This window comes from Spartobacteria bacterium UBA695 (assembly GCA_002298145.1).
In the GTDB taxonomy this organism is placed as follows: domain Bacteria; phylum Verrucomicrobiota; class Verrucomicrobiia; order Chthoniobacterales; family Chthoniobacteraceae; genus UBA695.
In genome coordinates this window covers 1-57671 of the sequence record DBMP01000023.1, presented here as the reverse complement: position 1 = coordinate 57671, position 57671 = coordinate 1, and the positions used below count along the sequence as shown (strand labels likewise).

The 57671-nt window shown below is 60.2% G+C and carries 48 protein-coding genes (1 of these 48 running past the window's edge); 18 read left to right on the top strand and 30 right to left on the bottom strand.

Annotated features, from left to right (window positions below; all coding sequences use genetic code 11):
- From B2828_RS12765 to B2828_RS12755, 3 genes are all read right to left on the bottom strand, one after another.
- Positions 1-1068: the 5' portion of a hypothetical protein gene (locus B2828_RS12765; RefSeq protein WP_479634138.1), read on the bottom strand. 1035 nt of this gene lie to the left of the window's left edge; only the first 1068 of its 2103 coding nucleotides appear in the window; it begins with the start codon at positions 1066-1068; the stop codon falls past the left edge of the window.
- Positions 1069-1396: 328 nt separating this feature from the next.
- On the bottom strand, positions 1397-2167 hold the full coding sequence (locus B2828_RS12760) for a sugar phosphate isomerase/epimerase family protein (protein WP_479634137.1): 771 nt from the start codon (positions 2165-2167) through the stop codon (positions 1397-1399).
- The gene (locus B2828_RS12755; RefSeq protein WP_479634136.1) at positions 2164-3345 is read right to left on the bottom strand and encodes a Gfo/Idh/MocA family protein; all 1182 of its coding nucleotides are present in this window, start codon (positions 3343-3345) and stop codon (positions 2164-2166) included. The genes B2828_RS12760 and B2828_RS12755 overlap by 4 nt, the downstream gene beginning before the upstream one ends.
- Positions 3346-3447: 102 nt before the next feature.
- Here B2828_RS12755 and B2828_RS12750 point away from each other — a divergent pair, with 102 nt between their 5' ends.
- Positions 3448-4524, top strand: coding sequence for a LacI family DNA-binding transcriptional regulator (locus tag B2828_RS12750; RefSeq protein WP_479634135.1), 1077 nt, complete (start codon positions 3448-3450; stop codon positions 4522-4524).
- On the opposite strand, the gene B2828_RS12745 is transcribed toward B2828_RS12750, so the two are convergent.
- Together B2828_RS12745 and B2828_RS12740 are read right to left on the bottom strand one after the other, a co-directional pair.
- Entirely contained in the window at positions 4514-5131 is a 618-nt protein-coding gene (locus B2828_RS12745) for a redox-sensing transcriptional repressor Rex (RefSeq protein ID WP_479634134.1), read from the bottom strand. The two genes, B2828_RS12750 and B2828_RS12745, sit on opposite strands and share 11 nt — an antisense overlap.
- An 82-nt stretch (positions 5132-5213) precedes the next feature.
- Entirely contained in the window at positions 5214-5579 is a 366-nt protein-coding gene (locus B2828_RS12740; protein ID WP_479634133.1) for a sirohydrochlorin chelatase, read from the bottom strand.
- 90 nt (positions 5580-5669) lie between these two features.
- Here B2828_RS12740 and B2828_RS12735 point away from each other — a divergent pair, with 90 nt between their 5' ends.
- The gene (locus B2828_RS12735) at positions 5670-6260 is read left to right on the top strand and encodes an NUDIX hydrolase (RefSeq protein WP_479634132.1); all 591 of its coding nucleotides are present in this window, start codon (positions 5670-5672) and stop codon (positions 6258-6260) included.
- Here the strand turns inward: B2828_RS12735 and B2828_RS12730 are convergent.
- From B2828_RS12730 to B2828_RS12715, 4 genes are all read right to left on the bottom strand, one after another.
- Positions 6257-6907, bottom strand: a complete 651-nt coding sequence (locus B2828_RS12730; RefSeq protein ID WP_479634131.1) for a class I SAM-dependent methyltransferase — start codon at positions 6905-6907, stop codon at positions 6257-6259. The two genes, B2828_RS12735 and B2828_RS12730, sit on opposite strands and share 4 nt — an antisense overlap.
- 37 nt (positions 6908-6944) lie before the next feature.
- Positions 6945-8393, bottom strand: a complete 1449-nt coding sequence (gatA, locus tag B2828_RS12725) for an Asp-tRNA(Asn)/Glu-tRNA(Gln) amidotransferase subunit GatA (RefSeq protein ID WP_479634130.1) — start codon at positions 8391-8393, stop codon at positions 6945-6947.
- A complete protein-coding gene (gene gatC, locus B2828_RS12720; protein ID WP_479634129.1) occupies positions 8393-8677 on the bottom strand; it encodes an Asp-tRNA(Asn)/Glu-tRNA(Gln) amidotransferase subunit GatC in 285 nt (94 codons plus the stop codon). Before gatC ends, gatA begins: the two co-directional genes overlap by 1 nt.
- An 88-nt stretch (positions 8678-8765) precedes the next feature.
- Positions 8766-9632 (bottom strand): helix-turn-helix transcriptional regulator, encoded by an 867-nt coding sequence (locus tag B2828_RS12715; RefSeq protein WP_479634128.1) that lies wholly within the window; start codon positions 9630-9632, stop codon positions 8766-8768.
- Positions 9633-9760: 128 nt separating this feature from the next.
- On the opposite strand from B2828_RS12715, the gene B2828_RS12710 reads away from it, so the two are divergent.
- The 6 genes from B2828_RS12710 (at position 9761) to B2828_RS12685 (ending at position 18163) form a co-directional block, all read left to right on the top strand.
- Positions 9761-10486 carry a ThuA domain-containing protein gene (locus tag B2828_RS12710; protein WP_479634127.1) on the top strand — a complete coding sequence of 242 codons (726 nt, stop codon included), beginning with the start codon at positions 9761-9763 and terminating at the stop codon, positions 10484-10486.
- A 23-nt stretch (positions 10487-10509) separates the two neighbouring features.
- A complete protein-coding gene (locus B2828_RS12705; protein ID WP_479634126.1) occupies positions 10510-11544 on the top strand; it encodes a Gfo/Idh/MocA family protein in 1035 nt (344 codons plus the stop codon).
- Between the two features lie 64 nt (positions 11545-11608).
- Positions 11609-12685: a TlpA family protein disulfide reductase gene (locus B2828_RS12700; RefSeq protein ID WP_479634125.1), complete on the top strand. Its 1077-nt coding sequence runs from the start codon at positions 11609-11611 to the stop codon at positions 12683-12685.
- 88 nt (positions 12686-12773) lie between these two features.
- Entirely contained in the window at positions 12774-14066 is a 1293-nt protein-coding gene (gene purB / locus B2828_RS12695) for an adenylosuccinate lyase (RefSeq protein ID WP_479634124.1), read from the top strand.
- 231 nt (positions 14067-14297) lie between these two features.
- Positions 14298-16628, top strand: coding sequence for an autotransporter family protein (locus tag B2828_RS12690; protein WP_479634123.1), 2331 nt, complete (start codon positions 14298-14300; stop codon positions 16626-16628).
- A gap of 128 nt (positions 16629-16756) precedes the next feature.
- Positions 16757-18163 (top strand): exopolysaccharide biosynthesis polyprenyl glycosylphosphotransferase, encoded by a 1407-nt coding sequence (locus B2828_RS12685; protein ID WP_479634122.1) that lies wholly within the window; start codon positions 16757-16759, stop codon positions 18161-18163.
- A 114-nt stretch (positions 18164-18277) separates the two neighbouring features.
- On the opposite strand, the gene B2828_RS12680 is transcribed toward B2828_RS12685, so the two are convergent.
- Genes B2828_RS12680 through B2828_RS12620 form a run of 13 tightly spaced genes read right to left on the bottom strand, consistent with a single transcriptional unit; the run spans position 18278 to position 30871 of the window.
- Positions 18278-19618, bottom strand: coding sequence for a type II secretion system protein GspD (locus tag B2828_RS12680; protein WP_479634121.1), 1341 nt, complete (start codon positions 19616-19618; stop codon positions 18278-18280).
- 14 nt (positions 19619-19632) lie between these two features.
- Positions 19633-21159 (bottom strand): secretin N-terminal domain-containing protein, encoded by a 1527-nt coding sequence (locus B2828_RS12675; RefSeq protein ID WP_479634120.1) that lies wholly within the window; start codon positions 21157-21159, stop codon positions 19633-19635.
- A complete protein-coding gene (locus B2828_RS12670) occupies positions 21156-21764 on the bottom strand; it encodes a hypothetical protein (protein WP_479634119.1) in 609 nt (202 codons plus the stop codon). The genes B2828_RS12675 and B2828_RS12670 overlap by 4 nt, the downstream gene beginning before the upstream one ends.
- Positions 21761-22312 carry a hypothetical protein gene (locus B2828_RS12665; protein ID WP_479634118.1) on the bottom strand — a complete coding sequence of 184 codons (552 nt, stop codon included), beginning with the start codon at positions 22310-22312 and terminating at the stop codon, positions 21761-21763. Before B2828_RS12665 ends, B2828_RS12670 begins: the two co-directional genes overlap by 4 nt.
- On the bottom strand, positions 22305-23675 hold the full coding sequence (locus B2828_RS12660; RefSeq protein WP_479634117.1) for a hypothetical protein: 1371 nt from the start codon (positions 23673-23675) through the stop codon (positions 22305-22307). Before B2828_RS12660 ends, B2828_RS12665 begins: the two co-directional genes overlap by 8 nt.
- A complete protein-coding gene (locus B2828_RS12655; RefSeq protein WP_479634116.1) occupies positions 23672-25063 on the bottom strand; it encodes a helix-hairpin-helix domain-containing protein in 1392 nt (463 codons plus the stop codon). Before B2828_RS12655 ends, B2828_RS12660 begins: the two co-directional genes overlap by 4 nt.
- Positions 25064-25067: 4 nt before the next feature.
- Positions 25068-25814: a type II secretion system protein GspJ gene (locus tag B2828_RS12650; RefSeq protein WP_479634115.1), complete on the bottom strand. Its 747-nt coding sequence runs from the start codon at positions 25812-25814 to the stop codon at positions 25068-25070.
- Positions 25811-26263, bottom strand: coding sequence for a type IV pilus modification PilV family protein (locus tag B2828_RS12645; RefSeq protein WP_479634114.1), 453 nt, complete (start codon positions 26261-26263; stop codon positions 25811-25813). Before B2828_RS12645 ends, B2828_RS12650 begins: the two co-directional genes overlap by 4 nt.
- Before the next feature lies 1 nt (position 26264).
- Positions 26265-26753 carry a GspH/FimT family pseudopilin gene (locus B2828_RS12640; protein ID WP_479634113.1) on the bottom strand — a complete coding sequence of 163 codons (489 nt, stop codon included), beginning with the start codon at positions 26751-26753 and terminating at the stop codon, positions 26265-26267.
- On the bottom strand, positions 26737-27165 hold the full coding sequence (gene gspG / locus B2828_RS12635) for a type II secretion system major pseudopilin GspG (protein ID WP_479634112.1): 429 nt from the start codon (positions 27163-27165) through the stop codon (positions 26737-26739). Before gspG ends, B2828_RS12640 begins: the two co-directional genes overlap by 17 nt.
- Before the next feature lie 6 nt (positions 27166-27171).
- A complete protein-coding gene (locus tag B2828_RS12630; RefSeq protein WP_479634111.1) occupies positions 27172-28431 on the bottom strand; it encodes a type II secretion system F family protein in 1260 nt (419 codons plus the stop codon).
- Between the two features lie 5 nt (positions 28432-28436).
- Positions 28437-30128, bottom strand: coding sequence for a GspE/PulE family protein (locus tag B2828_RS12625; protein WP_479634110.1), 1692 nt, complete (start codon positions 30126-30128; stop codon positions 28437-28439).
- Positions 30129-30163: 35 nt separating this feature from the next.
- Positions 30164-30871, bottom strand: a complete 708-nt coding sequence (locus B2828_RS12620) for a hypothetical protein (RefSeq protein WP_479634109.1) — start codon at positions 30869-30871, stop codon at positions 30164-30166.
- Positions 30872-31031: 160 nt separating this feature from the next.
- Between B2828_RS12620 and B2828_RS12615 the strand changes: the two genes are divergently transcribed.
- The 4 genes from B2828_RS12615 (at position 31032) to glgP (ending at position 36141) form a co-directional block, all read left to right on the top strand.
- On the top strand, positions 31032-31790 hold the full coding sequence (locus B2828_RS12615) for a response regulator transcription factor (protein WP_479634108.1): 759 nt from the start codon (positions 31032-31034) through the stop codon (positions 31788-31790).
- Entirely contained in the window at positions 31780-33363 is a 1584-nt protein-coding gene (locus B2828_RS12610) for an ATP-binding protein (protein WP_479634107.1), read from the top strand. The genes B2828_RS12615 and B2828_RS12610 overlap by 11 nt, the downstream gene beginning before the upstream one ends.
- A gap of 181 nt (positions 33364-33544) precedes the next feature.
- Positions 33545-34396, top strand: coding sequence for a peptide-methionine (S)-S-oxide reductase MsrA (gene msrA / locus B2828_RS12605; RefSeq protein ID WP_479634106.1), 852 nt, complete (start codon positions 33545-33547; stop codon positions 34394-34396).
- A 59-nt stretch (positions 34397-34455) separates the two neighbouring features.
- A complete protein-coding gene (glgP, locus tag B2828_RS12600) occupies positions 34456-36141 on the top strand; it encodes an alpha-glucan family phosphorylase (RefSeq protein ID WP_479634105.1) in 1686 nt (561 codons plus the stop codon).
- A gap of 110 nt (positions 36142-36251) precedes the next feature.
- On the opposite strand, the gene B2828_RS12595 is transcribed toward glgP, so the two are convergent.
- From B2828_RS12595 to B2828_RS12565, 7 genes are all read right to left on the bottom strand, one after another.
- A complete protein-coding gene (locus tag B2828_RS12595) occupies positions 36252-36887 on the bottom strand; it encodes a DNA-3-methyladenine glycosylase (RefSeq protein WP_479634104.1) in 636 nt (211 codons plus the stop codon).
- 29 nt (positions 36888-36916) lie between these two features.
- Positions 36917-37696 carry a Nif3-like dinuclear metal center hexameric protein gene (locus B2828_RS12590; protein ID WP_479634103.1) on the bottom strand — a complete coding sequence of 260 codons (780 nt, stop codon included), beginning with the start codon at positions 37694-37696 and terminating at the stop codon, positions 36917-36919.
- Between the two features lie 41 nt (positions 37697-37737).
- Complete coding sequence (locus tag B2828_RS12585; RefSeq protein ID WP_479634102.1) at positions 37738-39507, bottom strand: hybrid sensor histidine kinase/response regulator; 1770 nt, start codon at positions 39505-39507, stop codon at positions 37738-37740.
- Positions 39508-39587: 80 nt separating this feature from the next.
- Positions 39588-41171, bottom strand: a complete 1584-nt coding sequence (gene guaA, locus B2828_RS12580) for a glutamine-hydrolyzing GMP synthase (protein ID WP_479634101.1) — start codon at positions 41169-41171, stop codon at positions 39588-39590.
- 208 nt (positions 41172-41379) lie between these two features.
- Positions 41380-42210: a glucosamine-6-phosphate deaminase gene (gene nagB, locus B2828_RS12575; protein ID WP_479634100.1), complete on the bottom strand. Its 831-nt coding sequence runs from the start codon at positions 42208-42210 to the stop codon at positions 41380-41382.
- Positions 42211-42237: 27 nt separating this feature from the next.
- Entirely contained in the window at positions 42238-43095 is an 858-nt protein-coding gene (locus B2828_RS12570) for a PIG-L deacetylase family protein (protein WP_479634099.1), read from the bottom strand.
- Entirely contained in the window at positions 43092-44486 is a 1395-nt protein-coding gene (locus B2828_RS12565) for an ROK family protein (RefSeq protein ID WP_479634098.1), read from the bottom strand. The genes B2828_RS12570 and B2828_RS12565 overlap by 4 nt, the downstream gene beginning before the upstream one ends.
- Positions 44487-44584: 98 nt before the next feature.
- Between B2828_RS12565 and B2828_RS12560 the strand changes: the two genes are divergently transcribed.
- Positions 44585-45493: a helix-turn-helix domain-containing protein gene (locus B2828_RS12560; protein WP_479634097.1), complete on the top strand. Its 909-nt coding sequence runs from the start codon at positions 44585-44587 to the stop codon at positions 45491-45493.
- Between the two features lie 50 nt (positions 45494-45543).
- Here B2828_RS12560 and B2828_RS12555 read toward each other — a convergent pair whose 3' ends face one another.
- Positions 45544-46494 (bottom strand): helix-turn-helix transcriptional regulator, encoded by a 951-nt coding sequence (locus tag B2828_RS12555; RefSeq protein WP_479634096.1) that lies wholly within the window; start codon positions 46492-46494, stop codon positions 45544-45546.
- 486 nt (positions 46495-46980) lie between these two features.
- On the opposite strand from B2828_RS12555, the gene B2828_RS12550 reads away from it, so the two are divergent.
- Genes B2828_RS12550 through B2828_RS12530 form a run of 5 tightly spaced genes read left to right on the top strand, consistent with a single transcriptional unit; the run spans position 46981 to position 57629 of the window.
- Positions 46981-48210, top strand: coding sequence for a Gfo/Idh/MocA family protein (locus tag B2828_RS12550; protein ID WP_479634095.1), 1230 nt, complete (start codon positions 46981-46983; stop codon positions 48208-48210).
- Positions 48211-48224: 14 nt separating this feature from the next.
- Complete coding sequence (locus B2828_RS12545; RefSeq protein ID WP_479634094.1) at positions 48225-49895, top strand: SGNH/GDSL hydrolase family protein; 1671 nt, start codon at positions 48225-48227, stop codon at positions 49893-49895.
- Between the two features lie 8 nt (positions 49896-49903).
- Positions 49904-53083 (top strand): hypothetical protein, encoded by a 3180-nt coding sequence (locus B2828_RS12540; protein WP_479634093.1) that lies wholly within the window; start codon positions 49904-49906, stop codon positions 53081-53083.
- A gap of 40 nt (positions 53084-53123) precedes the next feature.
- Entirely contained in the window at positions 53124-53720 is a 597-nt protein-coding gene (locus B2828_RS12535; protein ID WP_479634092.1) for a hypothetical protein, read from the top strand.
- A gap of 24 nt (positions 53721-53744) precedes the next feature.
- Positions 53745-57629, top strand: coding sequence for a FlgD immunoglobulin-like domain containing protein (locus tag B2828_RS12530; protein ID WP_479634091.1), 3885 nt, complete (start codon positions 53745-53747; stop codon positions 57627-57629).
- Positions 57630-57671 lie beyond the last annotated feature (42 nt).

The following is a 57671-nucleotide window of genomic DNA, read 5'->3' as shown; positions in this document are numbered from 1 at the left end:
ATCCAGAGCCGTTGATGGAGAGTTTGTTCCAATGCCAATCGTTCCGGCAATCAATGTCCCTTGCCCGGTGTTTCCATCAGTGACTTGAAGTACCCCCGCAGAGGCTCGTCCTAAGCCAACATCATTGGACCCAGCGCATACGCTTGAAAACCTAAGACCTTTATTTACCGAGGACCCAGCGATTTGCACATAAGAGCCGCCGTAATTTTGGTCGAATATGGTCGGCTGTGATGTTAAGCTTTGGATGAATAACCCATGATTGTCGACAGCTTGTATAACCCCTTTTGCATTGTTTGATGGAGAGTGGAGCTCTAGTATCGCACGGTCGCCGGATGAGGGGCGAAGCATGGCTCCTAAGTTCCCACAGTGAAAGGTGGTTCCTGGTGCAGAGAAGCCAAGATTAACCCTGTCCCCAGCATTCAAGTTTCCATTTACATCGAGCTTTGCTGATGGACTTGAAGTTCCGATGCCCACGTTTCCATTCGATGCACTGGCAAACAGCGCGGACGAAGATCCTGAAACAATGTTCAAATTTCCCGCCACGACGAGCTTGTCCGTGGGTGAAGAGGATATTCCAATCCCCAAACTCCCAGTTGGCGCCGAAAGTGCAGCAGCGGAGAGATATTGCGAATCTGCCGCTATTTGTGTCAGAAGGCTGTTCCCATTAATCATCACACCGTTGGCCGGATCGATTACGATCTGAGGGGGATTAACGCTATCAGTACCTGTTAAGATTAATCTGTTGGCTGCGTCGAGTTGCATCGCATTGACTGCGGCACCCGAAACCATGCGTTGCCAATTCCATGAAGATGGGCGCGTCGCTGTAAGGGTAAAGCTAGGAACGGTGCCATCGTTGTAAATCAAACTAAGTGCCGACTGAGTTCCAGAAGTACCAAAGTAGAGCGCGTTGCTCTGAAAGTCTGGAATGCTGGCAACAGTGAGTTCAGAGACTGTTGCCGTGCCGGTAACGAGCAACGAATTGTAAGTTCCCGAGGTGCTTTGCCCAAAGGCGCAAAGAGGCACCAAGCAGATTATTCCAATGACTGCTGTGAATGTATTTGCTTTCATATGCTGGTTTCTAAGGCGAAAGTCCGTTCTTCGCAGATTGCACCCGTTCGTGCGAACGAATCATTCCAGATAACGTCTCGTGGATAAGGATACCAGATTAGGCAATAGAGGATCCATACTAAATATGAGAAAATTTGCCGGAAATTGTCGATGAAAGTCTAGAAATTCTATCCGAAACGCAACTCTATGCCAATTTTCCCAAGGTCATTTGCGCAATCTGCGGATTCTGTCTTTTGACTGTAGAAATGGTATTAGAGCCCGTTCGTAGTAATAAAAAAAGGCACGAAGCGGAGTGAACCGCCTCGTGCCTTGGATGAATGATCTAGTATTACTTAACCAGATTGGCCTTGATGTAATCAAAGCTCTTCTTAATGGAGTCGAACGGATCGCCCGGCGTGCTGTCCTGCTCGACGATATACCATTCCGTCCCGGCGGCTTCGGCGGCGGCGATGATCGCCTTGAAGTCGAGATTGCCGTAGCCGATTTCCGCGAAAAACTTGTTGCCGGTGTGGTCCACCGCGTAGTCCTTCAAGTGCAGCAGCGGCAGACGCCCCGTAAGGCGCGTGACCCATTCCACCGGGTTCCCGCCGCCCGCCTGCACCCAGAAGGTGTCCGGCTCGCCTTGCAGGTTCTCCGGCTTCGTCTCGGCGTAGATCCGCTCCAGCAGCGTCTTGTTGCCGACGCGGAAGAACTCGTGGGCGTGGTTGTGGTAGCAGAGCACCTTGCCCGCCTTGTGGAGCACGGCGCCCGCGGCGTCGAGCTTGGTGATGAGGGTGTCGAGCTGGGCCGGGTCAGAGAAATCAATCCCGGCCGGGAACGGGTAGGCGGTGTACTTGGTGCCGAGCGCTTCGAGGCGTTCCACAATGGCGGCCGGATCTTCGAGGATCGTGGTGGCCGGTTCGTGCGTGGCGCAGATGACGAGCCCCTCGGCTTCGGCGATGGAACGGAGTTCGGCAGCCGGGATCGGGCCGACACCGCTGATTTGGATGGCCGGGTAGCCGATGGCGCGAACCTTCTTCAGCGTGGCGGCGTAATCGGCCGCCGTCTTGCAGAAGTCGCGGAGGGTGTAGAGTTGTAGGGCGACTTGTTCGATTTTCATGTCAGGTAGGATGGGTGAACGGTGTAGGAACACCCGGCTTCGTTCACGGCCGGGGTACTTAGTGGGATGCGGGCGAGCTTTTCGGCTCCCCGGGATTGGGCGATTTTTTGCCGAAGCTGCTCTTTGTAGGCCGCGGCGTCGAGCGGCAGGTCGATGGAGCGTTTCAGGAAGGAGGACATCAGCATGGCGTTGGCCAGCTCGATGGACCGGAGCCCTTCCGCCGCCGGGGCGATGAGCGGAGCGCTGTCGAGCACGGCGGCGACGAAATTCTTGAGCACGCCGATGTGCTGCTCGCCATGACCGCTGATCGGCACATCGATGTTCCAGACCGGCGGTGTGGCGTAACGCGAGGGGCTGGTTTTGGAGAATTCGCTCACCGGGACCTCCGTGCGGTTCCAGGTTAGCCGACCGGAATCCAGCACGACGAGCCCCCGTTCGGCGGCGATTTCCAAGCGGTTCACGCCCGGGGCCTCGCCCGTCGAGGTGATGAACGTGCCGGTGACGCCTTCCGGGTATTCCAGGAACGCCGTCACGCTGTCCTCCACCTCGATGTCGTGGAAGCGGCCGAACTCGCAGTGGGCCTGCACGGCGCTCGGCATCCCAAAGAGCCATTGCCAGAGGTCGAGATTGTGCGGGCACTGGTTCAAGAGCACGCCGCCGCCTTCGCCGGACCACGTGGCGCGCCAGCCGCCGGAGTTGTAGTAAGCCTCGGTGCGGAACCACGAGGTGACGGTCCAGCTCATGCGGTGGATTTTCCCCAGCTCGCCTGAGCGGATCCAGTTCCGCAGCTTGATGAAATGGGGATCGGTGCGCTGGTTGAACATCGCGCCAAAGACCTGCTTCGGGTTCGTATGGGCGGCGATGAGTGCTTCGGCGTCGGCCTTGTGAACGGAGATCGGCTTTTCCACCAGGACATGGAGCCCGGCTTTCAAGGCTTCGATGCCGATAGGCGTGTGCAGAAAATGGGGCGTGACGATGAGCAGCGCGTCGATTTCGCCGGAGGAAATCAGCGCTTCCGTTGAGGTAAAGCGCTTGGCGTCGCCGTAGGGGGAGAGGTCGGCTGCGGGATCGGCGACCGCGGCCAGCCGGGCCCGGGGCACTTCGCCCTTGAGAAGCGAATGGGCATGGATGGCGCCCATGTTGCCGAGGCCGGCGATACCGAATCGAACTAAATTCATAATGAAGGCTTGAAGGAAGAGACGAAGGAAGCCGGAAAACAGAGGGCTTCGACGAGTAAGGCTTGCATTGGATGTCCCTACACGTGTAGGGTGTTCAAGTCGATGAAGTCAACGAAAAACATCGGGTCGATCGAATCGACCTCTGACCTTGCCCGGCGGCTTCAGCTTTCCCGGTGGACGATTTCACGTGTTCTCAACGGACACGAGGGAGTCTCTCCCGCGACGGTTCGGCGCGTCAAGGACGCAATGCGCGAACTTGGCTTCGCCCCGAACCCGCTCGCCAGCGGTCTGCGCAAGGGGAAAACGAACATCATCGGCGTCTGCATCCCGGAAATCGAGCGGCTCCACCTCGCGCAAAAGCTGGAGTTCCTGCGCCAGTCGCTCACTGCCGAGGGCTGCCACGTGATGATGGGCGTGACCAATGGCGACCTTAACGAGGAGGCCGAGACGCTCAACCGCTTCCGGACGCTCCATGCGGCGGGCGTCATCCTGTTCGCCTCGCGCCTTTCCAGCCGCAGCGGACCGGTCCGCGCGGTTCACGACTCCGGCATTCCGCTCATTTCCGTTGACCCCGTGGTGCCTCTTGCCAAGGGGAGCGTCTCGGTGGATCGCTCGATCGGGACGCGTGAGGCGGTGGAACATCTTTTCGAGCTGGGGCACCGCCGCGTGATCGCGCTCGGCCTGGAGCACGCCGGGTTCTACACCTCGTCGCGCCTTGCCGGGATTGCCGCGGCCTACCAGGCCCGGGGCTGGGACGCCGAACGGAATATCTGCAAGCTGCCGCTTCCGGCGCAGATTGATTCCGCGTTTGGCCAGGGCTTTGAGATGGCCGGGGCGGTATGGGAAAAAGCTCGGGAGGAGGGGGGGCGCACGGCGGTTCTGGCGCTCAACGACCGGGTGGCTATCGGTTTGATTGACGGCCTGCGCGCCCTGGGGGTGCGGGTGCCGGAGGATCTTTCGCTCGTGGGCTACGATAACATGGAGGTCTGCGCCTACATGCTGCCGCGCCTAACCAGCATTGACGCCCAGCCTGACGAACTCGTGCGCCAGGCGACCGAATGCCTTTTAAGCCAGATCCGCAACGCTCAGGCGGCTCCAACGCCGCCCCCCGTCGCCACGCGGCTCGTGGTTCGCGAATCGACCGGCCCGGCGAGGCCCGGCGTCGCGCTTATCGAATGAAATAGCTCAGGTTCTCAAGCTCGATGGCCAGGTCGACGTTGTTGACCACCACGCCGTCGGGAGCCTGGAGGATCGTCGGGGAGAAATTCAGGATCGCCTGGATGCCTCCGCTGACCAGTTCATTGGTCACTTCCTGGGCCACCGTCGCAGGGACCGTCAGGATGGCCAGCTTGATCTGCCGCTCTTTGATATAGGCCCCCAGCTCGCCCATCGGCAGCACCGGGATGCCCAGGTCCGAGCGGTCGCGCTCCATATCGGAGTCAAACCCGGCCACGATTTCAAACCCCTCCTTGCCGAAGCCCCGGTAGCGGGCCAGCGCCGAGCCCATGTGCCCCACGCCAATCAAGACCACCGGCTGGAGTCGCGCGGTGCCGAGGGCTTCCATGAGCGTTTTGGTCAGGTGGGCGACGCTGTAGCCCAAGCCCCGCGTGCCGAGCTGGCCAAAGTAGGCGAGGTCCTTGCGAAGCTGGGTGGGCTTGACCCCCGCGGCCTTCGAGAGAGCGGCAGACGATACCGTCTCGACGGCGTTGGACTTGAGACGCTGGAGCGCCCGGTAATAGAGCGAAAGCCGGTAGACGGCTTTGCGGGGAATTTCCAGTTTCGGCATTGGCTTGCGGTTTGTGAAAAGTGCGCTGAAAATAGCGCAACTACCGTCCGCGTCAATCCCAGACCGATTTATATTAAAATTTCTAATGGTTTTCCCCAGCCACCTGGCGCACCAGGTCGGTAAAGAGGGGATGGAGCCCCACGGGGTCGAGCAGTTCCCCCTCCAATTCCGGAAAAGCGGCCCGGACTTGTTCCATTTGCTTGGGAATATCCACAAAGAAATGCGAACCCTTGGCGAAGAACATCGGCAGGAGACGGTAGCGGCGGATGGGGGTCGCCATGATGGCGCGGGCCACTTCCATCAAGGTCGGCGGGTTGATCTCCATGTATGCCAGGTAGACGGCCCCCAGCTCGGCGTTGAGCGTCCTGGCGAGTTTTTCAAACGGTTCGATCCATTCCAGGTTGCGGCTGCCGTGGGGCATCAGGACGAGGGCGGTTTCCGGGTTCATGTAGAGGGAGTATGGATGGGAAAGGGCCCAAGCGCGAACAAACAGGTGGCGATCCGATACTTTTTATGAAATCGTAAAAACTAGGATGCCATGGCCACGCTACTTTCTTCAACCCGTCCCGCACCGTCACTTGAACGAATCCGCCAGAAACTTTCCCGCTACGCGGCAACCCGCCTGGCCGATTCCTCGTCCCTAAAACACGCCGCTGTGGCGCTGATTTTGCGCGAAAACGCGGAATTGCTCATCATCCGGCGGGCGGATCAGCCGAAGGACCCGTGGTCCGGGCACCTGGGGTTCCCCGGCGGGCGGCTGGAGCTGACCGATTTATCCCCGGAGCGGGCGGCCGTGCGCGAAACTGAGGAGGAGCTGGGCATTTCGCTCGACCGATGTGCCCGCCGCCTGGGGGCGCTCTCGGAGATCCGGGCCCGTTCGCTGAACGAACGGCTCCCTTTGAGCATTTTCCCGTTTGTCTACGAACTGCGGGAGTCGGTCCCGTTCCAAGAAAACGCGGACGAGGTGGCCAAGGCTTGCTGGGTGCCGCTGGCCTACTTTGCCGACAAGGCGAACCGGAAGACCATGCCTCACCCGCGCGATCCCAGGCACATCATGGCCTGCTACCCGCTGGGCGGGCGCGCCTTCTGGGGGATGAGCCTGGCGATGCTGGATGAACTGTTGTTTTAACCGACCCCGTTGACTCCGCTGGCGTGGGAGTGGGCGGAGGCTTTACAGCAGCACGGAGCGGTTTCCACTTTGTGGCCGTTGAGGGCCTGTTTGTGGTAGACCGTTACGAAGAGCGGCGGCAGGTTTTGCAGGCAGTACTCGGAGTGGACCCTCGGGAACATGGTCGCGTGGCGCTTGAGCTCGTGGGTGCACTGGTAGATGACAAACGCCGCGAGCGGGGTCGGGGCGAGCGAGTCGTAGACGGCGCTCAAGATCCGCCGCTTGGTCGGGATGTCGAACATCGAGAAGGGGATGCCCGAGATGACGTAATCGCAGTGCTCGATGCCCCGTTTTTTGAGTTCTTCCTTCAGAAGGGCCGCATCGGTGTTGATGACTTCGATGCTCGGCTCACCTGCGAACTCTTTTTTGAGATGTTCGGCCAGGACCGGGTCGATCTCGATTAAGAAAAGCCGCGAACCGGGCTTCATCCGGCGCAGAATTTCGCGGGTGTGGACCCCTTCTCCCGGCCCGAGTTCGACGATGATGCGCGGCTGCGAGAAATCGCATTTGGAGGCAACCTTTCGGACGAGGGTTTGGGAACTGGGGAAGATGTAAGCGACTTGGAAGGGTCTTGCCAGAAATCGCTTAAATAGAATTGCGGCGCTCATAGGTTGAATTTTTGGGAAAAAAAGGGTCTGTGGTCCGCTACCCGATCGTGGGCCGGGCTTTATGCCACTCGGTACTTTGTTCGTAAGCGTGGGCGATTTTAAGCAACTCGGACTCCTGGAACGGTTTTCCAATGAGCTGCAGCCCCACCGGAAGCGAACGCTGATCCACCTGGGCGAATCCGCAGGGCAGGCTTACGCCGCAAACCCCGGCAAGATTCACCGCAATGGTGAAAATGTCGGCCAGATACATTCGCAGCGGATCGTCGCTACGGTCGCCAATTTTAAAGGCGGGTTCGGGCGAAGTTGGACAAATGATGGCGTCGACTTTTTCGAAAGCGTTGGTGAAGTCTTGGCGGATCAGCGTGCGTACTTTCTGCGCGCGTAGGTAGTAGGCATCGTAATACCCGCTGCTCAGGACGTAGGTGCCCAGGATGATGCGGCGTTTGACCTCCGGCCCGAAGCCTTCTTCGCGCGTTTTGCCGTAGTGGTCGAGGAGGTTGGCTGCCTCGGCCGCGCGGTGGCCGTAGCGGATGCCGTCGAAGCGGGCGAGGTTTGCCGAGGCCTCGGCTGTGGCGATGATATAGTAGACTCCTACGGCGTAGTCGGTGTGAGGCAGGGAGATCTCGACGATTTCCGCTCCGAGTGCCTCGTACTGCGCGATGGCTTTGCGCACGGCGGCGTCGACTTGCGGATCGGTGCCGGGGATGAAGTATTCTTTCGGCAGGCCGAGCTTGATGCCCTTGAGGTCCTGGCCGAGCTGGGCCGTGAAGTCCGGCACGGGCTCTTTAAGGGAGGTGGAGTCCAGGGAGTCGTGACCGGAGATGGCGTTCAAGAGCAGCGCGCTGTCGCGCACGGTCTTGGTGAAGGGGCCGATCTGGTCGAGCGAGGAGGCGAAGGCTACGAGCCCGAAGCGCGAGACGCGTCCGTAGCTGGGCTTCAGGCCGACGCAGCCGCAGAGGGCGGCCGGTTGGCGGATCGAGCCGCCGGTGTCGCTGCCGAGGGCTGCAAAGGCTTCGTCGGCGGCCACGACGGCTGCCGAGCCGCCGCTGGAACCACCCGGGATGCGGGAAAGGTCCCACGGGTTATGCGTTACGCCGTAGGCCGAGTTCTCCGTGGAGGAGCCCATGGCGAATTCGTCCATGTTGGTGCGGCCAAAGGGGATGGCTCCGGCGGCTTTCAGGCGGGAGATGACGGTGGCGTCGTAGGGGGAGATGAAGCCCTCCAAAATCTTGGAAGCGCAGGTGCACGGCTGGCCTTTGACGTTGATGACGTCTTTGATGGCGATGGGGACGCCGCCCAGGGGCAGGGTGACATCGGCGGTTTTGGCGGCTTCGGCGGCGGCGGCGAAATCCCGGTTCAAGTACCCGGCCACGGAGGGATCGACGGCGGCGATGCGGGCTTCGAGGGCTTCGAGTGCCTCCAGGGGCGAGACGGCTTTGGACCGGAGCTGGGCCTGGAGTTCGGAGACGGAGAGGAAAGGTAACATTATTCGATGACTTTGGGTACGGCGAAGAGTCCGGCGGCCTGGCGGGGGGCATTGGCGAGGGCTTCGGCGGGCGTGAACCAGTCGCGGGGGGCGTCCTCCCGGACGACGTTGAAGACCGGGTTGGCATGGGCGGTCGGCTCCACGCTGGAGACGTCGACGGTGTTGAGTTTATCGACGTATTCCAGGACCTGGGAGAGCTGCGCCTGGAATTTGGCGATTTCCTCATCGCTCAAATGCAGCCGGGCCAGGCCTGCGGTGTAACGCACATCAAATTCGGCACTCATAAGGAAAAGGAAGAAAATCAGGAACCGGGGAAAGTCGAAAGAATTATTTTGGTTTCGGGTGCGGAAATCCGTGCTTTCTCAGGGTGTTTTACCGATGGGCTTCCCGGTATTCCCGGGGCGTGATGCCCTGCCAGCGGCGGAAGATCCGGCTAAAGTAGGCTGGATCGGCGAAGCCCGCGGCTTGGCTGACCTCGGCGATGTTCAGCAGGGAGAGCTCCAGTAATTCCCGGGCGCGCTGGAGCCGGTTCTCGTTAATGTAGGCCGAGAGGGGGAGGCCCGTGGCTTTGCGGAAGATCTGGGAGAGGTAGTCGGCGCTGCACTGGACTTGCCGGGCGAGCTCGGCCACGGAGAGGGCCGGGTTGGAGAGCTGCTCGGAGACGAGCTGCCGGGCGTGGATGACCTTGTAGGGCTCCGGTTCGGCGGGGGGCGTCCAGCCTTCCATCTGGGCCAGGACCAGGGTGAAATAGGCGCCAAGCAGGCAGGCGCGGGCCTGGGGATTGTGCTCCGGCAGTTCCTCCGGTAGAGCGGAAAGGGTGGGGGTGGCTGCTATGTCGGTCCCGACGATGATGGAGGGCCGGGCGCGGGTTTCGTCGGCAGGCCGGGCCAGGTGAACATCCAGGTGGCGTCCGTTGCTGATGAAAACGAGATTGCGGAACGGCCCCTTCCAGGATCGGGTGCGTTCGAAGTGGGGCATCCCCCGGGGCACGATGCAGATTTCACCTGGGCCCACCTCGAAGTGTTCCTCGGGAAACTTGAAGGAGGTTTTTCCCGAGAGCTGGACGAAAATCTCGGTGCGCAGGTGAAAGTGCATTTGATCCACCAGGCGGTAAAGCCCATGGAGCGCAGGGATGCGCACGCGCACTTGCTCCAGGCGAGGCAGCCAGTCCGTGAGCACGCCTTCGATCAGCGTGCGCAGATCGGTTTCGGTGGCAGGGTCTTGGATCGTGTGGGGCACTCGGGAAAAGTCCTATAGTTTGCGTGTTTTGTCCAAGGATTCCTGATGGATTTTGCGAGGCCACCGGGCGTTTAATGCCCTCGTTGATCGGGCCATCGCTCGATTTTAAAGAAGCACCCCACCCAAACATGAATACCACCAAAGTTACCGTGTGGAATGAATTCCGGCACGAGAAACAGAACGGAAAAGTCCAAGCCATCTACCCAGGGGGCATCCACGGCGCCATTGCCGAGGCCCTTAACCGCAACCCGGATATCGAGGCGCGCACGGCCACGCTCGACGAGCCGGAGCACGGTCTCACGGAGGCAGTCCTCGACCAGACCGACGTCCTTTTCTGGTGGGGTCACATGGCCCACGGTGAGGTCAGCGACACCGTGGTCGAGCGGGTGCAAAAGCGCGTGCTCGAAGGCATGGGGCTCATCGTGCTCCACTCGGGGCACTTCTCGAAAATCTTCCGCCGCCTGATGGGGACAAATTGCTCGCTCTCCTGGCGTGAAAACGACGACAAGGAGCGCCTCTGGAATTTGCAGCCCGGGCACCCCATCACCGAGGGCATTGGGCGCTATCTGGAGATTCCGCGCCACGAAATGTACGGAGAACGCTTTGATATTCCCGAGCCGGAAAAGCTCATCTTTATTTCCTGGTACTCCGGCGGCGAGGTCTTCCGCAGCGGCTGTACCTGGCAGCGCGGCCACGGGAAGATCTTCTACTTCAGCCCCGGGCACGAAACCTACCCAGTCTTTCACGATCCGCAGATCCAGCGCATCCTCCTCAACGCCGCCCGCTGGGCCCGCCCCACGGTGCGCATCGTGGATGCCTGCCCGATGGTCGAGCCGGTCGAACCCTCCCGCTAACCCTTGAATCTCCTAAAATAGCCATGAAAAAACTGCGAATTGGGGTGATCGGTCTCGGGATGGGCAAGGCTCATATCAAGGGTTACTTGACGCACCCAGCGGCGGAGGTGTCTGCAATTTCAGATAAGGATGAAAAGCGCCTGGACGAAGTGGGCCAGGAGTTCGGGATAGAAAAGCGCTACCTCTCCGCCGAGGAAATGCTGGAAAAAGAGAAGCTCGACGTGGTGAGCATCTGCACGCCGAACAAATTCCACAACCCGCTCGCGCTGGAGGCATTCAAGCACGGTTGCCATGTCCTGTGCGAAAAACCGATGGCGCTCAACGCCACCGAGGCGGGGGAGATGCTTGAGGCCGCCCACAAGGCCCAGCGGCGGATCATGATCAACTTCTCCTACCGCTTTAGCGAAGCCAGCCAGGCGCTCAGAAAACAGGCCGGGCTGATCGGCGACGTCTATTTTGGCCGGACCGTCTGGCACCGGCGGCGCGGGATGCCTGGGTTCGGAGGTTGGTTTGGCACCAAGGCGCTCTCTGGCGGCGGGCCGCTCATCGACCTGGGCGTTCACCGGCTGGACCTCGCGCTCTGGCTCATGGGCTACCCGAAGCCGCTCTGGGTCCTCGGGGCGACCTTCAACCCCATTGCCACCGCCCAAGCCAAGGCCGAGGGCAAGACCTTTGACGTCGAGGACTTGGCCGCCGCGTCGATCCGCTTTGAGAACGGCGCGCTTTTAATGGTCGAAGCCTCCTGGGCCTCCAACCAGAAGAAACGGGAGCACATGGAAACCGCCCTTTTTGGCACTCTGGGCGGCCTCTCGCAGCACAACGTGGACGAGGGGTACGACGCCGAGGCGGAGATTTACCTGGAGCGCGAGGGATGCCTGTTTGACATGAAGCTGCACCCGCCCGTCCCGAAGGTGGAGAGCTCCTACTATCACTTCGTGGAGAGCATCGTCAGCGGCAAGCCCCACATGGCCACCGGCGAGGAGGGGCTCACCGTGATGCAGATCCTGGACGCCATCTACGAAAGCGCCAGAACCGGCGCGCCAGTGAAGATCGGGTGATCCTCAGTAAAGGCTTTTCCGCCCGGGAGTGAAGGGGTATACATACTCCCGGCGACCCTTTCCTATGAAACCATACTCTTCGGTCTGCGTGGCTCTTGCCCTGGCTTTTGCCACGGCCTCCCTCGGTGCTCAAAACGCTCCCAGCCCCGCCGAGGCGGTGAGCCCGGCTGGCAATCTCGCCCGGTTTAAAACCGCCGACGAGCTTTGGACCTACATCAACCAGATCAAACCGGAAAAGCAGATCCAAAACAAAGCGGACGTTATTGCGTTCCTAAACCAGGTAAAGGCCGCTCTGGATCACTTCGTTGCCCGGTTTCCTCAGGACCCTCGCTGCATCGAGGCCCGGTTGAGCAAAGTTGAAATCGAAAATGGCCCCGTCGCGAGCATCACTGGAGCCGCCCCCGACCTCAAGTCCATCGAAACCGTCTGCGGAGAGGTCCTGGCGAAAAAAAGCTCCTCCGACGCCCTCCGCCGCCGGGCGCGCTTTTTCCTCCTGATCAACCGGTTGCGCTCCGGCGCGGATGAGAAGCTCCAGGGCGAGGTCGCCGCCTTCTGCAAAGACTACCCCAAAGACACCCGGGGCGACGTGGATCTTCTCAAGCTGACCCTGGCGAAAAACCTGGCCGCCACGGCCCCCACCAAAGCCGAAGCGCTCCTGAACGAGGCGGCCCAGAGCGGCAACGGGCAGGTCGCCGAGGCCGCAAAATCCGAGCTACGCCTCGTGCAGCTTCGCGGCAAACCCTTCGAGCTGAAGTTCACCGCCGTCGATGGCTCCCCGGTGGATCTCGCCAAGCTCCGGGGCAAAGTCGTGCTCCTGGACTTCTGGGCCACCTGGTGCGGGCCGTGCATGGCAGAGGTGCCCAACGTCGTCGCAGCGTACAAGAAACTGCACGCCAAGGGCTTTGAGATCGTAGGCATCTCGCTGGACCAGAACAAAGCGGCCATGCTGAGAGTCACCAAGGAAAAAGGGATGACCTGGCCCCAGTATTTCGACGGCAAAGGGTGGGAAAACGAGATCAGCTCGAAATACGGCATCGAGACCATCCCGGCCATGTGGCTGATCAACAAAAAAGGCCTCCTGGTCAGCACCGAAGCAGGGGAAGGGCTGGAGGAAGCGGTCGAAAAACTGCTGGCAGAATAGCCGCCGGGGTTCGCTCGGGGGCCCCGCCTTTTTGCGGTTCGCGGAATTTTTCCTTTTCTGAAGCGGCGGCATCTTTATCCTACCGCGCGTGATCGACCGTTATACCCTTCCAAAGATGCGCGCCCTCTGGGACGAGCAGCACAAGTACGAAATCTGGCTCGAAATCGAGATCCTCGCCGCCGAAGCCCAGGCGGAGATCGGCGTGATCCCGAAAGAGGACGCCCGGACCATCCGCGAAAAGGCCCGCTTCGAGCTGGATAAAATCCAGGAAATCGAAAAGCGCACCAACCACGACGTCATCGCCTTCCTGGAAAACGTCGCCAGCTACGTCGGGCCCGCCTCCCGGTGGATTCACCAGGGCATGACCTCCTCCGACGTGCTGGACACCACGCTGGCCGTCCAGATGAACGAAGCCGCCGGGATGCTGCTCGAAGACCTCGAGGCCCTGCGCACCGCCATCGCCAAGAAGGCGCGTGAGTACAAGCTCACCCCCATGATCGGCCGCTCCCATGGCATCCACGCCGAGCCGATCACCTTCGGCCTCAAGATGGCCCTCATGTACGACGAATTTGGCCGCGCCATCGAGCGCCTCAAGCAGACCCGTGAGCGCATCCGCGTCGGCAAGCTCTCCGGAGCCGTCGGCACCCACGCCCACCTCGATCCGCGCGTCGAAGAGCAGGTCTGCCACAAGCTGGGCCTCAAAGCTGCAACCCTGGCCACCCAGGTCGTGCAGCGCGACCGCCACGCCGAGTTCCAGCAGACCCTGGCCTTGATCGCCTCCAGCATCGACCGCTGGGCCACCGAGTTCCGCCACCTCCAGCGCACCGAAGTGCTCGAAGTCGAGGAATACTTCTCGCCTGGGCAGAAAGGCAGCTCCGCCATGCCTCACAAGCGCAACCCCATCACAGGGGAGAAACTGAGCGGCCTCGCCCGCATCCTGCGCGGCAACGCCCTGGCAGCCCTCGAAAACGTCGCCCTCTGGCACGAACGCGACATCTCCCACTCTAGCGTTGAGCGCGTCATCATGCCCGATTCGACGATCCTCCTCAACTACATGCTCCAGACGACCACCAAGCTCGTCGACCGCCTCATCGTCTACCCCGAGCACATGCAGCGCAACATGGAGATCACCAAAGGCCTCTACTTCTCGCAGACCATCCTGCTCAAGCTGACCTCCCGCGGCATCGAGCGCAAGACCGCGTATGAAGCCGTCCAGCGCGCCGCCATGAAGACCTGGCAGGGCAGCCAATCCCTGAAAGAAAACCTCAAGGAGGAATCCGAGATCATGGCCAAGCTGACGCCGGAGGAAATCGACGAATTCTGCTCGCTCGACATCCACTTCGCCCACGTCGACGAGACCTTCCGGAAGCTCGGTTTGTAGCCCAACCCTTCCGTTTTTTCCAAAACCCGTTCCATGAATTTGGAACGGGTTTTTTTATTGGTGAATTTTAATTGATTAGTGGTTCTTATTGGAGATTTCGCTTGCTCCGATGTATCGAACACATTAAAAACCACATTCAGTAACTCAGGATAGCAAATCGCCGGTACGGCGTTCTCATGAAATCTTCTCACGTCCACTCTCGGTCGCAGAAATAAACAACAAACCAAACCCATGAATATCCTCAAAACCTCCATAGCCACGGCTATCAGTCTGTTTTCCCTCGCTTCGATGAGCCAAGCGTATTACGCCTCGGCCGGGGCCGTCCAGGAATACACAGGATCAGGTAATATCGTATTAACCGACGGTATCGTGGGTTCCCTCACGGGCACCACCGCTTACGGATTGCGCTTTACCGGGACCGGCGCGACGATTAGTGATTCGAATACGGTCATTAACACCGGCATTATTTACAGCGGAACGGGATCAGGATATTTGGGGAACGTCGGCATTGTTTTCAACGCTCAAAACGGCGGCCAGACGAACTCGAACACCGTCATCAATTACGGAGCCATCATTCCCAGTTCCAGCCGTTACGAATATTCCGTCGGCATCCTCTTCAACTGTTCCAATAACGGGGACGCCTATTATAATTGGGTCGAGAACTACGGGAACATCGTTGTTACGGGTTCTTCCTACGCATTGATCGGCGTCGGATTCACCTCCAGCATGGCAACGAGCGCCAACTACAATACCGTCCTCAACTATGGCAACATCACGGTTGGCAGTGAAAACAGCCATGAGAATACCGGCATTCTGTTCGGCGGATACAGTATTGGCGACAGCAGCTACAACACGGTGATCAACCAGGGGACCATTACGGTGACTTCAGGCAGCTACGTTGCCAAGGGAGTTGCGTTTGATGGGAAAAATTCCGGCAACGCCACGGGCAACACCTTCGTCAATGAAGGCACGATCATTACCTCCGGGTCTCTCTCGTATGGCGTCTATGTCAGCGGCAGCGGCGGGACGGCCAGCGGTAACGTCATTACAAACCTTGGCGTCATCAATTCCGGGACCGGTGGGTACGCGATCGCGATCGTCGATGGCAGCAACAACACCATCAACCTCGGCGGCCACTCTAGCGTCACCGGCCTCATCGCCGCCAGCGGCAGCAACAACGTCCTGAACCTTTCCTTCACCGGCGTCAACGCGGCGGCCAAGGCGAACCTCGTCTCGCAACTGAGCGCGATTGAGGCGCTCTCCGGAACGGCCACGAGCGGTACCTTCACCTTCCGCGGCGTCACCTATACGTATGATCCGCTCATCGTCAACGTCACGACCTCTTCCTATGCGGAGCAGGCCCAGACGCCAAACCAGAAAGCCGTCGGCGCGAACCTCGACAGCTTCACGGTCAACCCGACCGGCAACCTGCTGAGCCTCCTCAACGCCCTTGACCAAAGCGGCAACGTCCCGCGCGGACTGGATCAACTCTCGCCCCAGCGCTACCAGATTTACGGCGACATCGCGCTTTCCAACGCGAGCCTGCTCGTCGGGCAGATCGACCAGCGCCTTAACAACGTGCGCTTCGGCAGCGAGGGGATCGACACCAGCGCGCTCGCCGTCAGCTACGGCAGTGTGCAGAGCAAGCTCGGCATGGGCAGCAACGGCCTGCCCATCGTGGCAGCCAAGGAGAGCAAGGAAGTCGTGACCCAGGCCCCTGACAAACGCTGGAGCGCCTTCCTGAGCGGCAACGTTGGCCATGCGAGCCTGAATGACACGGATGACCTCCAGAACAGCAAGTACTCGAATTCCGGCGTCATCGGCGGTGTCGACGTCAAGCTGACGGACGCCTGGACCACGGGCCTCCTGCTCGGCTATGCGCGCACCGATGCCCAGCTCGACCGAGAGGGGAGCACGGCTGACGTGGATGCCTACAGCGCTGGTCTCTACGGCGGCTACCACGAGGGCAATTTCTACGGCAACGGCTTGGCGGCCTATACCCACAACATCTACGACAGCGGCCGGGTGATCGACATCGGCACCTACTCTGAGAAAGCCAGCGGCCACACGACGGGTTCGCAAGTTACCGTGAACCTCGACGGCGGCTACGACCAGCCGGTGACCAAGAACATCAGCGTCGGACCGTTCGCCGGAGTGCAGTACGTTCACCTGGGCGTGGACGGCTTCAACGAAAGCCAGGCGAGCGCGGCGAACCTGAACATCAACGACCAGGCGCTTGATTCGCTCCGCTCGCGGCTGGGCCTGCGCGTCGAGCTGAAGAAGGACCTCTCCAAAAACTGGAGAGCGGCCTCGGAAGTGCGCGCGGCCTGGCAGCATGAATTCGCCAACAACGACCGCGCCATCGTCGCTCAGCTCGCCGGTTCTGGCCTTAGCTCGTTTGCGGTGCGCACGACGGACCCCGAACGGGACCGCGCCATTCTGGGGATCGGCCTCAACGCCACCTGCCAGGATACGCTCACGGTGTTTGCGGATTACGACGCCGAAGTCGGCACCCGCTACACCGAGCAGATCTTCAAAGGTGGTTTGAAATTCAATTTCTAGCCGACTGAAGACGACTGTTTAACTATACGTAATTAGCGCCAATGATCCGGCCGACGAGAGAATCGTCGGCCGGATTTTTTTTGTTCGAAAAGACTTTGTCCGACAGCGATATACGCTAAAATGATGACATGATTCTGTACCGTTCGCGCGGGATTCAAGCTTTGCATTGCGCTCTCCAGGCAATCACAGCCGCAACGGTGTTCTGGGTCTGGCTTTTCATTTACGAGCAGATTCCCAGCCGTCAGTTGGTCGGAACGCCGCTGTTTTTCTTCTACTACGGCATCCTGGTGGGGGCGGGGTTGGTGCTGGACTACCTGCGAACGTCGATGTACACGACCGATTTCCTGAACCTGAAATTCCCGGTGAATTTCGGGATCACCGTGCGGCAGACGGTCACGGTCATCCTGCTGCTCTTCTTCTCGCTCGTTGCGTTTAAGCACCAGGAGATGTCGCGCGAATTCCTCTTTGCGTTTATCCCGATTCTCTTCGTCGTCATCCTGGTGACGAACTTTGTTTTCCCGCCCCTCCTGGCCCGGTTCGTTTTCTCGGGCAACTATGTGCAAAAGACGATCCTGCTCGGTTCCCGCCGGGGGGTGGAGCGGATTACCGAATGGCTCTCGGGCAAAGTGCTCTACGGCGTCAAGCTGGTGGGGGCGGTGACCGATGGCTCGCCTTCGGAGCGCATCGGCGACATCCCGCACCTGGGCTCCATCGCCAAGCTGGAGGACCACATTCGCCGGGTCCAGGCCAACCAGGTCATCGCGGTGGATGTGCCGCATTCTCCGGTGGTGGTCAATCACCTGGCCAACGTCTGTCAACGCCTGGGCGTGCGGTTGGTGCTGGCCAACGACTATGAGCTGATGCTCGGGCGGCGCATTACCATGACCGAGGAGGATGGGATTCACTTCATCAGCTTTCACCGCGAGCCGTTGGAGAACCCGTTTAATCGCCTTCTTAAAAGGGCGGTTGACGTGGGGATGTCCCTGCTGGTGGTGGCGCTGGTTTTGCCGGTGCTGGGCGGGGTGGTGTGGCTTTTTCAGCGCTTTCAGTCGCCAGGGCCGCTCTTTTTTAAACAACTCCGCACCGGGCGGCAGGGGGAGGACTTCCTTCTCTACAAATTCCGCACGATGCACACGGACAACCCGGACGAGGCGTTGCAGGCGCAGGCGGGAGATGCGCGAATTTACACGGCGGGCCAGTGGCTGCGCCGGATGAGCCTTGATGAGATGCCGCAATTCATCAATGTGCTTCGGGGGGAGATGAGCGTGGTGGGGCCGCGGCCGCATCTGCGCCAGCACGACGAGATTTTTCGCCAAAAGATGATTTCCTACGGTGTGCGCACGTTCATCAAGCCGGGCATTACCGGCTTGGCCCAGGTGCGCGACCTGCGCGGTGAGGTGCAGAGCGACCAGGATGTGATCCAGCGAGTGCGCAGCGACTTGGATTACCTGGAAAACTGGTCGCTGTTGCTCGATGTGGAGATTATCTGCCGCACGGTGCTGAAGGTTTTTGTGCCCTCCAAGCACGCTTGGTAAGCGGGGCTTGAGGGCGGCCGCGCTCCAGAGTGTGGCTTGCGCTCCCGCGTGCTGGAGGGGTATACGGCAACGAGGCGCGGCGGTTGTTTCTAGCCATCCCAGTCTCTCTGAGGGTTATTTCATGGGTGTCGGCGTGGGGGTTGGGCTGGCTTTTCTGGATACCGACTTGGGCGTGGGCGTGGCTTTGGGCGCTGTCGCGGGTTTGACTGCGGGCGCGGGGGGCGCTTTGGGCGTTGTGGCCGGGGGGCGATCGGTGATCCTGGAGGTGGGAGTCGGGATGACGGTCGAGGTGGGCAGCGGCGGTTCTACTTGTGGGATCAGCCGGAGCGTGTCGAGTTCGTTACGAGCCTCCTCGGGCGTGACCATCTGGCGGGTCAGGGTGGCGCGGTTGGCTTCGTTGACGGTGAGGCGGTCGAGCGATTCGTCGCTGCCGACGATGTAGGGCGTCAGGAAGATGAGCAGCTCGCTTTTGGACTCCGATTTCGAGGTATACCGGAAGGCCCAGCCCAGGCCCGGGATGTCGCCCAGGAGCGGCACTTTCTTGGTGGTCGAGGAGACGTCCTTTTGCATTAGGCCGCCGATGACGATGGTTTGCGCGTTGGGCGTCACCACGACCGTTTCCGCCGAGCGCTTGTTGATGATGGGCGCGGCGGCGCTGGTGGAGAGCGTGACGCTGGAGCCCGAGAGCTCGGAGATTTCCGGAGCCACGATCATTTCCACGCTTTTGTTGCCTGTGATAAAGGGGGTGACGCGCAGGATGATGCCGACGTCCTGGTAGCTGATGGTGTTAATGGTGTTGCCGCCGTCGGTGACTTCGCTGTTGGTCACGATGGGGACCTCTTTGCCGACGACGATGACGGCTTCCTGGTTGTTGCGGGCCATGATCGACGGGCGGGAGAGGACCTTGGCTTTGCCGCAGGTGGCTAGCGCGTGGAGCGTGGCCGACCAGTTGCTGGAGGTGATGGTGCCGAAGATCCCCGGATCGGCGCTGGAAACCGCGCTGGCCATGCCGAAGAGTGAGCCGACGGTGCCGCTGCGCGAGGCGCTGAAGGTGTAGCTGCCTTCGAGCCCGGCATCGAGGCCTTTGTCGAGCTCCACTTCTACGAAGACGACTTTGATGAGCACTTGGGGGCGCGGGTGGTCGAGGCTTTCGATCACCTTGGCAATGGCGTCATGCGTCTTGGGGTCGGTGATCACGACGACGGAGCGGGTCTCGGCGTCCACTTGAATGAGCGCGTCTTCCATGAGCGTGTTGCTCTTGTAGTTACGCGCCCCGGTGGAGCTGCTGCCGCTGCCAGAACTGGTGCCGCCAGAACGCGAGGAGGTGGAGGAGGAGGTGCTTCGCGAGGAGCTGTTGCGCGATGATGAGGAGGAGGAACTCGGGGTGGCTGCGTCGGCGAGGGAGGCGAGCCCGATGCCGCAGGCCAGTGCGAGGATGGATAGCTTGGAGATCATGGGAGGAGGCTGGCCTAGTTGTTGAGGAGGTTGGTGATGTTGGTGGAGGCGCCGTCGCTGGTGCGCTGGTTGAGCCTGCCGGAGGTGGGCTGAGCGGAGGTGCTGCTCGAAGAGTTCTGGCTGGAGAACATGCCGCGTAGGATGGCGGCGACGTTGTTCGGGTCGGCGTTTTCAAGGCGGTGAACGTAGACCTGCTGTTTTTTATCCTCGCCCGCGTCGAGCCGTTCGACGGTCAGTGCCAGCTGCGGCATGGCGTCTTTGGAGGCGGAAACGATGAGGGAATTAGTGCGCGGATCGGCCACGGCTACGACTTTGTTGAGCAGGACGGAGCGGTCGCTTTTGTTGCCGGTTGCATTGTTGCCAGCGCTTACTTGCATGACCTGCTGGCCCGGTCGGCGGTTGTTCGAGCCATTTGCGCCCCCTGTCGTGGTCGAGGAGGTGGTGTCGTTGTAGAGGGCGTTGAATTCGTTGGCCAGCTCCATGGCATCCGCGTGGGTGAGGCGGAAGATGCGGGTATCGGTAATATCGGAGATGTTCTGGTCGATGCGGGTGATGATGTCGGAGATGGTCGGGAGGGCGGCGTCCGGGGCGCTGACGATGACAGAATTGCTCTGGTCATCGGAGACGGCGATGATGCGGGTGGCGGCCTGCTGCGCGGCGCTCTGCGTCTTGGCGGTGGCGGCGGCGTTGGCCATCCACGGAGGGGTGGGGCGGTTGTTTTGGTTGTTGCCGCGGTTGTTGCCGCCGGAGGAGGTCTGGTCGGTGGCGAAGAGCTGGGTGAGGACGTTAGCCAGCGATTTGGAGTCGGCGTATTGCAGGGTGTAGACGCGGATGGCCGATATGCTGGAGACGGAGTTGTCGAGCGCGTGGATGATCTCGGCCATGCGGTGGACGTTGGTTTGGGTGTCGGCCAGGAGCAGCGCGTTGCTGGCTTCGTTGGCGCTCAGGGTGGCGTCCGGGGAGAGCAGGGGGCGCAGGTTTTCCACGAGCTTGGCGGCCTCGACGTACCGTACCGGGAGGATCTGCGTGACCATGCCGTCCTTGCGGGGGATCTGCGTGGGGTCGCTGCCGCTCTGGACGGGAATGTCCATTTTTTGCGCGCCGGAGCGGGGGACGATTTTCAGGATGCGCCCGTTGCGGATCGCGGCATAGCCTTTGTCGATCAAGACGGAGTTGAGGAGATCGACGGAGTCTTCGATCGAGACGGGCTGTTTGCTGACTACGTTGACGGTGCCCGCGATGGCGGTGTCCTGTACGACGATGAACCCGGCGGCTTCGCTCAGGTAGTTGAGTACGTCGGCGAGCGAGGCGTTTTGGAAATTAAGCATCAGCTCGCCTTTGCCGACTTTGATGGCGGAGGCGGTTCCCGAGGAGGCTCTGGGGGCGGCGGGCAGAGCTATAGGGGTTGTGGGGGCGACGGTCTCGGCGGGCGTCGGCGAGGGGGCCGGGGCGGCTTCCGTGGGCGCGGGCGCTTCCTGGGCGACGGCGGCCAGGGGCAGGAGCAAGCCGAGGGCGACTGAAAGGAGAGGTGTTGTGTTCATTTGAGGTCCTGTTGGCGTTTCTGCATCATGCGGCGCATGATGGCTTCGCGGTCCACGCCGCCTGGGCTGGACGGGGCGGCGCTCGCGGGGGCGGAGATATTGGTGACGGGTTGGGAGGAGGGGCTGGCGGAAGGGGGGATGGGTGCTGAGGGAGCGGCGGCGGCGTCTACCGAGGGCATGGGGGCGGGGACTGCGTTGGCGCTGAGCGGAACGGTCTGGCCGACGGCGACGGGGATGGTTTTCCCATCGCGCAGGATTTCGATGAAGTGGGGCGTGATGCGCGTGATGGTGGCTCCGGCGATGACGCCCTGCGGCCCCAGCACGGCGTTGAATTCCGCACGCGAGCCGGAGAAGAAGGCGAGCACTTTTTCATCCGTAACGAGGATGCCGGTGAGCGCGGCGAAGTCGCCCTGCGTCACGGGAAGCGCGGCCTGGGCTGGCGCGGCGGCTCCGGGCTGGCGCTCGGGGTCGAAGATGTTGCGCGTTTTCAGCAAGGCGTAGGCGCTCTCGAACGTCCGGCCGGGAGGGGCGGCAACGGCCGCGAGCGGGGCGCAAAGAGCGGTCCACGCGGCGGCGCAAATGAGGAGGGACGGGGTCGGGCTCATGGGATTTTGGAGGTTTGGTCTTTGAGCCGCAGGAAGGTGATGCGGGCGGTGAGGGCGAGCTGCGCTCCGCGGGCGTCGCGGGTGGCCAGTTCGCATTCCTCGACGTTCACCGGCACGGTGGTATCGGTTTCGAGTTCGTAGAGGAACTGGCCCAGCGCGGCCTGGCTGCCGGTGGCCGAGAGGCGGTATTCCAGGGTATCGTAGCCTTCGGTGTCGCGGAGCTGCCAGGTCTGGGTGAGGTTGGTGAGGGTGATTTGGCTTTGCAGCTTGCAGCGGTCGACGGCTTTGAGGGCGGCGTACTCGGCGGCGGAGACCTCGGCGGGCAGGTTGCCGCGGCGCATGGCGGCCCAGCGTTCGCGCAGAGCGGCCTCGCGCGCTTTGAGCTGGCGGCCTTGGGAGACCTGCTGCTTGAGCGTGGCGATGCGCTCGGTCTGCTCCTTCCAGCTCTTCACGGTCGGCTGGATTACGAACCGGTCGAGAACGAAAAGGCCCAGGGCGATGGCTACGCCGATTTTAAGGAAAAAGAGGCGGCGTTGTTCGTCAGTCATGGTGCGTCTCCCATTTGAATGTTAGCGAGAATTGGCTCGGGTTGTTGCCGCGCAGTTGCTTGACCTGGAGGGCGCTGACGCCCGCTTGTTTGCTGAGCGTGCCTTGCAGGCTCATGAGCGAGGCGTTGTTCTGCGCGAAGCCGTTGATGGTGACCAGCGAGGCGGTGGAACTCGGCGCGCTGCGGCCTCCTCCTCCGTCGCTCTTTTCAATATACGGGCTGATCTGTACGGAGCGCGTCCAGAGGTCGCCGCGCTCGGGGAAGGCGGCGATGACGCTGCGCAGGGCGTCGAGCTTCTGCGGTGCGGGCTCGAACCAAGGGCGGAACTGGCGGATCTTTTGCTGGATGGTGTCGAGCTCCGCCACCGACGGCTTCAGCGTGGCCCACTCGCGGTTCAGGCTGGCCTCCTGGTGCGAGCGAAAGCTGAAGGCCAGGATCGGCAGAAAGACGACGGCGGCGGCGCTGGCGATAGCCCGGCGGCCCCGCAGGGTGTTGAAGCGCTCGAAGGTTTCCTTCCAGCGGTTGGCTTCCGGCGTGAAGAATTCGAACGGGACGGGCGTTTCATTGAGGAGCAGGCGAGCGGCTCCCGGGGCGGCCTGGCTCTCGCAGCCCTCCTCGGAGGGGGTGATCCCGAGCTTTTCCAGCAGCGCGGTGAGGGATTCGTCCGGGGCTCCGTAGATTCGCGCGCGCTTGAGCTGCGAGCGAACGGTTTCCGGCAGCCGCCCGAGGGTGATCCGCAATTCCCTAGCGAGCGTGGCGGGCTCGGCGGAGATGGTGCGGATGGCCGCTGTGCCGCCGCCACAGGTCACGGAGAGTTCCACGCGGTTTTTGCCGGGAATGAGGTGTAGGGTCGGCTCCGGATGATCGAGTGCGCAGGGGAGGTCGAGCGATATCGAGAGGGTCCGGCAACCGGCGGCGGCGAGGAAGGCGCTTACGGCTTCCATCCGTTTCGGCGGCAGCGCGGCCAGCGTGGCGCGGGGCGTGCCGACGTGGTAGGTGTCGTGGGCGAGGACGAGATCAGGAATGGAGAATTCGCGCTCGGCCCGCAGCTCGAAGTAGCCGCGCAGGTCCTCCGGGCTGACTTCGGGGAGGTCGGCGGAAGTGGAGAGAACCCACGAGGGAGGCAGCGCGAGGGCGCAGCGGCGTTCTTTGATGCCCGCGGCTTCCAGCGCGGCGGCGAGTGCGGCTCCCGCTTTGGCCGGATCGGCAAGCACCGCGTCGGCCCCCACGGCGATCCGCACGGGTTCGGCAGAAGGTTCGCCCGAGGCTCCGCGTACGCAGCGGGCCGAGAGCGAGTCGGCCCGGAGCGTGAGCGCCAGGATCGAGGCGGGTCGAAGGTGGATTTTGCTAAAGTCGAACGTCATCGGGTTGGTTGTTGCAGGACAAGTTGCTGGCGAACGTCGCTTCCGAGCGCCCATCCGAGCGGGGTCAAATTGCGGCGGTAGACAATGCGCGCCGTGCCGGTGCTTTTGTCGATCACAAAACGCGTCCGGCGGTAGCCCCGGCCATTGCGCCCGACGGCGGCGACGTCGACGCTGATTTGGTAGCTGTTGGCTGTGAGGTAGGGCCCGACTTTGAGCGCGTCGCTCTGGCCGAGGACCGGGACCACCCAGGCGAGGCTCGCGGGCTCGATGGTCTGCTGGGCGCGGGTGGTGACGAGCAGTTCGGCCTTGGCCGAGCCGATCCCTGGCAGGCAGGCGAGGACGGCGGCCGGGGCTGTGTAGGGGTTGACGAGGCCTTTGACGTAGGTGCCCGTTTTGGCGGTGAGCTTTGGGGCGAGGGACTCGAACTCGGTCTCCGTGAGGCCGCCGCGTAGGTAGAAGCCGAGCACGCTGTTGACGGTGCCCGAGGCCTGGAGCTTGGCGATGATTTCGCTTGAGCGCGCGGTGCCGAGATTGGAGGTGAGGAACGTGCTGAGCGCCGTTCCGGTGGTCCTGGTGACGTTGACGCGCTCGGTGGTGCCGTCGCTGAGGGTGTTCGGCTCCCGGCTGAATACGGTAGTGTACTCGATAATACCTGGGTTGAGCCCGTTGTCGAAGGCCGGGGTGGCTGTGCTGCCGGAGGAAAACGCGTTGGACATGGAGGACGAGGCGGCCTGGTTGCGTTCCGCGCCGTCGAGCACGTGGTTGGCGTTGTAGTCGGCGCTGTAGATGAGGTCCTGGCTGCCGGAGCCGCTGACGAGGAGCGCGATTTCCTCCACCGATTCAAATGGCGCGTATTTGTTGGGGCTGTTGCGCAGGAGGACGGACGAGGATGAGGAGGTGCCGGAAGTCGAGCTGCCGGAGGTGGAGGAGCGCCAGGTGACGATGGCTTGTGCGAGGTCCGACGTCATGCCGGGGAGCCCTTGCAGGACGGTGGCCGAGGCGGTGTTGAGGTTGAGCTTGGAGGCCTCGTCGACGAAGCCAAACACCGGCTGATCGGAGGTGCTCTGCGAGGCCGAGCCGGACGAGACGCCGATGAACCAGAAGTTGGCCTCGCCCACGGGAAGGGTGTCGCTCTGGAAGTCGTTCGGGTCAGGAAGGCCGCCCTCGCGGTTGACCTGGGAGAAGAGGTAAGCGGCGTAGCGCGCCCCGCCTTCAATGGCCGCCTCGGCCTGGCGTCCCGCGAGGTTGTTATCCTCGCCGCGATAAGCCAGGGCCATGGAGTTGGCGAAGACCAGGGTCAGGCTCACCAGCCCGATGCAGACGATCATCACCACGATGAGCACGGAGCCCCGGGCGCGCTGCGATGGAGTTGGAGAAAGGGGGGGCATCGGGCTAGGTTCCGCTGGTGGTGGACGTGGTGGCGGTGGTGAACGGCTCGGTGGTCAACGGGACGAAGATCTCGATGGGCGGCGGCAGGGGGACGCGGTCGGAGGCCGGGGACTGAAGGATGCGCACGCGGACGGCCCGGGGCAGGGAGGAGGTGCCGCTGATGGAGGTGCTGCCGGACGTGGCGGCGGTGAGCGAGGTGCCGGTTAGCGAATTGGAGGAGGAGTTGGTGGTGCCGCTTAGCTGGCAGGTGTCCTGCCAGCTATTGCCGTCCCAGAAGGCGACCTCGAATTTCTCCACGCGTTGCAGCACGGGGATTTCCTCGGGGTTTTCGGTGCCCGAGCCGAGGAGGTCACGCGTGAGCACTCGCACGAGCGGGCCGTTGTTGGCGCTGCCGCCGTTGCCGGAAATGTAATACTCGATCTGCTGCACGTCGCCGTAGCCCTGGTCGTCGTTGTCGTCCTGGCCGGTGGTGGCGGTGAAGCGCAGGTAGCCGCCGAAATGGGACTTCTGGTTGCTGGCCCCGCCTTCGAGCGTGCAGGCGAGCACGCCGCCGGAGATGTAGGTGCTGAAAAGGTCGTTGCGCATGACGGCGATGGCCCGTTCGCGAAGGCGCGACTCCCGGATCCGCTCGGTCGCGCTGTCGCGGGTTTTGATCGCCCGCTGGAAAATGCCGTAGAGGCCCAGCAGCAGGATCGCTGCCGCGAATGTGGCGAGCAGGATCTCGATCAGGGTGAAAGCGCGGCGGTTCATTTCCTGCTGCTCCCGGAGGTTTTAGGTTTGGACGACGAGGAGGTGGTGGACGACGCCGAGCCCGTGGTGGAGGTCGTCGAGGTCGATCCGGAGCTGACTAGCGTGCTCAGCTCCACTTTATCCTCGCGGCCCTGCACGGTGTAGTAGGCGCGCACGGTGAGGAGCTCCATCGTGTCCATGTCCCAGGTGGAGTGCTCGGCTTCCCAGCGCATCCCGGGCCAGTCGCCGCCGAAATTGCCGCTCATATCCGAGGTCATCCAGGCATCATCGAGGCTTAGTTCGGCGAGCTTGTTTTGCGCCAGTTCCGCCGCGATGGCCCCGCGTTCCGCGTAGAGCCCGGCGCGGGTGGAAATGGTGAGCCCCTGCATGATGGCCGGAATCAGGATCGCCAGAAAAATCATGGCGGCCAGGATTTCGACAAACGTGAAGGCGTGGTGGGACGAGCGCATCTTATTTCACAATCTCGTAGCCGTCGCCGTCGTCGGTTTGCGCCACGGTGATGCGTTCGCCGGATTTGTGGGCGAGGCGGATTTCATCCACGCTCGTGGCGTCGAGGGTTCCCTCGGGTTGGAAGGTGGCCGCTAGCGAGTGGCCGTTGCCGTCGTTGTTGATCGGCGTGGAGTCGAAACGGACTTCCGGGTGGAGCGTCCAGGCTTTCTCGCGGGCTGCGATGCCGTCGTAGCCGCTGGAGGCTTGCACGCCGAAGGTCTCGGTGTTGGTGTCGATCCAGACCGTCATGGGGATGCCTTGGGAAATGGCTTCGCTGCGGGCGTACTCGATGGCGGCAAGGACCAGCGCCGCCTGCCCGTCGAGGTTCCGCCCGTGGAAGGAGCGGGAGAGGGAGGGGGCGGATACCGCGAGGATCGTCGCCAATAAAGCCAGTACGAGAACCAGCTCGATTAACGTGAACGCGTTCTTTCTGTTACCGCTTGTTGGCATCCCAGTTGTTGATGTCGTCGTCGGTGCCCGTGCGGCCGTCCGGTCCGGCTGACATTAGGTCAAAGCCGTTTTGGGTGTGTTTGCCCGGGTATTCGTAAAGGTAGTTGTTGTTCCACGGGTCGAGCGGAACGGCTTTTTCGAGGTACGGCCCGTGCCAGTTGTTGGCGTCGGCGGGTTGGTTGATGAGCGCGTCGAGGGACTTGGGATAATACCCGTTGTCAACCTCATAGGCGTTGAGCGCGAGCGAAATGCTGGCAATCTGCGACTTGGCCGCCGTAAGCTGCGCCTGTTGCGTGCGTCCGGCGAGCTTCGGGTAAACGATGGCCGCCAGGGTGGCCAGGATGACCAGCACGAGCAGCATCTCGACCAAGGTAAAGGCGCTGTTTTGGGGGGATTGGATCGGTTTATTCATAGAGTGTTATTTGATATAGTCTTGAAGCGTAAAGATGGGGATGACCATGCCGACGAAGATGACGCCGATGAACCCGGCGATCATGAAGAGCATGAGCGGCTCGGCCAGGGAAACGGCGTTCTTGAGCTGCCGGTCGAGCGTGATCTCGGTGACGGCGGCGATGCGCAGGAGCTCTTTGTCGAGCCGCCCGCTTTCCTCAGCCACGGAGATCATCTCCAGCGTGGACCCTGGGAAGAGCGCGCGGCAATCGCCCAGCGCCGAGGCGAGCTGCTCGCCCTTGGAGACGCGCTCGGTGGAGTCGGCGATCAAGTCGATGAGGGTCTGGTAACCGAGTGAGCGCCGGGCGACGTTGAGGCCGTTCATGAGAGGTACCCCGGCGGAGAGCAGCGTGCCGAGCATCCGGCAAAAGCGCGTCATGGCGATCTTGGCGGCCAGCGGCCCGGCCAGGGGGAGGCGGAAAAGAACGTTCTCCCATTTGCGCCGGTTCGCGTCGTTTTTAAACCACTTGGCGATGGCGTAAATGACGAGCGCAACGCCGATGGCCATGAATACGCCGTAGGATCGAATCGCATGGCTGGCGCCGATGATGGCGCGCGTGATGGCGGGCAGTGCGGCGTTGAACCCGGCAAAGAGGGTCTGGAAGCGCGGGATGAAAAAGATCATCAAAAAGATGACTACGCCCAGGGCCAGGGTCAGGAGAACGGCCGGGTACATTAGCGCTGAGAAGACTTTGGCCCGCAGCTCTTTTTCACGCGCCTGGAAATCGGCGATCTGCGCAAGGACGACGTCGAGGAAGCCGCCGGTTTCGCCGGATTCGACCATGGCAACGTAGACGCGCGGGAAGACTTCGGGCGAACGGCTCATGGCGTCGGCGAGCGATACACCGTCGATGACTCGTTCGTGCAGTTCTTGCCATTTTGCGGCGGCGGCGGCGTTGCTGGCTTCTTTGTAGAGAATCGTCAGCGCCCGGCTGAGCGGTACGGCGGCGGCCAGCAGGCTGGAGAGGGAGCGGGTGAAATCCTCCAGCGCCTCAAAGGAGACGTGCTTCGCGCGGAAGTGCCATTTAGCCCCCGTGGGCGCGGCGGCTGCTTGCGCCTTGCCGTTGCTGCCGTTGGCTCCGGCGGCTTTTTGTACCTCGGCGAGTTTCAGCGGCGTGAGGCCCTGCTCCTCGATGAGCCGGATTGCCTCGCCGCGGCCGCCCGCCTCGATCTGGCCGCTCGTGGAGGAGCCTCCCGGCTTCAGCGCTTTGTATTCGAAGGTTGGCATGGCGGCTAATCTTCTGCGAACACGTCGTCGTCTTTGGAGACCCGCAGCACTTCCGCCGGACTGGTCGCGCCCGCGCAGACGAGCCGCCAGCCGTCTTCCAGTAGCGTCCTCATCCCCTCGCGCCGGGCGATTTCCGTTATCTCCAGGCTGGAGCCGCCCTTGAGCAGTGCCTGGCGCAGGGGGCCGCTCATCGTCATCAGTTCGAAGAGCGCCTGGCGGCCCGCATACCCGGTATTACGACAGGCTTTGCAGCCGACGGCGCGGTAGATTGTTGCATCCCGGAGCGCCTCCACGCGGTCCTTGAGCGCCTGGGTGCGCTTGGAGTCGTCCACTTCTTTGCACGCGGGGCAGAGCACGCGCACGAGGCGCTGGGCCATGACGGCTTCAAGAGAGGAGGCGACCAGATACGGCTCCACGCCCATGTCCACGAGGCGCGTCAGCGCGCCGGGGGCGTCGTTGGTGTGGAGGGTGGAGAAAACCATGTGGCCGGTGAGCGAGGCCTGGACGGCGATTTGCGCGGTCTCGTGATCGCGGATTTCCCCGATGAGCACGACATCCGGGTCGTGGCGCAGAATGGCCCGCAGGCCGCGGGCGAAGGTCATCCCTGCTTTCTCGACGACCTGAATCTGGTTGACCCCCTTGATCTGGTATTCCACCGGGTCCTCGATCGTGATGATTTTGCGTTCGGCGTCGTTGATTTCTGTCAGCGCGGCGTAGAGCGTCGTGCTTTTGCCGGACCCGGTGGGCCCGGTGACGAGCGCGATGCCGTGGGGCATCCGCAAGATGCGCTGAAAGATCCCTTGTTCGCGTGGGGCCATGCCGAGGCTCTCCAGGTTGATGATGCCCGCGTTCTGGCGCAGGAGGCGCATGACCACGGCTTCGCCGTGCAGCATTGGGATGACGGATACGCGGATGTCGATTTCCTGGTTCTTGATCCGGATTTTGATGCGCCCGTCCTGCGGCACGCGCTTTTCGGCGATGTCGAGGTTGCTCAAAATCTTGATGCGCGAGACGATTGCGGGCTGGAAGCGCTTGATCTGCGGAGGTACCGGCACTTCCTGCAACATGCCGTCGATGCGGTAGCGGATGCGCAGTTCGTGCTCGAAGGGCTCGACGTGGATGTCCGAGCTGCGCAGGGAGACGGCGTCGCTCAGGATCTGGTTGACGAACCGGATGATGGAGGCGTCTTCGGCGGCTTTCTCCAGGTCGGTTTCCTCGGCGGCGTTGTCGGCTACGAGCTGGAAGCCTTCTTCCTGCTCCAGTTGGTTGAGCGTATCGGCGCCGACGCCCAGATGTTTTTTAATCTCCCGGGCCACGGCCTCGCCGGGGGCTAGTACGGGGACGAGCTCTTGGGTGGTGAATGGCTTGAGGCCGTCGAGCCCCGGCTCGGCGAAAAGGCGGCTGAGGGCCACCTCGATGCGGCCGTCCACTTCCCGTAGCGGGAGGAGTTCCTCCTTAAGCAGGACGCGGGCAGGGAAGCGGGAGGAGAGGTCGCGGGCGGGCTCGGCGTTATCCAGCGCGGTGAAGCTTAGGCCGTATTCGCGGGCGAGCCATTGCAGGGCCTCCGCCTCGGTCTGGGGGCGGCAGGCGGGGTCCAGGCGGGCGAGGGCTGCTGCGTCGGCGGGGGAAAGCTGTCGGCTCTCCACCATTTTCGCATAGAGGCCGGGTTCATTGGCGGTCGTAAGAGGTTCGGACATCAAAAGGGGGACTTGGGATACGGAACCGGGCGCGGCTATTGCAGGATGCCCATCATGACGAGGAGCGCTTCCTGCCGTAGGCTGAGCACCTTGCGCAGGTCTTCGCTGGCGGCTTCCAGTTCGGCGGTCGCTTTCTTGCGCGCGGCGCGGACGGCCTCCAGCTTGGCCTTGATTTGGTCGTTCGGGGTGCTGTCGTTTTGAAGCGCGTTCTTAAGGGCCTCGATCTCCGGCTGGTTCACGCGGGGAGGACGGTTGGTGTTGGTGGCGTTATTTTGCTCGGGACCTCCGGGGCGGTTGCCTCCTCCGCGGCGATCGCCGCCGAAAAGCCCGCCCATGCGGCTCATCATCACTTCCCGCTGTTTTTCCATCACTTTTTCCAGCAGCGGCTGGATGACGGCCCATTCCTCGTCGCTCGCTTTGAGCGCCGTTTTGAGGCGTTCGTTCATGCGCTGGCGGAAGGCCGCGCTGTCGGGGCCTCCAGGGCCACCGGGGCCGCCCGGACCCCGAGGACCGCCGGGTGGAGGGGGCGGGTTCTGCAACGCGGTGCCGAATTGGCTGGAGCCGGAGGTGGTGGAGGTGGTGGAACTGCTCCCCCCGGGGGCGGCGGGCAAGCCCGGGTTTTCGAACTGGGGCTGCGGCTGTAGGTCGTCCGGCGGGGGGCCGTCCTGGGCACCTACGGGTGCCAGGCCGAGCGTTGCCGTCACGAGGGCGGCGGCCAGCGGAGTAAAGCGGGGGATATTCATGGGGTGAGAAAAAGGGTTCCTGATCCGATGTGTCGTAAATCTAGGCTGGCATTGTTAAGATAGAATTTCGAGCTGCCAGTTTATTTGTTAAGAGATGGTTAAGAAAGAAATCCGGGCTCGCATCTTCAAATCGAGGGGTTTATGGAGTTAGGGCAGCGTGATGATTTCCTCCGAACCCTCTCCAAAGTCAACGCCGCCGGGTAATGATCAGAAGATTCTGATCATCGACGATGACCGGGAGCTGTGCGCTCTCATCGCCGACTACCTCCAGCCGCTGCGTTATGGCGTCGTGGCAGAACACGATGGTCGGGCCGGGGCCGACCGAGCGCTTTCCGAGGAGTTCCACGCGATCATTTTGGATGTGATGCTGCCGGGCATCGACGGCTTCGAGGTGCTCCGGGCGATCCGCTCCCGGTCGGATGTTCTGGTGCTGATGCTGACGGCCCGGGGCGAGGAGACTGACCGGATTGTGGGTCTGGAAATGGGGGCCGACGATTACCTGCCCAAGACGTTCTCTTCCCGAGAGCTGCTGGCCCGGCTGCGGGCGGTGACGCGTCGCCGGGGGGTAAAGGCGGGGGCTTCCGCCGAGGGGACTCAGGAGCCGGAATCCGAGTGGGTGGCGGGGCCGCTGTGCATCCGGCCCGCGTCGCGCACCGCGGAGCTTGACGGGGTGCCGCTTAAGCTCACGGCGCTGGAGTTCGATCTGCTTTTCAGCCTGGCCCGGGCGCGGGGCCGCGTGAAAACCCGCGAACGGCTCATTGAGGAGATCGGCGAGCGCCTTTACGACGGCATGGACCGCTCGATTGACGTCCACATCTGGTCGCTGCGGCGCAAGCTCGGCGATGACCCAAAAGCGCCCCGCTTCATCAAGACGGTGCGCGCCATTGGCTATATGCTCATCGACCCCAATGCGGAGTGAAACGAAACCGGCTGACGCGAACCCCAAAGGTGGCCTCTTTTGGCGGATTCCGATCGCTGCGCAGATTCTCGTCTGGTTCTTCCTGAACCTGACGCTGCTGGCGGCGGTTTTCTGCCTGATCTTTGCCACCCAGTACCATATCAACCTGGACTGGGTCTTTGCCAGTAGCGCCAGGCAGCGCGTTGAGTCGCTGCGGACGCTTATCGTGGGGGAACTTGACAACACGGTGCCGGAATACTGGTCCGAGGTGCTGGATCGCTTCAGCGATGCCTACGGGGTGCGGATTTCCATTTTTGACCCCAACGGCGACTACCTCCTGGGCCGGGTGAAAGAGCTTCCCGGCCCGGTGCGCGAGCGCCTGCTGGCCTTCCCGCAGCCTCCCAAGCCGACGCCCACGCCGTCTGCGGCCGAGCGTCGAGCCCAGAAAAAGGGAGAGCGCAAAACAGAAGGAAAAAAGGGCGCCCCCACCTCCTCAGGGCAACCGGAGGCGACTTCGGGGCCAACCGCCCATCCGTTTGCGGCGATGTCGGGAGCTTCCCGCGCGTTTTTACGGACCAAGAACCCGGCGCGCTACTGGCTGCTCCACCGCACCCGGCTTGATAACCCGCGCCTGGGCGCTCCGATGCGCGTGGTGCTCGTGGCCGAGGCAGAGACCTTTAGCATGGGGGGGCTTATCCTCGACCCGGTGCCGTGGATCTGGCTGGTGACGGGTACGGTTGTTTTTTCGGTGATCTTCTGGCTGCCGCTGCTGCACGGCATTACCCGGTCCATTCGGCAGATGACCCACACGACCCGGCAGATTGCCGAGGGGCGCTTCGATGTGCGCGTGGCGGCGCGGCGCGGGGATGAACTCGGTTCGCTGGGGGACTCGATCAACCAGATGGCCGGGCGGCTCAACGGTTTTGTCATGGGGCAGAAGCGTTTCCTGGGGGACATCGCGCACGAGCTTTGCTCTCCGCTGGCCCGGCTCCAGATGGTGCTCGGCATCATGGAGCAACGCGAGGAGAAGGATGACTACGTCCGGCGGGCCAGCGAGAAGGCGGAGCAGATTGCCGCGCTGGTCAATGAACTGCTCGCTTTTTCCCGGGCTTCGTTCGGGGGGGCGGCCGTCCGGTTGGTGCCTGTGGCGGTGAAGTCGGCGATTGACGAGGCGGCGGCCCGCGAGGTGGCGGATAAGGTGGAGATTCGTCTGGGGGCGGTTCCTGAAGAGCTTACGGTGCTGGCCGACCGGGAATTTATCGTCCGGGCGGTCTCCAACCTGATCCGCAATGCCGTCCGGTATGGTGGCGGCGGCCCGATCGAGGTGGACGCGGAGCGCACGGGTGACGAAGTGGCGATCCGGGTGCGAGACAGTGGCCCTGGTGTGCCGGAGGAGGAGCTTCCCCGGCTGTTCGATGCCTTTTACCGGCTGGATCGTTCGCGCACGAGGGAAACCGGGGGCGTGGGCTTGGGGCTGACGATCGTCAAGACCTGCGTGGATTCTTGCAAAGGCACCGTTGTGGCCCGGAACCGCTCTCCGCATGGGCTGGAGGTGGAAATCCGACTCCCTGCGGAAGAAGACTCAGCTTGCTAAGCGGCGGAGTTGTGGGAGATTGCGCTCAATCCCTCGCCGTCGTATGAAAACCAGTCGGCTTCTCCTGATGTTTTTAGTGTTGTTAGCCCTGGGGCTTCTCCTGGCGGGGCTGGATTTGCTGCCGTCGGTTTGCAGAGCGGCGCAGGGCGAGTATCGTACAACCCATAACCGAGGCCATGGTATGATTGAGAAAATCACTTTAAGCGATGCCGAGTGGCGCAAACGGCTCACGCCGCATCAGTATGAGGTCATGCGGGAGCGGGGAACGGAGAGACCGTTTTCCGCCCAGTGCTGGAACCCGCACGGGAAGGGGACGTTTGTTTGCGCGGCGTGCGGGCTGCCGTTGTTCGAGTCCGGGAGCAAGTTTGACTCCGGTACCGGCTGGCCGAGCTTCACCGCGGCGATGGGGGGCGACCGCGTGCGGATTGCGCGCGACACGAGCCACGGGATGATCCGCGAAGAAGTGGTCTGCGCCCGGTGCGACTCCCACCTCGGGCACGTTTTTCCCGATGGACCGCCTCCGACGGGGCTGCGCTACTGCATGAACGGCGTGGCCCTTGATCTGCGCCAGGTGGAGAAAGCGACGTTCGCCGCCGGGTGTTTCTGGGGCGTTCAGGCGGCCTTTGACGCCACGCCCGGCGTGCTCCAAACCGCCGCCGGATACACCGGGGGGCATGTGAAGGACCCCTCTTACGAGCAAGTCTGTATGCACACGACTGGGCATGCCGAGGCCGTGGAGGTGGAGTTCGACCGCGCCAAGGTTTCGTATAAAGAGCTCCTCGATTTATTCTGGAAAATCCACGATCCGCGCCAGGTGGGCGGGCAGGGGCCAGACTTGGGCGATAATTACCGCTCGGAGATCTTTACCCACTCGCCGGAGCAGCGGAAGGAGGCCGAGGCTTCCAAGGCGGCGCAAGAACGGCCCGGAATGCGCCCCATCGTGACGGCGATTACCACGGCGGAGGTGTTTTACCCGGCCGAGGATTACCACCAGCATTATAAGAGCGCCGCCTGTGGGCTGCCGCGCAGGTGAATCGCTGAGCGCCCCAGAGGGCAACCGTTTCCCGTCCCTCCCGCGATAAACGGGACGGTATGAACAAATCCCGGCCCGTCATCGCCTATTTTTCCATGGAGATCGGGCTGGAGCCGAGGATGCCCACCTACAGCGGCGGCCTGGGCATTCTCGCCGGGGATACGGTGAAGGCGGCGGCGGATTTGAAGGTTCCGCTCGTCGGTGTCACGCTGCTTCACCGGAAGGGCTATTTTTACCAGCGCCTGGACGCGCAGGGCTGGCAGACCGAGGAGCCCGTGGCCTGGGTGCCTGCGGATTTCCTCATGGAGCTGCCCGCCCGGGCGGTGGTCCAGGTGGAGGGGCGGGCTGTGCAAATCCGCGCTTGGGTGGCGGAAATCACCGGCTCGGGCGGCTTCCTGGTGCTGGTCTACTTTCTCGACACGGATCTGCCGGAAAACAGCGACTGGGACCGCTCTTTGACGGGCACTCTCTACGGCGGCGATGCCCATTACCGGCTTTGCCAGGAGGTGGTGCTCGGCATCGGCGGGGTGCGGATGCTGCGAGCCCTGGGGTACAAGCGAGTGGCCCGCTACCACATGAACGAAGGGCATGCCGCGTTTCTGGGCATTGAATTGCTCGATGAGGCGGCGCGCCGGGCCGGGCGCGAGACCTTCACGCGGGAGGATGTGGACGAGGTAAAGCTCCAGTGCGTTTTTACCACTCACACGCCCGTTCCCGCTGGGCACGATAAGTTCGAAATGAGCCTCGTGGACCGCGTGCTCGACCGCCGCGAGGTGCGCGATATGCAGGACCTCTTCTGCGCCGAGGGGATGCTGAACATGACCCACCTGGCGCTCAACCTGAGCCATTACGTCAACGGCGTTGCCAAAAGCCACGGCGTGGTGGCCCGGCAGATGTTCGCCAACTATACCATCGACGCCATCACCAACGGCGTCCACGGCGGGACGTGGGCCGCCGAGTCGCTCGCGGCGCTCTACGACCGGACGATCCCCGGCTGGCGGCTCGATAACTACAGCCTGCGCTACGCCCTGAGCATTCCCCGCGAGCAGATCTGGGAAGCGCATGACGAGGCCAAGCGCCAGCTTCTGCGGATGGTTAACCGCGAGACGAATGCCGGAATGGACACCGACACGTTCACCCTCGGCTTTGCCCGCCGCGTGACGGCCTACAAGCGCCCCGGGTTGCTTTTCTCCGATCTGGAGCGCCTGGCCCGGATCGGCTCTGGTCGCCTCCAGATTATTTTTGCCGGTAAGGCTCACCCGAATGACCAGGAGGGTAAGGAGACGATCCACCAAATTTTCCAATTCGCCGAGCAGCTCCGGGGGCGGGTCACGGTGGCCTTCCTGGCGCATTACGACATGGACATCGCTCGGATGATGGTCTCGGGGGTCGATCTCTGGCTCAATACTCCGGAGCCGCCGATGGAGGCCTCGGGTACCAGCGGGATGAAAGCCGCGCTCAACGGCGTGCCAAGCCTGAGCGTGCTCGACGGCTGGTGGATCGAGGGCTGGATTGAGGGGATTACCGGTTGGGCCATTGGCTCGTTGCCGGGGGTGAGGAAAAGCCGGGAGCCGGACGACGCGGCTTCGCTCTATGCGCAGCTGGAGCAGACGATCCTGCCGCTCTACTACGATGACCGTGACCGCTATGTGGACGTCATGCGCCACTGCATTGCGCTCAATGGCTCGTTCTTCAACACCCACCGGATGCTTCAGCAATATGTGCTGAAGGCGTATTTCGAGTAATACGAATTACAGGCAAAAGCCATTTCTCACGCAAAGGCGCAAAGTCGCAAAGAAAACAGGTGCGTCTCTTCTTTGCGTCTTTGCGCCTTTGCGTGAAATTTACTCTTTGTTCAGAAGTTCTTCTGTTTTTGTGGCTTTTTGCGGCTATCCTCCGCGCGCTTTTTCGCGGCCTTTTCCTTCCCCGGCCCCACGCTGACAAACGGGCTCCCTTTCAGCAAAAAACGCCAGGGGAAATGCGCTGCGCGGCTGATCCCTATCCGCGCACAGGCCACGATCTCCGGGGGCTCCAGGCGTTTACGAAAGGTGATCGGCCCCTCGCAGAGATTGCTCCCGTGGTCGGCCCCGCCGATGCCAAAGGCCTGGGTTAGCTTCCCTGGCCCGGAGCAGAGTTCATGGAGTGCGCTTCGGTGGCGCCGCTCCTGCATCAGCTCGATTCCGTGCAGCGGCTCCACCGCCCGGATCAGCGTGAAGCCGTCGCCGCCCGGGCCGCCCTTGATGAGCGCGTTGAGGAGCCAGTACATTCCGTAATTAAGGTATATATACGCCGCGCCCGGGGCGTGCCCAGCCATGAACTCCCGCGTGCTGGGCCGGAAAAACGTGTGGCACGCCTCGTCCCCCTCCGCCAGGTAGGCCTCCGTTTCCACGATGATCCCTGCGCAATCCCCGGCGACGAGTTCGCAGCCGATCAGCTCCCGGGAAACCGTCAGTGGGTCGCGTTCAAAAAAGGAGCGTTCGAGCGTGAGCACGGGAGAGGGGAGGCAAGGGCTGCGTGGCTTTAGAGCCCGGTCGGGTGGTCGATGAATTCCCAGGGGAGCCGGTAACGCTTGGAAACGTAGGCCGCCAGGGCTTTTACGCCGAAGGTCTCCGTAGCGTAATGCCCGGCCACGTAGAGGTTCAGGCCCAGCTCCTCCGCCGCCGGGTAGGCCCAGTGGGGCGCCTCGCCGGTGATGAATGTATCGACTCCCTCGGCCGCCGCTTTGAAAAGTTCGCCGCCCGCGCCGCCGGATACGATCCCGATCCGAGCTGTCTTGGCCGGGCCGCCGGGGATCAGCTTTACCGGAGCACCCACTGCTTTTTCCAGCCGCGCGGCCAGGGTCTCGCGGTCCAGCGCCAGCTTTGTTTTCAGGCCGATATGGCTCCCTTTTTCCAGGAAAAACGGCTCTGGCTTCCGGAAGCCGAGCGCCTGGAAGAGGAGCGCGTTATTGCCTAGCCGGGGGTGGAGATCCAGCGGTAGGTGCGAGCTGAACACGGCGAGATCGGCGTCGAAGGCCAGCTTCAATTTACGGTAAACGGGCCCCTCGATTTTCTGCGCCCCCTGCCAGAGGAGGCCGTGGTGGACGAGCAGGAAATCGATCCCGCGCCGCGCCGCCTCGGCCAGCGTTGCCTCGCAGCCATCCACGGCCGCGCCAATCTTGTGGATTGCACCGCGGTTTTCCACCTGGAGGCCGTTGAAGGCGTTGGAAAAATCGGCCACGTTCTCGTGGTTGAGCAGGGTTTCGAGATGGCGAACCACCGGGGCGAGGGAGACTTCCGTGCGTGGGCTGGTTTTAGGCATGGCGGGGGCCATTGAATCACGTTTGCGACCGGGGGAAAAGGTCACGCTTTGCCCTTTTGGGCCGCTGCGGCGATGCGCTCCAGGGCGGCGCGCATTGGCGGAAAGCTGATCGGCTTGACGAAATGCTCCTCGAACCCGGCCTCGCGGCTCATCTCGCGATCGGCATCGGAGCCGAATCCGCTGAGCGCGATGCCCCGCACCCCGTAGCGGGCCTTTACCTCCCGCATGATGTCGCAGCCGTTGCCGTCGGGCAGCGCCAGGTCGCTGATCAGGACGTCGAAGTGGGCTTTGCTGGCCAGGCGCAGCGCTGTCTGTACTGTGTTGGCCGAGGTGACCTGGTAGCCCCAGCGGCGCAGGAGGCGGGCTAGGATTTGCAGCGTGTCGGCATGGTCGTCCACCAGCAGAATGCGCGCGGAGAGCGGTTCGTCGCTGCCGGAGCCGGGTACTTCCAGGTGTTCGAGGGGCTCTGTGGTCGGCAGTTCGAGCGTGAAGGTGCTCCCCTGGTCCTTCCCGTCGCTTGCTCCGGAGAGGGTCCCCTTGTGAAGCTGTGTGATCGTGCGGGCGATGCTGAGCCCCAGACCGAGGCCGCCGAAACGGCGGATTTTGCTTTGTTCGCCCTGTTCGAAGGGCAGAAAGAGCCGGGGCAGTTCTCGGGGTTCGAAGCCGATGCCGGTATCCGTTACCTCCACCCGCACGGTGGGGCCTTTGTTGAAGCTGTGGATCGTGATCGAGCCGCCTTCGGGGGTGAATTTTACTGCGTTATTGAGTAGGCTCCAGAAGACTTGCTGGAGCCGGGGCGGGTCGCCCCAGACGTAGGGATTGGCTGCCTCCAACTGGAGCGTGTAGCGGAGCCCTTTGGCTTCGATGGAGGTTTTGCAGATGCCCACGGCGTGGTGGATGGCCGCGTGGAGATCGGTGCGTTCCAGGCGCAGATCGACTTTCCCGTTGGTTATGCGGGTAATGTCCAGGAGGTCGTCGATCAGCATTGACTCCAGCTCCAGGTTGCGCCGGATGATTTCCAGGTCCTCCCGGCTCTGGTCGGCCACGGTTTCCTTCAAGGCCGTGACCATGGCCAGGGCGGGGGTGAGCGGGGTGCGCAGTTCGTGGCTGATGATGGAGATGAATTGATCCTTGGCGAGGCTGGCTGTTTCCGCTTCTTCACGGGCCTTTTCGGCATCCTCGCGCGCTTTCTCTGCTTCCTCCTTGGCGTGCTGGAGGGTCTCCTGGGCCTTGAGCCGTTCGGTCATGTCGCGGAAAACGCTGATCGTATACTGGCGGCCTTCCAGTGTGATGAGCGCGGTGGTGACTTCGACGTAAAACATGGAGCCGTCCTTGCGAAGCATCGGGAGGACTCTCCGGGGAGGGATGATGCTCTGGCGCATCCGCTGGAAGCGTTCGATGAGCATCGGGTGGAGCTCTGCGGGATGCATCCGGGTGACTTCCATTCCCGTCAGTTCTTCGGGGGCGTATTGGAGCATTTCAGAGAACGCCTGGTTGCTGAGGAACACTCGCATGGTCTGCACGTCGACGGCGAGGATGCCGTCCCGGATGCGTTCGAGGAGCGTCCGGAACTTCCGCTCGCTGTTTTCCCAGCCCTGGGCGGTGTTCCAGATCTGGGCGGTCAGCCGGTGGATGAGGACGTGGAGCAGCAGCCCCGTGATGACCACGAATGCCAGACCCTTGATCAAGGACCAGTGCGCCGCGAACTCCGGGGAGACCCCGGGGTGGATGACGAGCCGGTCAGAGAAAAAAACCCACAGGCCAGCTACGAGAACGTAGCTGAGGACAATGCGCCAGATTTTTTTGCTCATTGATCCCATGGCGTCCACAAGATAACAGGGAAATGGTTAATTTCCCTTTAAAAATGGGAGTGCGTAATTCGGATGGGGGGTTATTCCCATTCGATGGTGCTCGGCGGTTTGCTCGAAATGTCGTAGCAAACGCGGTTGACCCCCTTGACCTCGTTGATGATGCGGGAGGAGATCTTGCCGAGTACTTCGTAGGGGAGGCGCACCCAGTCGGCGGTCATGCCGTCCTGGCTCTCTACGATGCGCAGCGCGATGGTGTGCTCGTAGGTGCGTTCGTCGCCCATGACGCCCACGGAACGCACGGGCAGTAGTACGGCGAAGGACTGCCAGACTTTGTAGTACCAGTCGCTGGCTTTCATTTCGCTGACCACGATGGAGTCGGCGTCGCGCAGGATGCGCAGGCGCTCGGGCGTGATCTCGCCCACGATGCGCACGGCGAGGCCCGGCCCCGGGAAGGGCTGGCGGTAGACGACTTCCTTCGGCAGGCCGAGCTGGAGGCCCACCTGGCGCACTTCGTCTTTGAAGAGCTGGCGTAGCGGTTCGATGAGGGAAAACTTGAGGTCGGGCGGGAGGCCGCCGACGTTGTGGTGGCTCTTGATGAGCGCGGCCGGGTTGCCGGAAATGGAAACGCTCTCGATGACGTCCGGGTAGAGGGTCCCCTGGGCGAGGTATTTGAAGTTCTGGCCCGAGGTGGTCAGCTCGCGTACGGCGCTCTCAAAAACACGGATGAATTCGCCGCCGATGATCTTGCGCTTGGTCTCGGGATCGGTGACGCCCGCCAGTTTGGTCAGGAAACGCTCGGTGGCGTCGACGTATTTCAGGTTGATCTGGAAATTCTCGCCGTAGAGCTTCTGGACGGCTTCGGCTTCGTTGGCGCGCAGCAGGCCGTTGTTGACGAATACGCAGGTGAGCTGCGGCCCGATGGCTTTGTGCAGCAGAGCGGCCGCCACGGAGGAGTCGACGCCGCCGCTCAAGCCGAGCACGACGTGATCGGTGCCCACCTTCTGGCGGATTTCCTCGCAGGTCTGGTCGATGAAGGAGCCCATGGTCCAGTCCATCTTGCAGCCGCAGATTTTGTAGACGAAATTCTCGATGAGTTCCTTGCCGCGCGGGGTGTGGGCCACTTCGGGGTGGAATTGCAGGCCGTAGAAGCGCTTGGTGGGGTTCTCGATGACCGCGAAGGGGGAGTTATTCGTATGACCCACGGCGCGAAAGCCCGCGGGGAGCTTGGTCAATTTGTCGCCGTGGCTGTTCCAGACGTCGATGCTCTCGGGGAGACCGTCAAAGAGGTCGCATGCGATGCGCTTCCCCCCCTCGTCGGTGATGAAAACCTGGCCCGCGCCGTATTCGCGCCGCTGGGAGTGCTCGACTTTGCCGCCCAGGTGGAAGCCCATGAGCTGGAGGCCATAACAGATGCCGAGGACCGGCACGCCCAACTCGAACACCGCCGGGTCGATCTGGGGAGCGTTTTCAGAGTAAACGCTGCTGGGACCGCCGGAAAGGATGACGCCGCGCGCGCCGATTTTGGCGATTTCAGTGGCCGGGGTGTTGTACTTGAGGATTTGCGAATAGACCTGGCATTCGCGAATGCGCCGGGCGATGACCTGGGTGTATTGGGACCCAAAGTCGAGGATGACGATCTTGGAAACGTTGGCGGGCTCGGACATAAGCGGTCGATATTGCCGCATGACGGGCGGGAGCGCAAGCGGCGGATTGGGAGTTTTTTTGGCCTGTGTGGCGCAAAGAATCCGCGGTTGCGAAGGCGAAACGGAGGAGGACTGTTATCCAAGCTGCCGCCGGGGGCAGGCCAATGAGAAAACGCAAGGAGGTTGAGCTGCCTGTATTTAGAACGAAATTATCGAGTTTTCTGATCTCTCATTGTGTTAATTCTGAGTGACTTGCGATGAAATTTGGTTTTTGCATTTCTCGGTGCTGGAATGGCGGCTTATTGGCGTAGACGTGGCGATAGTAGTCAGCTCGCTTGAGCTGGCTGGCTGCGGCTTCGTCGACGATGAGAATGGCGTGCGGATGCATTTGCAATATCGACGCGGGGCACATGGCGGTGATGGGGCCTTCGGCCATCGCGGCGACCGCTTCCGCTTTTCCTTTCCCAAAGGCCAGGAGCAGGCAGGTGCGCGCTTCCATGATGGTGCCAACCCCCATGGTGATCACATGTAGTGGTACCTTTTCCTCGGACGAAAAGAAACGCTGGTTTGCCGCTACGGTGTTTTCGGTGAGTGTCTTGATGCGGGTGCGTGAACCGAGCGAGGAGCTGGGTTCGTTGAATCCGATATGCCCGTCATGCCCGATTCCGAGCAGTTGGAGGTCTATACCACCGGCTTTGACGATGGCGGCTTCGTAATCTCTGCAAAATGTTGGGATGTCCTCCGTCATGCCGTCGGGAATATGGATGCGATCATGGCGGATGTTTACATGGCTGAGCAAATTCTCCTGCATGAAGCGGTGATAGGAGGCCGGATGCTTTGCTGAGAGGCCGACGTATTCATCGAGGTTGAATGTGGTGAGTTGGCTGAAGTCGAGGCCTTCCTCGCGGTGCATGCGGATTAGTTCGCAGTAGAGCGCCACGGGCGTGCTGCCTGTGGCTAGGCCGAGAACGGCGTTGGGCTTGGTGCGGATCAGCGCTTCCATGATGCGCGCTCCGAGTTCCGTTCCGCTGTGGAGATCCGGTTGGATGATGATTTCCATAAGTAGTAGGTTTGAAAGGGTGGGGGGCTAGCTGATGCCTAGCCGTTTTGTGAGCGCGGACCGCACTTGGGCTTCCAATTTCTGGATGTAGACGGTGACGAAATCCACGATGTTTAGCGATGGATCTGCCACGAGCGGGGTGAGGTCCATGGCGAAGGTGAGCATTTGCGAGCGGTCGGTGTCATGAGAGGCGAAGAATGTGGCATTGGCGCGCCGCCGCCCCAAGGTTGCGAGGTCATAGCGCTTGCCTCCGGCGATCTGCGAATCGAAGACGCCGTTGAGCGCGGCGGCGAGGTTCTCATGGGCGCTGACATCCTGGACTACCTTGTCTTCGTCTGGCATCCAATCGAGGGAGCGCCAGATTTCGCAGCCGTAGACGGCCTCCGGGCGTTGGTCGGCGGGCAATTCCCGCATCGCTTCCAGGGCCGCGATGGCGACGCCGAGATGGGTGTCGTGTTTGTCAGCAAGGTTGTGGGTATAGACGACGCGGGGGTGAGTTACTTGCAGGAGTCGCTTCAGGTCGTCCTTTAGCGAGGGATCGTTAGGGCTTTTGACGGCACAGCTTGGGTAGTCGAGCTGAACCATGGCGCTGTAATGCCCTATTGTGGCAGCGGCTTCCTGTTCTGTGCGCCGCACTGCTTGCATCTGTTCATCGGTAAACTGCGCGTAGGGCCCAATGCGGGAACTTCCCGCGCCGTTGGTGCATGTAATGCCTCCAAACCATTCTTTCTCGTTATGATAACAGGTGAGGATGCCGTGGATGGCCATGAATTCCAGGTCGTCCTGATGCGCGCCGATTCCCAGGTGGGTGATGCGCCGGAGCGCTTCGTCGGTGACGGTGGCGTCTGGAATAAAGATGCGGGCTTCGGGGTTGTTGAGTTTCATAAGGTGGGTAGCTTGGGCAGGCTGGCTGCTGCGATGGCTTGGCCGTGCCGTTTATCCTGCTCGTTGGGCGTTCGTAATTGGAGGCATTGGGCCAGGTCGGGAAATTCATCCCGCAAGACGGCAGCGGCTTTTTCAAGGATGACTTCGCCGCCTTCTCCCGAGGTGACGCGCCCCAGGATGAGGAGGTTGCGCACTTCGTAGAATTCTGCGTAATGCGCCACGGCGTAGCCGAAGTAGACTCCGATGGTTTCGTAAATATTACGGGCGCGTTGGTCTCCCGCTTTCATTAGCTTTTGAACTTCCAAGAGTTGTTGAGCGAGCGGTGTTCCGGCGGAGACGCTGATGCCGGCATGAGGAATGAGCCGCGCCACGGCTTGCTGGGAGAAATACTGGACGCCGCAGCCGATGTCTCCAGACCATTCATCCACCGGGGCATCATCGCGGTAGTCGATGGGCGCGAACGCTAGTTCATTCAACCAGGGTAGGATGTGGCCCTGGGGATCCACATAGCCGCTGGCAAGACTGGTGCCCATCGAGATGCCCAAAACGGCGTTGTCGCCCATGGAAAGGGACCCCGCCAACGCGGTGACTTCGCCATCGTTTACCACTTCAAAAGGGATGTCCTTCCACTGTTTCTTTAGGTCGGAAAAAATGCCCCGAACGCGCTGTTCGAAATTTTCCTTTGAAACGCCCCGGAAAAGCGAGGCCACGCGGACTTCGTTATTCACGTAGACGCCCGCCGAGCTTCCGCCAATGGCATCGACGCGCGGGAGGTGGGCGGCGGCCCGTTGGAGGCTGTCGTGGATGCCATTGAAATGGTATTGGGGATTACTCTCAAAATACGGGTCCCACGCCACCTCTTCGGAGAAGACCACTTTTCCATCGATGAGCGCCGCGCATTTCCGGTCGCTGCCGCCGAGGTCAAATCCGATCCGGCAGCCGTCCAGGTTGCGCCCCAGTGGGATTGAGCTTTCGCGGGGTTGCGGCAGGGCGTCGTATGCGCAATTTTCGACGATCATCGGGCGGCCATAGACTTTTTCGCCCATGAACTCGCAATCGAACGCCCGCGTACCCCCGGGACGATAGATATCCCTCATCATGGCGGCCAGTGCGGGATTGCCTCCGATTGTTACTCGGTAGCCCCCCCGTTGCCAGAGCAGAAATTTGAGCAGCCGCTCCACATACTTCCGGTTCAGCGCGCTATTGGAGCCGGTGTTAGGCAGCACTTTCGTATTATAAACAGAGCGGGTGCCGTCACCTCGCTCCAGGGCAATTCGAAGGGGCTCTGCGGCAGGATGGGACTCCACGCACATTCGGTAGGCGCGATTCCAGAGAATTGCCGGTAAGAAGCCCGGATCGAGCACGGGCCGGTGTTTGGGAGAGATGTCCATAAAGTGCAAAAACAGGGTTGAACCAATGCCTTGCACTGTGCCAGAGTCGGTTTAGCTAAAAAATAGGGATTCCGATTGTATTGTTAACATTTTCGACAATGAAGTCTGAGCTGATGAGCATTCGGCAACTCGCCGCAAAGATTGCAACCCCTGTGAATTACCTGGAGGGCGTGGCAGCGCCGATGGGCCCATTGCCTGGAAATATCCTCTGTTTTGCTCGCCAGGGAGTGGCCGAGTTGCTGAAACCTTCGCCCCGTCAGCGTACGCAGCATCACCGCTGTGTTCTCTTGATCGCCCTCCACGGTTCAGGGCGGATTTGCCTGGATGCCGAGAGCTTTATGATCCAGGAGGGACAGGCCCAACTCATTTTCCCATTCCAATTTCACTCCTATATGGAGGTGTGCCCAGATGATATTTGCTGGGTCTTTATTACGTTTGAAAGTTTCGCTCTCGAGGCCATTGCGCCGCTGCGCTCATCGCCCTCGCGCACTCTTGGCCCGACGGAGATTGTTTTACTGGGGGAGTTGATCCAGTGCTGGCTTGAGAAGGAACGGCAGGAGTTGCTTCCTCTGCATCTCGGGCTTTTGTTGGGACGCCTTAGCAAGATAGGTTCCAGCCGAAAGAGGTTCACGGCCAGCTCCGTGGGAGCCGATGCGAATCTTTTGACGCGCGTGAATCGTTACATTCTCGCACGGCTGGACCGACCTTTTGGCCTCAAGGAATTGGCTTGCGCTATCGGGCAATCCGAAAGCCACCTCAGAGGGCGTTTCCGCGCGGCCACCGGTTATAGCATTGGACGGCATATTCGCCATCTGCGCATCCAGCAGGCTTGCAATCTGCTGCATACTACGGGGCTTACCGTTGGTGAAGTGGGCGAAAAGTGTGGTTTTGAATCGGTCTATTCATTCAGCCGGACTTTCAAAACGGAACGCGGTGTTTCTCCCAGGGACTACCGCCAGGGGGTGTATTCACCAAATAACCATCCGGGGGGCACGTTTGCGAAGTAGCCTTGCGCTTTAAATGGCGCTTTGTGCGCCGCAGGTGGAAAAATATCGCTTTAACCGCTGGTTTCGTAGACGCCGTTTGTCTGACTTTCCCTGGCGATGCGACAGTTTTCCTTATATTTGCTTGGAGAACAATCCAAGGCTCGCCGAAAGGCTCGGCTAAATGAAAACAGAGAAGAATAACCACTCATTTCGGCAACCTGCGAAATGTTCAAATCCCCTTGGTGAAGGAGACCTGTGGCTTTTCGCAAGCGGAGCTCGTTGATATACCGCCCCAAGCTCATCAGCATCAAATTACGAAAGAGGTTCCGAAGGTGGCTTTCTGAGTATCCGACATGGTGGGCGAGTTCCTGAATGCTGAATTCTCTGCTGATGTTTTTGTAGATGTATTGATGTACTTTATCGAGGAGAATGGCTCCTTCGCCAACCACGGGAGCGGGCGATGGTTTTGGGCTGTCAGAGTCGGTGCAAAGCAGTTGGTGCAGGACGAGGGCAAGGCGAAGTTGCAACATGGTCGCCTGTTCGGGCGAGTAAGGCTGTGAGGTAGGGACCTCCTCGACGATTTCCCTTATCATGTCGAAAATCTTTGGCGTGATCGGGCGGAGGCGGTTCTTTAAGGGTTCGAGAACAGAGGGCTCCTTCAATTCGAAAGTACAGAACAACCAGCGGATCTCGGATTGTGGAAAAGATAGATAATGGTGAAACTGGAAGGGGAAGAGAAGAAGCATGTGTCCGCCTTCACAATGGAAAATGCGCTCATCCACGCATACATCTCCGGATCCCTCCAGGATGATAATCATTACAAAGCGATGATGCTTAACTTTGGATGTTTGCTTGAGAAGTGAGTTTCTGGAATGCCTGGAAAAAAATAAAATGTGTTGGGGGATAATGGGGGGAAGGGCGAGTTCTCCCCGTTCGTAGTCGACAGGATCAGAAAAAAGACCAGCGCGTGACCATATCGGACAGTTTTTCTTCGGGGGGATTTTGGCGGATTGTGTTTTCATTTTTAATCGCCAGGGTTAAAGATGATACCGATATCGCTATATTAAGCACAAAAATACTGATGCACAGTGGTGGGGCTGTCAACGCGAATTCACTCGGGGCGACGAGAAATATAACCGCGCAACCAGCATAATTAATTCGAGTGATCAGATGATGATCCGTTTCCTTCTTTTGACGGACTTGGGCATCCGGTTTCGCTCATGCAAGTTTCGCAAGGTTTGCCCGCCGAGCTTTAATTGGCGAGCGGCTCGGTATTGTATTTTTTGGCGGCTGCCTGACTTGGTGTTTCTGGATTTTACTGTGAATGATGATCTCTTTGCCGTCTGGACCCGGACCGGCTTGCTGCCTTTTGAATCGCCTAGTGCGTCGCCTTGTCTTAGATCAATATTCCGCGCTCTATGTGTCATTTTTCTTGGGCTAGGTAATAGCTATGCCGATTACCAAGGCTCGCAGCAATTAGATCCATCGTTTATGTTAAACATTGCATCGTGGATGCGATTATCAAGCTGAACGGCAGGAATTATCATCCGTCCATGTCAAACACTCCTCTTTCTTTTGCTGCGATTGGCTGCGGTGGGCGCCTCCGGACGGTTATTGCACATCTTCTCAAAGCGCTCTCTCGACCGGTGGTGATCCGGGTTTTTGATCCAAACCCGGAAGCCATTAAAGCGGCGCGGGCGGAATGGCCTGCGGAAATCGTTTCATGCTCTTCGTGGGCAGAAGCGCTTGATGCGCCGGAAGTAAACTGGGCATTTGTTGGGTCGTGGAATGCCGCCCATCGGGAACATGTGGTGGCGGCGTTCGAGGCGGGCAAGCATGTCTTTGCGGAGAAACCGCTGGCTACTACGCTGAGTGACTGTGTTGCGATGCGTGATGCGCATGAGGCTTCGGGCAAAATGTTTTTCTTCGGCCTTGTTTTGCGCTATGCGCCGCTTTACCAGCGGATTTTTGAGATCAGCCAGGCCGGGGCGATCGGGAAGATCGTTTCTTTTGAATTTAATGAAACCTTAGGGTTTAACCACGGCGCCTTCATTCATGGTAATTGGCGGCGTAATATCTGCAACTCCGGGCCTCATATTTTGGAGAAATGCTGCCACGATATTGATGTGGCTCAGTGGCTTGTTCAAAGTGTGCCGGTGCAGGTGGCTAGCTTTGGAGGGCTAAACTTTTTTACTCCGGAAAATAGATCGCTGGCCGCGCGTCTCGATGAGAAGGAGCAGCGGCGGATGGCCGGTACTCAGGTTCGCTGCGATCCGTTTGATGGGAAACAGGAGATTGTTGATAATCAAGTGGCCATTCTGGAGTATGCCAATGGTGTCCGCGCGACGTTCCATACGAATTGCAGTGCTGGCTTGCACGAGCGAAGGTTCTATCTGGTCGGGACGGAAGGCGGCCTTCGTGCCGATGCTGCGACTAGTCTTATTGAGACCCAACCGATTGAGCTCGATTCTAAAATCGAGGAAACTCGGATTGTTTTTGAGGAAGGCGGTGAGAAGGGGCACGCTGGTGGGGATGCCGTTATGGCGCGGTACCTGGCTGAATCGATCCTTGACGGGAAACCGCCAATTGCTGGAATGCGCGAAGCGATGTTGTCCGCCATTACGTGTTTTGGGATCGACCAAGCGATGAAGGAGAAGCGCGTGGTTGACCTTCGCCCGATTTGGCGGACGGTTGGTATCGAAATTGACGAATGCACAGAGGTGTGCGCAAAGGTCTAGACTTCGCGATGTTCATGAAGCAACTACAATGGCGGGTGTTGATCGCCCTGGTCACCGGGTTCTGCTGTCTGGGCAGAGCGTCGGCGGAGGGGCCTGCGGCAGGGTTGCGAGAGGGGAATGCCCGTGTGGTATTTGTCGGGGACAGTATTACTGGCCAGAGTCGGAATCGCGCGGGTGGTTTTGCCAACGTGATGGAGGCCGCTTTGCGAGCGGTTTACCCGGGCTGCAAGCCTGACCTCGTTGCGTTGGGGGGGAGCGGCCAGCCTCTTGATGGCTGGCTAAATATTGAGGCGACGACGAGAACGACAGAGAGGACGCTCGATGTCCGAGGCGTCGAAGTCAAAGCCTCGCTGGATCAACCTGCGGATGTGTTGGTGGTGATGCTGGGGATGAACGATGTTCTGGCCCCGTATCTGGATGGCTCGGAGAAGGCTCTGGACCGTTGGATTGAGCATTATGGCCAATTAGTTGAGGCGCTGCGGCAGCGGGTGCATCCAAAGATTTTGGCGCTGGGTGGTGTGACGCTTTGCACCGAGGACCTCGCCTCACCAAAGAATCGGTTGATAGACCAGATGAACGAGAGGGTTCGCGTCCTCGCGCAAAGTTTGGGGGCCTGTTATCTCCCGACTTCGGAAACGATGAAGCAAGTCCTTAAGGAGGGGCGGATGATAAATCCGGGCTTTCATCTCAGCTACGACTTTGTGCATCCCAACGACGCGGGGCACCTCGCCACGGCTATTGCCATGTTGCGTGGATTGGGTGAGCCGCAGGTTGCGCAATGGCTGCTTGAACAGCGGCTAAACCCGATCATGCAAAAGGCCCTCGACAGGAAAACGGCCATTTCGTGGGAGATTGTTTCTACGGTTCCAGAAGGGGATGGAAAGCGGTTTGTCTTTAGAATTCGCTACGATTGGCCGGAGCAGGATGGAGACTCTATTCCTCAAGTTAAACTGACGGCGGGCGAAGGATGGAGCGTGACGCCAAAACAGCTGGAGGGAGCTTCGGGGGAATTTGTGCTGACGGGAGCGCCCTCGCGGCTACGGAACGAGTTTGTGTTGGAAGGCCGCGCGGGAAAGGATGAAAGGCGAACGACCGGGGTGATCGCGGCTCCCTGGTTGCTGACGGCGAAGCTGATTCAGCCGCAGTGGGCGGGTGAAACCTTTGAAGCTCAAAAAGCGCGAACTCCGATCGACGATGCGATCGAAAAGCAGATCGATTTCACTACTTGCTCTGATGCGGATGGATCTTCAAATCGGGTATGGCAGCCCTGTTTCCCGAGCGGCAATTACCTCGGAGGAGAAGACCCTTCAAATATTGATTTTTCTGCTATTACCCATGCCGTCAATTTTGAGGCTGGATATGGGGCGCGTTGGATTCATAGTGACCGTGAGCGTGCGGTCAAGGTTCGGATCGGCTCCAAGATGCTTGCGGGCGCGGTCTACCTTACGCTGTGGATGAATGGTGAGCCTTGTTACCAAGGTCTCATTATGAAAGAGCCGGGACGGACAAAGACGGTGGATGCGACGCTTCACAAGGGGTGGAATACTTTGGCATTCAAGGCGAACCATCGGACGTGGTTATGGCAGTTTTCCATCGATCTTGTTGGTAGCAATGAGGATTCGCTATCCGATCTCCTCTATGCGACTAAGCCCGGCAATGTGGCGGACAAGCAGGAGAAACCGTGACGCTAACGATGTTTAAAAACTGGAATGGTTTTGGGCTTTGCGCGGTGCTCCTTGCAATAGCCGGTGGTGCTGACGCGCAAGATGCGTTGGTACCCAGCGGGGAGAAGATTGCTTATCAATTGGAGGCCCCCGGCTTTGTGACGCTCGCCATTGAGGATGCCCAGGGCGGCAGAGTGCGCAATCTTGTTTCCTCCGTTTGGCGCGAAGAGGGCGCGCAATGCGAGGTTTGGGACGGCTTGGATGATGGTGGAAAGCCGGTGCCGCCGGGGGAATACCGATGGAAGGGAATCACGCATCGTGGCGTAAGCACGCATTTTATTGGCGCGTTCAACTCACCTGGCGATCCGCCCTGGATCACGGCTCAAACTCCTTCCCAAAGAGGCATACGCGTTGGAGGCGCTGGCGGATGGCTTTCCGATCATGGGCGGCCTGTATGTGCCTATGCCGACGGGGGCCGGATCTATTTTGGCGCGGAAATTGCGGAAGCCGGACACTCAATCATCGAGCTTGATCTCAACGGCCGCAAGCAATGGGGAACGCTTTGGCTGGGACTCTCCGGCGCGAGCGCCATTGCGAGGGAGGGCGATATTTTGTATGTGGCCGGAGAGAAGGGATGGATGAAGGATTCTTTGGCGGTGAACCGGCTTAATCCCAAGACGCATCAATGGATTCCAAACCCATCTGGCGAATCATTTCGGGCGGACGATCCCGCGTTCATTAAGGTTCCGTCTGCCGATTTATCGGGCATCCAGGGGATGGTAGTCACCTCCGAGTGGATCGTGCTTTCCCTTTCGGATCGCGGGCGTCTTGCCTGCTTCGACCCGCGCCAAGGGACGCACCTAAAAGACGTGATCATCCCAGGTGTGGGGCCGCTGGTTAAGCTTCCGGATGGAGGTATTCTCGCTGTTGTGGGGCGGGAAGTGTTGCGGGTGGATTTGCACGAAGGGCACCACCAGCGGGTTATTGAGGGACCCTTATCGCAACCGGCTGGCCTGGCTGTCGATTCAAAGGGGAATATTTTGGTGAGCGATACCGCGCCCGATGAACAATGCATCAAGGTCTTTTCTCCGGAGGGAAAGCTCCTGCGTCGAATTGGCAAGCCTGGCGGTCGCCACGAAGGGGCTTTTGATCCGTTGGCGATGGATCATCCTCGTGCTCTGGCCGTGGACGAAAAAGATCAGGTGTGGGTGGGGGAATACAGCTTTTTACCCAAGCGGATTAGCGTCTGGGGAATCGATGGGAAGTTGATTCGTGACAATATTGGACCTTCTTATTATGGGGGCGGCGGTGCACTCGACCCACGGGATGCCAAACAGGCATTTTACAAAGGGATGAAGTTTACTGTTTCACCGTGGCCGGAACGTTCGGTGCTCAATGCGATTTTATTCCGTCCCGAAGGGCATGAGGACTTGCCCCTTCCACCGCTGTCCGTGGCCCGCGCTCAGGGAAGTATCAAAGAGGGCGACTTTTACGGTCATTTCCCGCAGGCTCCCACTTATCGAGGATCTCATCTCTATTTGACGAATGACGAAGGGTACGGAGTGAATGCGATTTTGATTGGCGAAGTCGTTAACGACCGTCTCGTTCCCCGTGTTGTTTTCGGTCCTTACCGGACATTGTGGCAGGCGTGGCATGTTCGTTATCCCGACTTCGTCAACGCCATCGCTGCCGCTGAGCCCGCCGCGGGTTCCCCCGGAGTCTTCCTTTGGCAAGATCTCAACGGGGATGGCAAAGCAGAGCCTTCCGAAGTCACGCTTCAGCCTGATTGGAAGTTTGGAGCAACGTGGTCGATGCGGACCTGGCCGACCCTTACGCTCTACGCGCAGCGAGGGAAGGAACTGGTTTCTGTTGCCCCGGAAAGCGGTGACGGTCCTCTGCGCTACCAGTTGAACAAAGCGCGCGGAATTCCGTTGCCGAAAGAGATTCAGCAACGAGGGATTTGCGCATCGGCGCCCGATCTGGAAGGCAATCTTCTCATTAATTGTGGCGGGTTAGGCAATCAAGGTGATCCTTCGAATGTTTTGATGAGTCTCTCTCCCGAGGGGCGGGTAAGGTGGACGTATCCGAACCCGTATCCGTCGAATGGGCATAATTCGCCGCGTTCGCATTTGGGCGACATTCAGCATACGCTCAATGTGGATGGCGTGGTGTCGCTGGGCGGAGATCTGGGCGATCTTTTCGAACTCAACGGCAACAAAGGAGTGCGCTATCTCTTTACGACCGATGGATTATTTGTCGCCCAGCTTTATGCCGATGCGCGTAGTGTTCCGCTGACTAGCAGTCTGTACACGGCCGTCAAGGGGCTGCGCATGGACTTGAATAGCTTGGGGGATGAATGCTTTTCCGGTTGGCTGGGGAAAGCTGAGGATGGTCGGATCTTGGAGATCGCAGGGAAAGATTCAAGTAATGTGATGGAAGTCCGCGGGCTCGATTCGCTGCGCCGTATCAGTGGAGAGGCTATCCATTTGAAGCAGGCCGCCCAGGCGAAAGACTCCGTTCAAACCGGAGTTCCCATGCCTGTGAAAGCGATGCAGATGGGTGGAATTCCTACCGGGTGGGAAAAGATAAGGAATTATAGCATCCCGTTGCGCAATCCGGTTGCCCATTTTGCCGTTGGTTATCAACCCGGAGCGTTGCATCTCGTCGTTGATGTGGAAAAGGCTGAGGCTTTCGCCAATGCCGGGGATGATCCAAAAACGCTTTTTAAAACAGGCGATGCGATCGATCTCCGTCTTGCGACGAATCCCAATGCCTCACCTGCTCGAACGGAACCTGTCGAGGGCGACCAGAGATTGATTTTTTCCACCTACCATGGAGAACCGATTGCGGTGCGCTACCGGTTTGTGGTTCCCAACGTTGCCCCAGCAGCCAGGTCGAAATTTGCCTCGCCCACTGGCGTGGCTGTGGTGGACGAGGTGTCTATCCAAAAGGAAATCCAGGTGAAGATCGAAAAAACGGCCGAAGGCTATCGACTAAAGGCCCGTATTCCATGGAAAAACTTGGGACTAGACAAAGCGCCTAACGAAGATCTGCCTTTGCGAGGAGATTTTGGCGTGATTCTTTCAGACCCGGACGGTAGCCGCAGTGTGGCGCGTTATTACTATTTCGACCAGAAAAGCGATATCGTTTGCGATCTCCCCTCCGAAGTGCGAGTAAATCCTTCGCAGTGGGGAACCATCTCATTCTAGCCATTCGCGTTTCTCCCCCCCAAAAAAATCCCTTATGACCATGAACCGCTTTCTCCTTTCCCTTGTTGTTCTAGTTTTGGCCTTATCTACCGACGGTGCCTGGGCGGATAAAGCTTTAGTTGATCATGAGACCAAAAACGGTGGCTTCGAACAGGCAACCCTGAAGCCGTGGTTTGGCGCTTCCGATTTACCGGGGTGTTCGATCGAGGCCGGCGCTGGCATTGCCAAAGACGGTCAACAATGCTGTCGGGTGCGTTTGGAAGCCAAGAAATCGCAGCGAGCGGTGGCACGGCTCTTTACGGATCTCACGAATGTCGATCCGGCATTCGGTCGTTGTTTTTCCGTGAAGCTAGATGTGGCGGGAGTTGCTAATCGACCGGCAATCGCTGTTGGAGGGGAACTCATCTTTGTCGACGATAAAGCGGTTTCAAAATCAGTATCCATTCAAGGCTGGTCGGGGACTGATTCTACGGAGTGGGCCCAAATCGAACTGCCGATGAAAGGAGAAGCGCCCGCTGATTGGCGTGGCGGGAAAGTCCAATTCCGACTGGTATTTTATGTGGACAACGGGGCGGGCGGTGATACCCACGAACTACTTATCGACAACGTGACGCTCGTTCAAAAAGAAAAGCCCTGACTAATTTGAGTGAACCCAATTCATATGAGATGGTTTACTACCGCGCTCCTTATTCTGTGGACGCTGCTTCCGCTTCAAGGTGCGGATTTGTCGAACGGCACAATGCTTGCCGTCCCCGTCCCGGAAAGCGGGTCTCCGGTGATCGATGGGAGCCTTGCTGATTGGGATCTCTCTGCGGCGGAAGAGGTATGGATCGCTGCGGAAACGGCGGACAGGCTTCGTGCGAGCATCGTGGCGATGTATGACGATGAAGCCCTTTACCTGGCGGCCCAGGTGCGGCTTCCTGGACGCGCGTTGCGGAATCCTAATTCACCGATTGATCCTTTTTGGCGAGGGGACTGTCTCCATTTTCGCTTCGTATCGGATCCGAAGACTCCATACCCAGTCACACGGGATGCAGTGAAAAGCAGTGACCGGGTAATCCATCTATCGTTATGGAAGGATACTCAGGCGAATCTCGATTATTTGCAAATTGACCACGGCATCAACTTTGATCAAGGCCGAGCCCTAAACCCGCCCGGATCTGCGGTCGTGATCAAGCCGGTTGACGGCGGATACATCATGGAAGCGCGTATTCCGTGGTCTGTTTTAAAGGTACCCGGCGGAAAGAACCCATTCAGGCCGGGAGAGCAGATGACGTTTGTTTCCGAAATTCTTTGGGATCACACCACTTTGCGGGTGGGGGCGATTTATCGGAAAAACCCGGGCGCCTTTGCGTTTAAGAATATATCTGAGTGGGGGCGGCTGGAATTCAGTCCTGTCGGTCATTTAGCGGCGCGTCATCAGACTCTGGATGAATTACTCAAGGAGTCGAGGGTTTCCGGAGCGGAGACAACGGGCGTTCCCATTGAGGTGACACTGGATACCCCAATGAAAGTCTCTCTCAATATTTTGGGCGAGAATGGCGAGGTGCTTCGTGAACTGACGGGTGGCGAAATGCGCCCGGCGGGAAAGAGCGTCTGGCATTGGGACGGCCTGGACCAATGGGGCAAGCCGCTCTTGCCGGGAAAATATCATTGGTCGGCCTACCTTTCACCGGGACTAAAGGCCCATTGGGAGGGCACGGTTGGCCTCTCTGGCGAGCCTTCTTACCCGACTGAAGATGGCAAAGGCGGGTGGGGCGGTGATCATGGCGACCCCGTGGATGTAGCGGCCGACGCAACGGGACTCTATTTCCTCTGGATGTGGGCGGAAGAAGGTTGCGCACTAGTGAAGACCGATTTCAACAGTCGGGTGATTTGGCGCAAAACGCCGTTTGTGGGTGGCGGTTTTGGGCCATTCTATAACCTCGCTGCAAACGGAAAATACGTTTACTTTACCGTTGGACGCGAGCGGAGTGAATTGGGCCGTCTGGACGCGGCGAACGGCAAGCTTTTGCGGTGGCCTGAGCAGACGATGCTTCCGGTAGCACAAGGGAAGCCAGCCCAAGGCAAAGCAGACGATACGCCGTTCGAGCCCAGTTCCGCTTGCGGGTTGGCTGCCAGCGACCGAGAGGTTTTTGTGTCTGCTGGAGCGGAGAATAGAATTCGCGTTTTCGACGCAAAAACGGGGAGCGCGTTGCGAGAAATCGCCTGCGCTTCTCCACGGGGCATAGCGCTTGATGCCAAAGGGGACCTCTATGCGATCTCCGCTCCGGAAGGAGGCCCAGGCTGTGTGCTTCAATTCCGGAATGGTCAGGGCGATGGACGGGCTATTGTCGAGAAGGGACTGATGGCTCCTTGGGATGTGGCGGTCGATCGAGAGGGATTGCTTCATGTGACCGATTGCGGTGCCAGCCAACAGGTGAAAGTCTTCTCAGAAAAAGGAAAGCCATTGCGCACCCTCGGCCAACTGGGCGGGCGCTCCTGGGCTGGAAAGTACGACACGTCAAGTTTTAGGAATCCATCAGGAGTCGCGGCGGATGCTCAAGGCGGTATTTTGGTCTCGGAATCATCGCTGCCCAAACCAATCTCCCGCTTTAGTGCAAAGAATGGAACGTTGATTCATCGTTGGTTTGGCGGCACTTCGTATGGTCCCACCAATATTCCCGACCCCGATGATCCAAGGACTAATTATTACTCGATATCTTCAGATCCGAGGGTGCTTGTCGGCGGCGGCTTTGCCCGGGCGCGCATTCCGGACAAAGGCGGTTCAGGGATGCCTGATGCCTATTGGAACCTCCCTAACGCAGGCTTTCCCTCAGCCGGGTTGCTTCTTGATACCATGAATGACCCCGAACTCGTCGTGGCCGCCAATGGGATAAAGTATATGGTTGCGGATACGAGCACGGGGCGCCAGTGTCATGGAATTTGTCGGGTAAAGGGAGATTCGATATTACCCATTGCTTATGCCCGCGTGTTGGATGAAAAAAAGGGCAAACGGGGGATCGAGTTTTGGAGTGATCGCAACGGGGATCACCAAGTCCAGCCCGACGAATTACAGACTCTCGAAACAGTGGGCGGAAACAAGATCGTTGGTCCGGCTACTACTACGGGTTCAATGTGGATGGACCGCAATGGAGATCTTTATTTCACCACGCAAGCCAATCGCATTCTCAAAGTCCCCTCGACGGGTTTTGACGCCCAAGGTGTTCCTCAATGGGATCTGGCCAAGGCGGGCTATGTGGTGGAGTTGGTGCTGCCGGCCCTGGGCGACAAGATGTCAACCAATTGGCGTGAGGGATTACTCGGTGTGCGAGCCGATCGCGAAGGAAATATTTATACCTGCTTTAACACCAACGTTCCTTATGCCACTCCGGAGTTAACTAAGTCGATGCAGGATGGGATCGGGCACACTTCCCGGTTTAATGCGGTCAAGTTCGCCAAGTTCGACCCGCAGGGAAAACTTTTGTGGATGGCTGGGCGCAAGGCCACGCATGCGGCCAAACCTGGGGAGATGTATCACTTTTGGGTTTTGGGTGGCTTGGTTAATGACCGCTATATTGCGGGATGCAGCGAGTGGGGGCAGATTTACTTTTATACTCATGATGGATTTTTTGTTGACGCACTGATGAACGATCCAGCCCTGGGCGGGGCCGCGGGGCCGTACACCTTTGGGGGCGAAACCTTTTCAGGGCGCGTGCATTACTTTCCAAAGCTCGACGAGGTGTGGGCGTATACGGCGGGTCGTGCTTATAAAGTGGAAGGATTTAAAGGGGGGAAAGTCGAAGGCGAAAAGCGCGTTTCCGGTGTTGTTGTCCTGGATAAGGTCTACGACAAGGTCCAGTCAAAAGGAGTCCGGGCAACCTTGCAAATCGTTCCGATGGAAAACCCAACGTCGACGGTCGCGGCATGGGAATCAATCCCCAGCAGTGAACTCGAACGCAACGGTGCGCCCTTGGCCTCCGTAAAACTGGGTTACGATGCAGAGAACCTTTATGCGCGTTTTCATGTGGTTCACCCTACGCCTTTTAAAAATGGATCCGACAGTCCGGAAATGGCATTTAAGGGTGGCGATTGTGTGGGGCTTAGTCTTGGTCCCATCGGGAATCGGGAAAAGCCCGTCTTGGGCGATGTTCGATTTTTGGCAACGATCATCCAAGGACATCCGCGCCTTATCGCTTTCAAACCATTCACCCATGGGAAAAAGAACCCGATGCGTTACTTTACGCCCGCTGCCGGAGAGTCCCTCTTTGATTACGTTGGCGAAGTCCCCGGAGCGACGGTGACTTTTAGTCCCGATGTAGATGGAACGGGATACATCGCGTTTTTCTCTATTCCTCGTTCGTGGCTGGAATTTCCTTTGGCGGGAGGAAAAGAGATTGTCGGGGATGCAGAGGTCTTGCTGTCGGGCCAAGGGGCGCGCGGGCTGCAAGTCATGGCGCGCAATTATCTGTTTAGCCCCACCAATTCGCAGACTTCCATGGTGGATGACGTGGCTACGGAGTCTCGCTTGTATCCTCAATATTGGGGCAGCATTTTGGTGAAATAGAGCGGCTGCCAATCCCTCTTTCCGGTTCATCCGGGAAGTACC

Bases quoted from the DNA above. Each gene is read 5' to 3' on its own strand.
- B2828_RS12760 (WP_479634137.1), bottom strand. From the start codon at position 2,167: ATGAAAATCGAACAAGTCGCCCTACAACTCTACACCCTCCGCGACTTC.
- B2828_RS12755 (WP_479634136.1), bottom strand. From the start codon at position 3,345: ATGAATTTAGTTCGATTCGGTATCGCCGGCCTCGGCAACATGGGCGCC.
- B2828_RS12750 (WP_479634135.1), top strand. From the start codon at position 3,448: ATGAAGTCAACGAAAAACATCGGGTCGATCGAATCGACCTCTGACCTT.
- B2828_RS12745 (WP_479634134.1), bottom strand. From the start codon at position 5,131: ATGCCGAAACTGGAAATTCCCCGCAAAGCCGTCTACCGGCTTTCGCTC.
- B2828_RS12740 (WP_479634133.1), bottom strand. From the start codon at position 5,579: ATGAACCCGGAAACCGCCCTCGTCCTGATGCCCCACGGCAGCCGCAAC.
- B2828_RS12735 (WP_479634132.1), top strand. From the start codon at position 5,670: ATGGCCACGCTACTTTCTTCAACCCGTCCCGCACCGTCACTTGAACGA.
- B2828_RS12730 (WP_479634131.1), bottom strand. From the start codon at position 6,907: ATGAGCGCCGCAATTCTATTTAAGCGATTTCTGGCAAGACCCTTCCAA.
- gatA (WP_479634130.1), bottom strand. From the start codon at position 8,393: ATGTTACCTTTCCTCTCCGTCTCCGAACTCCAGGCCCAGCTCCGGTCC.
- gatC (WP_479634129.1), bottom strand. From the start codon at position 8,677: ATGAGTGCCGAATTTGATGTGCGTTACACCGCAGGCCTGGCCCGGCTG.
- B2828_RS12710 (WP_479634127.1), top strand. From the start codon at position 9,761: ATGAATACCACCAAAGTTACCGTGTGGAATGAATTCCGGCACGAGAAA.
- B2828_RS12705 (WP_479634126.1), top strand. From the start codon at position 10,510: ATGAAAAAACTGCGAATTGGGGTGATCGGTCTCGGGATGGGCAAGGCT.
- B2828_RS12700 (WP_479634125.1), top strand. From the start codon at position 11,609: ATGAAACCATACTCTTCGGTCTGCGTGGCTCTTGCCCTGGCTTTTGCC.
- B2828_RS12690 (WP_479634123.1), top strand. From the start codon at position 14,298: ATGAATATCCTCAAAACCTCCATAGCCACGGCTATCAGTCTGTTTTCC.
- B2828_RS12685 (WP_479634122.1), top strand. From the start codon at position 16,757: ATGATTCTGTACCGTTCGCGCGGGATTCAAGCTTTGCATTGCGCTCTC.
- B2828_RS12680 (WP_479634121.1), bottom strand. From the start codon at position 19,618: ATGATCTCCAAGCTATCCATCCTCGCACTGGCCTGCGGCATCGGGCTC.
- B2828_RS12675 (WP_479634120.1), bottom strand. From the start codon at position 21,159: ATGAACACAACACCTCTCCTTTCAGTCGCCCTCGGCTTGCTCCTGCCC.
- B2828_RS12670 (WP_479634119.1), bottom strand. From the start codon at position 21,764: ATGAGCCCGACCCCGTCCCTCCTCATTTGCGCCGCCGCGTGGACCGCT.
- B2828_RS12665 (WP_479634118.1), bottom strand. From the start codon at position 22,312: ATGACTGACGAACAACGCCGCCTCTTTTTCCTTAAAATCGGCGTAGCC.
- B2828_RS12660 (WP_479634117.1), bottom strand. From the start codon at position 23,675: ATGACGTTCGACTTTAGCAAAATCCACCTTCGACCCGCCTCGATCCTG.
- B2828_RS12655 (WP_479634116.1), bottom strand. From the start codon at position 25,063: ATGCCCCCCCTTTCTCCAACTCCATCGCAGCGCGCCCGGGGCTCCGTG.
- B2828_RS12650 (WP_479634115.1), bottom strand. From the start codon at position 25,814: ATGAACCGCCGCGCTTTCACCCTGATCGAGATCCTGCTCGCCACATTC.
- B2828_RS12645 (WP_479634114.1), bottom strand. From the start codon at position 26,263: ATGCGCTCGTCCCACCACGCCTTCACGTTTGTCGAAATCCTGGCCGCC.
- B2828_RS12640 (WP_479634113.1), bottom strand. From the start codon at position 26,753: ATGCCAACAAGCGGTAACAGAAAGAACGCGTTCACGTTAATCGAGCTG.
- gspG (WP_479634112.1), bottom strand. From the start codon at position 27,165: ATGAATAAACCGATCCAATCCCCCCAAAACAGCGCCTTTACCTTGGTC.
- B2828_RS12630 (WP_479634111.1), bottom strand. From the start codon at position 28,431: ATGCCAACCTTCGAATACAAAGCGCTGAAGCCGGGAGGCTCCTCCACG.
- B2828_RS12625 (WP_479634110.1), bottom strand. From the start codon at position 30,128: ATGTCCGAACCTCTTACGACCGCCAATGAACCCGGCCTCTATGCGAAA.
- B2828_RS12620 (WP_479634109.1), bottom strand. From the start codon at position 30,871: ATGAATATCCCCCGCTTTACTCCGCTGGCCGCCGCCCTCGTGACGGCA.
- B2828_RS12615 (WP_479634108.1), top strand. From the start codon at position 31,032: ATGATTTCCTCCGAACCCTCTCCAAAGTCAACGCCGCCGGGTAATGAT.
- B2828_RS12610 (WP_479634107.1), top strand. From the start codon at position 31,780: ATGCGGAGTGAAACGAAACCGGCTGACGCGAACCCCAAAGGTGGCCTC.
- msrA (WP_479634106.1), top strand. From the start codon at position 33,545: ATGATTGAGAAAATCACTTTAAGCGATGCCGAGTGGCGCAAACGGCTC.
- glgP (WP_479634105.1), top strand. From the start codon at position 34,456: ATGAACAAATCCCGGCCCGTCATCGCCTATTTTTCCATGGAGATCGGG.
- B2828_RS12590 (WP_479634103.1), bottom strand. From the start codon at position 37,696: ATGCCTAAAACCAGCCCACGCACGGAAGTCTCCCTCGCCCCGGTGGTT.
- B2828_RS12585 (WP_479634102.1), bottom strand. From the start codon at position 39,507: ATGAGCAAAAAAATCTGGCGCATTGTCCTCAGCTACGTTCTCGTAGCT.
- guaA (WP_479634101.1), bottom strand. From the start codon at position 41,171: ATGTCCGAGCCCGCCAACGTTTCCAAGATCGTCATCCTCGACTTTGGG.
- nagB (WP_479634100.1), bottom strand. From the start codon at position 42,210: ATGGAAATCATCATCCAACCGGATCTCCACAGCGGAACGGAACTCGGA.
- B2828_RS12570 (WP_479634099.1), bottom strand. From the start codon at position 43,095: ATGAAACTCAACAACCCCGAAGCCCGCATCTTTATTCCAGACGCCACC.
- B2828_RS12565 (WP_479634098.1), bottom strand. From the start codon at position 44,486: ATGGACATCTCTCCCAAACACCGGCCCGTGCTCGATCCGGGCTTCTTA.
- B2828_RS12560 (WP_479634097.1), top strand. From the start codon at position 44,585: ATGAAGTCTGAGCTGATGAGCATTCGGCAACTCGCCGCAAAGATTGCA.
- B2828_RS12555 (WP_479634096.1), bottom strand. From the start codon at position 46,494: ATGAAAACACAATCCGCCAAAATCCCCCCGAAGAAAAACTGTCCGATA.
- B2828_RS12545 (WP_479634094.1), top strand. From the start codon at position 48,225: ATGAAGCAACTACAATGGCGGGTGTTGATCGCCCTGGTCACCGGGTTC.
- B2828_RS12540 (WP_479634093.1), top strand. From the start codon at position 49,904: ATGTTTAAAAACTGGAATGGTTTTGGGCTTTGCGCGGTGCTCCTTGCA.
- B2828_RS12535 (WP_479634092.1), top strand. From the start codon at position 53,124: ATGAACCGCTTTCTCCTTTCCCTTGTTGTTCTAGTTTTGGCCTTATCT.
- B2828_RS12530 (WP_479634091.1), top strand. From the start codon at position 53,745: ATGAGATGGTTTACTACCGCGCTCCTTATTCTGTGGACGCTGCTTCCG.